At 37.3% G+C, this 57,671-nt stretch carries 59 protein-coding genes, 5 pseudogenes, 1 riboswitch and 1 other annotated feature (1 of these 66 only partly in view); of the genes and pseudogenes, 12 read left to right on the top strand and 52 right to left on the bottom strand.

The window, feature by feature from the left end:
• Nucleotides 1-223: 223 nt before the first annotated feature.
• Nucleotides 224-454, bottom strand: a binding site (T-box leader).
• A 211-nt stretch (nt 455-665) separates the two neighbouring features.
• The 21 genes and pseudogenes from B4W83_RS05435 to B4W83_RS05540 all read right to left on the bottom strand — a co-directional run bounded on the left by B4W83_RS05435 (nt 666) and on the right by B4W83_RS05540 (nt 23,641).
• Nucleotides 666-1,667, bottom strand: a complete 1,002-nt coding sequence (locus tag B4W83_RS05435; RefSeq protein ID WP_000789951.1) for a LacI family DNA-binding transcriptional regulator — start codon at nt 1,665-1,667, stop codon at nt 666-668.
• A gap of 107 nt (nt 1,668-1,774) precedes the next feature.
• On the bottom strand, nt 1,775-2,143 hold the full coding sequence (locus B4W83_RS05440) for a hypothetical protein (protein ID WP_000656297.1): 369 nt from the start codon (nt 2,141-2,143) through the stop codon (nt 1,775-1,777).
• Nucleotides 2,144-2,238: 95 nt separating this feature from the next.
• A complete protein-coding gene (locus tag B4W83_RS05445) occupies nt 2,239-2,949 on the bottom strand; it encodes an MgtC/SapB family protein (RefSeq protein WP_000127549.1) in 711 nt (236 codons plus the stop codon).
• A gap of 2 nt (nt 2,950-2,951) precedes the next feature.
• Entirely contained in the window at nt 2,952-4,643 is a 1,692-nt protein-coding gene (locus tag B4W83_RS05450; protein WP_001216175.1) for an ABC transporter permease, read from the bottom strand.
• 11 nt (nt 4,644-4,654) lie between these two features.
• The gene (locus B4W83_RS05455; protein WP_000589142.1) at nt 4,655-5,665 is read right to left on the bottom strand and encodes an ABC transporter ATP-binding protein; all 1,011 of its coding nucleotides are present in this window, start codon (nt 5,663-5,665) and stop codon (nt 4,655-4,657) included.
• Between the two features lie 102 nt (nt 5,666-5,767).
• A complete protein-coding gene (locus B4W83_RS05460) occupies nt 5,768-6,835 on the bottom strand; it encodes an extracellular solute-binding protein (RefSeq protein ID WP_000738376.1) in 1,068 nt (355 codons plus the stop codon).
• Nucleotides 6,836-6,859: 24 nt separating this feature from the next.
• On the bottom strand, nt 6,860-7,519 hold the full coding sequence (locus tag B4W83_RS05465) for a DUF1868 domain-containing protein (protein ID WP_000793816.1): 660 nt from the start codon (nt 7,517-7,519) through the stop codon (nt 6,860-6,862).
• Nucleotides 7,520-7,700: 181 nt separating this feature from the next.
• Nucleotides 7,701-8,711, bottom strand: a complete 1,011-nt coding sequence (gene galE / locus B4W83_RS05470) for a UDP-glucose 4-epimerase GalE (protein ID WP_000996560.1) — start codon at nt 8,709-8,711, stop codon at nt 7,701-7,703.
• A gap of 12 nt (nt 8,712-8,723) precedes the next feature.
• Complete coding sequence (gene galT / locus B4W83_RS05475) at nt 8,724-10,199, bottom strand: UDP-glucose--hexose-1-phosphate uridylyltransferase (RefSeq protein WP_000848806.1); 1,476 nt, start codon at nt 10,197-10,199, stop codon at nt 8,724-8,726.
• A 12-nt stretch (nt 10,200-10,211) separates the two neighbouring features.
• On the bottom strand, nt 10,212-10,853 hold the full coding sequence (locus B4W83_RS05480; RefSeq protein ID WP_000945329.1) for a phosphate signaling complex PhoU family protein: 642 nt from the start codon (nt 10,851-10,853) through the stop codon (nt 10,212-10,214).
• Between the two features lie 57 nt (nt 10,854-10,910).
• The gene (locus B4W83_RS05485; protein WP_000239031.1) at nt 10,911-11,657 is read right to left on the bottom strand and encodes a protein phosphatase 2C domain-containing protein; all 747 of its coding nucleotides are present in this window, start codon (nt 11,655-11,657) and stop codon (nt 10,911-10,913) included.
• A complete protein-coding gene (pfbA, locus tag B4W83_RS05490) occupies nt 11,641-13,797 on the bottom strand; it encodes a multi-ligand-binding adhesin PfbA (protein ID WP_000873483.1) in 2,157 nt (718 codons plus the stop codon). Before pfbA ends, B4W83_RS05485 begins: the two co-directional genes overlap by 17 nt.
• A 1,164-nt stretch (nt 13,798-14,961) precedes the next feature.
• A complete protein-coding gene (locus B4W83_RS05500) occupies nt 14,962-16,188 on the bottom strand; it encodes a DegT/DnrJ/EryC1/StrS family aminotransferase (protein WP_001134541.1) in 1,227 nt (408 codons plus the stop codon).
• A 42-nt stretch (nt 16,189-16,230) separates the two neighbouring features.
• The gene (locus tag B4W83_RS05505) at nt 16,231-16,923 is read right to left on the bottom strand and encodes a sugar transferase (protein WP_000922216.1); all 693 of its coding nucleotides are present in this window, start codon (nt 16,921-16,923) and stop codon (nt 16,231-16,233) included.
• Between the two features lie 183 nt (nt 16,924-17,106).
• The gene (locus B4W83_RS05510) at nt 17,107-18,849 is read right to left on the bottom strand and encodes an ABC transporter ATP-binding protein (RefSeq protein ID WP_001180122.1); all 1,743 of its coding nucleotides are present in this window, start codon (nt 18,847-18,849) and stop codon (nt 17,107-17,109) included.
• The gene (locus B4W83_RS05515; RefSeq protein ID WP_000022577.1) at nt 18,839-20,584 is read right to left on the bottom strand and encodes an ABC transporter ATP-binding protein; all 1,746 of its coding nucleotides are present in this window, start codon (nt 20,582-20,584) and stop codon (nt 18,839-18,841) included. The genes B4W83_RS05510 and B4W83_RS05515 overlap by 11 nt, the downstream gene beginning before the upstream one ends.
• A 54-nt stretch (nt 20,585-20,638) precedes the next feature.
• Nucleotides 20,639-21,270, bottom strand: a pseudogene (locus tag B4W83_RS05520) (DUF421 domain-containing protein).
• Complete coding sequence (locus tag B4W83_RS05525; RefSeq protein WP_000675346.1) at nt 21,267-21,722, bottom strand: DUF3290 family protein; 456 nt, start codon at nt 21,720-21,722, stop codon at nt 21,267-21,269. The pseudogene B4W83_RS05520 and the gene B4W83_RS05525 overlap by 4 nt, the downstream one beginning before the upstream one ends.
• A gap of 126 nt (nt 21,723-21,848) precedes the next feature.
• Nucleotides 21,849-22,490: pseudogene (locus B4W83_RS05530) on the bottom strand (SdpI family protein).
• Entirely contained in the window at nt 22,471-22,758 is a 288-nt protein-coding gene (locus B4W83_RS05535) for an autorepressor SdpR family transcription factor (protein ID WP_000006513.1), read from the bottom strand. Before B4W83_RS05535 ends, B4W83_RS05530 begins: the two are co-directional and overlap by 20 nt.
• Nucleotides 22,742-23,641 (bottom strand): CPBP family intramembrane glutamic endopeptidase, encoded by a 900-nt coding sequence (locus tag B4W83_RS05540; RefSeq protein WP_000066793.1) that lies wholly within the window; start codon nt 23,639-23,641, stop codon nt 22,742-22,744. The genes B4W83_RS05535 and B4W83_RS05540 overlap by 17 nt, the downstream gene beginning before the upstream one ends.
• A gap of 219 nt (nt 23,642-23,860) precedes the next feature.
• Here B4W83_RS05540 and B4W83_RS05545 point away from each other — a divergent pair, with 219 nt between their 5' ends.
• From B4W83_RS05545 to B4W83_RS05560, 4 genes are all read left to right on the top strand, one after another.
• The gene (locus B4W83_RS05545) at nt 23,861-24,688 is read left to right on the top strand and encodes an exodeoxyribonuclease III (RefSeq protein WP_000767458.1); all 828 of its coding nucleotides are present in this window, start codon (nt 23,861-23,863) and stop codon (nt 24,686-24,688) included.
• An 11-nt stretch (nt 24,689-24,699) separates the two neighbouring features.
• Nucleotides 24,700-25,086: a bleomycin resistance protein gene (locus B4W83_RS05550; RefSeq protein WP_000386216.1), complete on the top strand. Its 387-nt coding sequence runs from the start codon at nt 24,700-24,702 to the stop codon at nt 25,084-25,086.
• Between the two features lie 233 nt (nt 25,087-25,319).
• Nucleotides 25,320-25,415, top strand: a riboswitch (purine riboswitch).
• A gap of 123 nt (nt 25,416-25,538) precedes the next feature.
• Nucleotides 25,539-26,120, top strand: a complete 582-nt coding sequence (locus B4W83_RS05555; protein WP_000770400.1) for a xanthine phosphoribosyltransferase — start codon at nt 25,539-25,541, stop codon at nt 26,118-26,120.
• The gene (locus B4W83_RS05560) at nt 26,120-27,382 is read left to right on the top strand and encodes a nucleobase:cation symporter-2 family protein (RefSeq protein ID WP_001194509.1); all 1,263 of its coding nucleotides are present in this window, start codon (nt 26,120-26,122) and stop codon (nt 27,380-27,382) included. Before B4W83_RS05555 ends, B4W83_RS05560 begins: the two co-directional genes overlap by 1 nt.
• A gap of 55 nt (nt 27,383-27,437) precedes the next feature.
• Here B4W83_RS05560 and B4W83_RS05565 read toward each other — a convergent pair whose 3' ends face one another.
• Complete coding sequence (locus tag B4W83_RS05565; RefSeq protein WP_000372610.1) at nt 27,438-28,928, bottom strand: Sau3AI family type II restriction endonuclease; 1,491 nt, start codon at nt 28,926-28,928, stop codon at nt 27,438-27,440.
• A 117-nt stretch (nt 28,929-29,045) separates the two neighbouring features.
• On the opposite strand from B4W83_RS05565, the gene B4W83_RS05570 reads away from it, so the two are divergent.
• Nucleotides 29,046-30,311: a DNA cytosine methyltransferase gene (locus B4W83_RS05570; RefSeq protein WP_000865858.1), complete on the top strand. Its 1,266-nt coding sequence runs from the start codon at nt 29,046-29,048 to the stop codon at nt 30,309-30,311.
• Nucleotides 30,312-30,374: 63 nt separating this feature from the next.
• On the opposite strand, the pseudogene B4W83_RS13360 reads toward B4W83_RS05570, so the two are convergent.
• The 22 genes and pseudogenes from B4W83_RS13360 to B4W83_RS05690 form a co-directional block, all read right to left on the bottom strand.
• Nucleotides 30,375-30,755: pseudogene (locus B4W83_RS13360) on the bottom strand (DpnD/PcfM family protein); the annotation flags it as partial.
• Nucleotides 30,751-31,513, bottom strand: a pseudogene (locus B4W83_RS12370) (DpnI domain-containing protein). The pseudogenes B4W83_RS13360 and B4W83_RS12370, both read right to left, overlap by 5 nt.
• A 139-nt stretch (nt 31,514-31,652) precedes the next feature.
• Nucleotides 31,653-31,991: pseudogene (locus B4W83_RS13365) on the bottom strand (hypothetical protein); the annotation flags it as partial.
• A 256-nt stretch (nt 31,992-32,247) separates the two neighbouring features.
• Nucleotides 32,248-32,598, bottom strand: coding sequence for a 30S ribosome-binding factor RbfA (rbfA, locus tag B4W83_RS05595; RefSeq protein WP_001273597.1), 351 nt, complete (start codon nt 32,596-32,598; stop codon nt 32,248-32,250).
• A 165-nt stretch (nt 32,599-32,763) separates the two neighbouring features.
• Nucleotides 32,764-35,571, bottom strand: a complete 2,808-nt coding sequence (gene infB, locus B4W83_RS05600; protein WP_000039198.1) for a translation initiation factor IF-2 — start codon at nt 35,569-35,571, stop codon at nt 32,764-32,766.
• 16 nt (nt 35,572-35,587) lie between these two features.
• A complete protein-coding gene (locus tag B4W83_RS05605) occupies nt 35,588-35,887 on the bottom strand; it encodes a YlxQ-related RNA-binding protein (RefSeq protein ID WP_001041390.1) in 300 nt (99 codons plus the stop codon).
• The gene (rnpM, locus tag B4W83_RS05610; RefSeq protein WP_000857562.1) at nt 35,880-36,173 is read right to left on the bottom strand and encodes an RNase P modulator RnpM; all 294 of its coding nucleotides are present in this window, start codon (nt 36,171-36,173) and stop codon (nt 35,880-35,882) included. Before rnpM ends, B4W83_RS05605 begins: the two co-directional genes overlap by 8 nt.
• Nucleotides 36,174-36,194: 21 nt before the next feature.
• Nucleotides 36,195-37,331, bottom strand: a complete 1,137-nt coding sequence (gene nusA / locus B4W83_RS05615; RefSeq protein ID WP_000032273.1) for a transcription termination factor NusA — start codon at nt 37,329-37,331, stop codon at nt 36,195-36,197.
• Between the two features lie 43 nt (nt 37,332-37,374).
• A complete protein-coding gene (gene rimP / locus B4W83_RS05620) occupies nt 37,375-37,854 on the bottom strand; it encodes a ribosome maturation factor RimP (protein ID WP_007284956.1) in 480 nt (159 codons plus the stop codon).
• Nucleotides 37,855-37,979: 125 nt separating this feature from the next.
• Entirely contained in the window at nt 37,980-38,615 is a 636-nt protein-coding gene (gene trmB / locus B4W83_RS05625; protein ID WP_001266097.1) for a tRNA (guanosine(46)-N7)-methyltransferase TrmB, read from the bottom strand.
• Nucleotides 38,612-39,406 carry a cell cycle regulator CcrZ gene (gene ccrZ / locus B4W83_RS05630; protein WP_000363008.1) on the bottom strand — a complete coding sequence of 265 codons (795 nt, stop codon included), beginning with the start codon at nt 39,404-39,406 and terminating at the stop codon, nt 38,612-38,614. Before ccrZ ends, trmB begins: the two co-directional genes overlap by 4 nt.
• A 160-nt stretch (nt 39,407-39,566) precedes the next feature.
• Nucleotides 39,567-40,178 (bottom strand): CPBP family intramembrane glutamic endopeptidase, encoded by a 612-nt coding sequence (locus B4W83_RS05635; protein ID WP_000394033.1) that lies wholly within the window; start codon nt 40,176-40,178, stop codon nt 39,567-39,569.
• A gap of 29 nt (nt 40,179-40,207) precedes the next feature.
• Nucleotides 40,208-40,456 (bottom strand): immunity protein BlpZ, encoded by a 249-nt coding sequence (gene blpZ, locus B4W83_RS05640; RefSeq protein ID WP_000278083.1) that lies wholly within the window; start codon nt 40,454-40,456, stop codon nt 40,208-40,210.
• A gap of 42 nt (nt 40,457-40,498) precedes the next feature.
• On the bottom strand, nt 40,499-41,188 hold the full coding sequence (locus B4W83_RS05645; protein WP_000760519.1) for a CPBP family intramembrane glutamic endopeptidase: 690 nt from the start codon (nt 41,186-41,188) through the stop codon (nt 40,499-40,501).
• Nucleotides 41,189-41,219: 31 nt separating this feature from the next.
• Nucleotides 41,220-41,453: a ComC/BlpC family leader-containing pheromone/bacteriocin gene (locus B4W83_RS05650; protein ID WP_000379956.1), complete on the bottom strand. Its 234-nt coding sequence runs from the start codon at nt 41,451-41,453 to the stop codon at nt 41,220-41,222.
• Nucleotides 41,454-41,760: 307 nt separating this feature from the next.
• Nucleotides 41,761-42,798, bottom strand: coding sequence for a DUF6568 family protein (locus tag B4W83_RS05655; protein WP_000744512.1), 1,038 nt, complete (start codon nt 42,796-42,798; stop codon nt 41,761-41,763).
• Nucleotides 42,799-42,963: 165 nt separating this feature from the next.
• Nucleotides 42,964-43,149, bottom strand: a complete 186-nt coding sequence (locus B4W83_RS05660) for a hypothetical protein (protein ID WP_078156111.1) — start codon at nt 43,147-43,149, stop codon at nt 42,964-42,966.
• 235 nt (nt 43,150-43,384) lie between these two features.
• The gene (locus tag B4W83_RS05670) at nt 43,385-43,615 is read right to left on the bottom strand and encodes a bacteriocin class II family protein (RefSeq protein ID WP_001093252.1); all 231 of its coding nucleotides are present in this window, start codon (nt 43,613-43,615) and stop codon (nt 43,385-43,387) included.
• Between the two features lie 298 nt (nt 43,616-43,913).
• Nucleotides 43,914-44,033, bottom strand: coding sequence for a PncF family bacteriocin immunity protein (locus B4W83_RS05675; protein ID WP_007284953.1), 120 nt, complete (start codon nt 44,031-44,033; stop codon nt 43,914-43,916).
• Between the two features lie 2 nt (nt 44,034-44,035).
• Nucleotides 44,036-44,266 carry a bacteriocin class II family protein gene (locus B4W83_RS05680; RefSeq protein WP_001093251.1) on the bottom strand — a complete coding sequence of 77 codons (231 nt, stop codon included), beginning with the start codon at nt 44,264-44,266 and terminating at the stop codon, nt 44,036-44,038.
• A 191-nt stretch (nt 44,267-44,457) separates the two neighbouring features.
• Nucleotides 44,458-44,862 (bottom strand): hypothetical protein, encoded by a 405-nt coding sequence (locus tag B4W83_RS05685; protein ID WP_001092061.1) that lies wholly within the window; start codon nt 44,860-44,862, stop codon nt 44,458-44,460.
• A gap of 19 nt (nt 44,863-44,881) precedes the next feature.
• Nucleotides 44,882-45,118: a Blp family class II bacteriocin gene (locus tag B4W83_RS05690; protein ID WP_000379959.1), complete on the bottom strand. Its 237-nt coding sequence runs from the start codon at nt 45,116-45,118 to the stop codon at nt 44,882-44,884.
• 282 nt (nt 45,119-45,400) lie between these two features.
• On the opposite strand from B4W83_RS05690, the gene blpA reads away from it, so the two are divergent.
• The 3 genes from blpA to blpC are packed head-to-tail and all read left to right on the top strand — an operon-like array spanning nt 45,401 to nt 49,138.
• Nucleotides 45,401-47,554 (top strand): peptide cleavage/export ABC transporter BlpA, encoded by a 2,154-nt coding sequence (gene blpA, locus B4W83_RS05695; protein WP_000205164.1) that lies wholly within the window; start codon nt 45,401-45,403, stop codon nt 47,552-47,554.
• Nucleotides 47,555-47,564: 10 nt separating this feature from the next.
• Nucleotides 47,565-48,926, top strand: a complete 1,362-nt coding sequence (blpB, locus tag B4W83_RS05700) for a peptide export ABC transport accessory protein BlpB (protein ID WP_001069109.1) — start codon at nt 47,565-47,567, stop codon at nt 48,924-48,926.
• Nucleotides 48,927-48,982: 56 nt separating this feature from the next.
• Nucleotides 48,983-49,138: a quorum-sensing system pheromone BlpC gene (blpC, locus tag B4W83_RS05705; RefSeq protein ID WP_000358818.1), complete on the top strand. Its 156-nt coding sequence runs from the start codon at nt 48,983-48,985 to the stop codon at nt 49,136-49,138.
• Between the two features lie 41 nt (nt 49,139-49,179).
• On the opposite strand, the gene B4W83_RS05710 is transcribed toward blpC, so the two are convergent.
• Genes B4W83_RS05710 through B4W83_RS05720 form a run of 3 tightly spaced genes read right to left on the bottom strand, consistent with a single transcriptional unit; the run spans nt 49,180 to nt 51,614 of the window.
• Nucleotides 49,180-50,520, bottom strand: a complete 1,341-nt coding sequence (locus B4W83_RS05710; RefSeq protein ID WP_000257455.1) for a sensor histidine kinase — start codon at nt 50,518-50,520, stop codon at nt 49,180-49,182.
• 13 nt (nt 50,521-50,533) lie between these two features.
• On the bottom strand, nt 50,534-51,271 hold the full coding sequence (locus B4W83_RS05715; protein ID WP_001219132.1) for a response regulator transcription factor: 738 nt from the start codon (nt 51,269-51,271) through the stop codon (nt 50,534-50,536).
• Nucleotides 51,272-51,275: 4 nt separating this feature from the next.
• A complete protein-coding gene (locus tag B4W83_RS05720) occupies nt 51,276-51,614 on the bottom strand; it encodes a LytTR family DNA-binding domain-containing protein (RefSeq protein ID WP_000682128.1) in 339 nt (112 codons plus the stop codon).
• A 358-nt stretch (nt 51,615-51,972) separates the two neighbouring features.
• Here B4W83_RS05720 and B4W83_RS05725 point away from each other — a divergent pair, with 358 nt between their 5' ends.
• Entirely contained in the window at nt 51,973-52,224 is a 252-nt protein-coding gene (locus B4W83_RS05725; protein WP_001130045.1) for a hypothetical protein, read from the top strand.
• Between the two features lie 28 nt (nt 52,225-52,252).
• Nucleotides 52,253-52,576, top strand: coding sequence for a hypothetical protein (locus tag B4W83_RS05730; RefSeq protein ID WP_000131861.1), 324 nt, complete (start codon nt 52,253-52,255; stop codon nt 52,574-52,576).
• A 61-nt stretch (nt 52,577-52,637) separates the two neighbouring features.
• On the opposite strand, the gene B4W83_RS05735 is transcribed toward B4W83_RS05730, so the two are convergent.
• Nucleotides 52,638-53,687, bottom strand: coding sequence for an ABC transporter permease (locus B4W83_RS05735; RefSeq protein WP_000653795.1), 1,050 nt, complete (start codon nt 53,685-53,687; stop codon nt 52,638-52,640).
• The gene (locus B4W83_RS05740) at nt 53,684-54,415 is read right to left on the bottom strand and encodes an ABC transporter ATP-binding protein (RefSeq protein ID WP_000889951.1); all 732 of its coding nucleotides are present in this window, start codon (nt 54,413-54,415) and stop codon (nt 53,684-53,686) included. Before B4W83_RS05740 ends, B4W83_RS05735 begins: the two co-directional genes overlap by 4 nt.
• 67 nt (nt 54,416-54,482) lie before the next feature.
• Between B4W83_RS05740 and B4W83_RS05745 the strand changes: the two genes are divergently transcribed.
• Both B4W83_RS05745 and B4W83_RS05750 read left to right on the top strand, forming a co-directional pair.
• Nucleotides 54,483-54,893, top strand: coding sequence for an HIT family protein (locus B4W83_RS05745; protein WP_001278321.1), 411 nt, complete (start codon nt 54,483-54,485; stop codon nt 54,891-54,893).
• 9 nt (nt 54,894-54,902) lie between these two features.
• The gene (locus tag B4W83_RS05750) at nt 54,903-55,190 is read left to right on the top strand and encodes a hypothetical protein (protein ID WP_000777758.1); all 288 of its coding nucleotides are present in this window, start codon (nt 54,903-54,905) and stop codon (nt 55,188-55,190) included.
• Between the two features lie 412 nt (nt 55,191-55,602).
• Here B4W83_RS05750 and dnaJ read toward each other — a convergent pair whose 3' ends face one another.
• The 3 genes from dnaJ to dnaK form a co-directional block, all read right to left on the bottom strand.
• Complete coding sequence (gene dnaJ, locus B4W83_RS05755) at nt 55,603-56,742, bottom strand: molecular chaperone DnaJ (protein WP_007284955.1); 1,140 nt, start codon at nt 56,740-56,742, stop codon at nt 55,603-55,605.
• Nucleotides 56,743-56,958: 216 nt separating this feature from the next.
• Nucleotides 56,959-57,360: a hypothetical protein gene (locus B4W83_RS05760; protein WP_000114424.1), complete on the bottom strand. Its 402-nt coding sequence runs from the start codon at nt 57,358-57,360 to the stop codon at nt 56,959-56,961.
• A 1-nt stretch (nt 57,361) separates the two neighbouring features.
• Nucleotides 57,362-57,671, bottom strand: partial view of a molecular chaperone DnaK gene (dnaK, locus tag B4W83_RS05765; RefSeq protein ID WP_000034672.1) — the 3' portion only. The gene runs 1,514 nt beyond the window's last position; only the last 310 of its 1,824 coding nucleotides appear in the window; its start codon lies beyond the right edge, outside the window; its stop codon occupies nt 57,362-57,364.

Below are 57,671 nucleotides of genomic sequence, written 5' to 3' on the forward strand. Positions count from 1 at the left end.
CAAAACAGTGTTTTGAGCAACCTGCGGCTAGTTTCCTAGTTTGCTCTTTGATTTTCATTGAGTATTACTAGCTTTTTCCATATTAATTCAGCTTTTTGTTTATTTTTAGTAACAGGCAAGGAGCTGTAGATAAAACTCAAGTTCATCAAAGCGACTTAAGGCCCTAATAAAAGATAAACAAAATGACGGATAGAAAAAAGCCCACACACGGAATCTACTTCCATGTGAGGGCGTTGGTAACGCGGTGCCACCTCAATTATAAAGGAACTATCTCCTTTACATCTCTGCCTTGTCTAACAACAAGCTGCACTGTAAGGTGTGCGCACCGAATTTTCATTGTTTCAAATTCATTTTTTAAATCAGCCCACTTTCACTACTTCCAACCACCTATTCACAACCACCACAGGCTCCCTGAAGATCAAAAATAGTTACTTTTCTGATTTGTTGAACTTATTTTAATACTTTGTTTTTTCTTTGTCAAGACTTTTTTACGATTTTTTTGAAAATATCATTCGAATGTGACCATGTCTTCCTTAGATCGAACATGAACATGTCCCACTTGTTAGAAATTGGATCCAACTCAATAGAAACTGAATGGAGGCTAAACAGAACTTATTTTAGAACACTCCATCTTTTCCACTAGGATTTTCAAGAATTAAACAATACTAGAAACTCTGTCTCCTAACAAATTTAGGAGAAACTTCAACAGATGTGACACTTTCCCCTTTAATAATTGCTAAAACACCTTCTATCATTTCTTTAGCCAATTTAACATAATTGGGAGCAATTGTAGACAAAGCTGGAGTATAATACTGAGAAATAGGAATATTATCAAATCCAATGATAGAAATATCATCTGGAATAAGAATTCCTTTCTCATAGCACGCACGAATCAAGCCCTGAACCTTTTCATCTCCTGAAACAAAAATAATGTCCGGATCATTTTGGGTAGTCAAGTGCTGCATTGCATAAGAATAAACTGAATCAATTGTAGATAAGCCATAAATGACTTTTAAATCCATAAAGTAATTTTTATCATTCAGAAAAGAACGCACACCTCTTTCACGATCCTTATTAACATGAGATTCTCCTCCCATAAGCAACCACATATTTTTAAATTTTTCTTCAGTTACAGCTTTCATCATATCATAAGTAGCTTGAAAATTATTATTAGATACATAGACTACTCCAGACGTTTGAGATTCACCGAAAACAAGAAAAGGCATATGGTTCTTCTTTAAATACTGAATTCTGATATCATCTACACTTTCATAAAAAACAATAACACCATCTACTAGGCTACCTGTGCTTGATATAATTGAATTACTAATTGTATCCTCCTCTCCAAAGTACTCAACTATAGCATTAACACCATACTCTTTACAAGTTTGTAAAACTTTATCTAATAAAGTTTGAAACCAAATTAAAGGAAAAGAGTCGATTTTTTTTACAGAAATCAATATATTTATAGCTTCTTTTTTAGTTAAATTTTTTGCATACGCATTTGGAATATACGACAATTCCTCTATAACTTTTTGAATCGCTTGATAAGTTTCTTCTTTAACATTTACTCCACCATTAATAACTCGTGAAACTGTTTTTGGAGAAAAACCTGATAAACGTGCAATGTCATAAATAGTTACTTTTTTCCCATTTATATTTTTCATTTCAGTCCTCCATTACGAACATTCTAATATTACTATACAATATTTAATTTTTTTTAACAAGAGAATTTAGTAAATTATTTAAGATCCACAAATTCACAAAATTAATTTTACAAATATTCTTCCCCTTCAAAAAAGTTTAAATTGCATTTCACACCTTTATTTTTAAGAATGTTTCCAACTTCACGACAAATAAATTCATATGAGAAAAAACTACCATAAAATTGTAGATTAACTTTTTCAGTAAAATGTGTAGGATTTATAAAAAAATATAATAGCCTGTCAATGTAACATTTTAACATAGAGTTAATTTTTTCTTTAAAGATAACATTTGTTATCAACTCATCAGGAGATAAATGAAAGGCAAACACCATTTCATAAATATCATAAAAAGAAATAAATTTGTATACTTGTATCAAACAATTATTATCAAAATATTCTATTTTACCTAAATCAAAATTGATTTTATAATCTTTCATAAAAACCTCTGAGCAAAAATCTACTCAAAAATTAGATGATTAAAACATCTAAAAAACAAAAGGACAAAAACATCTGTCCCTTTGTTTACTAAATTTCAGCTAATTTCTTCGACATAAATAACACCTACAATATTAGCAATTTCTTCCATCAAACGAAGATGTTCAAATCTACCTGATAATTCCAGAGTAATAAATGACGCTATTTTTTTGTCTGGAACATCAAAGTATTCAATTCTGTCAGAATTAACATCTCCAAACGCTGTTCTTGAATCGGTCATTCTGATACCATTTTCTGCACAATAAACCAATACACGATTATAGGCTTCTGTAGATTTAACCACTATATACAATTCAATCATTTTAGAACGATTTCGTAGATATTTTTTTAGTGGTTGGAACATGGATATCACACCCCAAACAGAAATGGCTACTAAAAGAGCTCCCTCATAAAAACCTACTCCAATAGCTAATCCAATTCCTGCCGAAGCCCAAATGCCTGCTGCAGTTGTTAAACCAGTTATTTTCTTTTTATCTGTAATAAGTATTGTTCCAGCCCCAAGAAAACCAACACCTGATATAACCTGCGCACCTAAGCGTGTAGGATCTCCTGTACCAAATTTATAAGATACGTATTCATTCGTCATCATAATTAAACATGCAGCCAGACAAACAATACTATGTGTACGAATACCTGCTGGTTGAGATTTACTTCCTCTCTCTAAACCAATTACACCACCAATAACTACTGATAAAACAATCCTGACAACTATTTCAATATGTGATAACCCAAGACTAGTGGCTGTCATGATTATTTCCTTACTTTACGCCCCGGTCTTTGTGTGAAGTATAATACAGTTCCAGAAACAATCATCAGAACAATTGTATAAACAAATACCAGAGCTTGTGCATTAGATGTTGCTGTTTCATCACCTGCAGATCGAATCGTAATACCTAATGGTTGAGCTAGGGGATGGTAAAGGAATACAGATAAGTCGAAGTCAGTTAATAAAGAGTTAAAGTTTAAAGCAATAACAGAGAGAACAACCGGTAAAATAAATGGAATGATAACCTTCATCATAGTATAAAAAGGTGAAGCACCCATACTTCTTGCTGCATCTTCCATCTCATCATCAACACTAAATAAAATAGCACGTACCATTCTATAAGAAAATGGGATTTTTACAACTATATATGCAATAAGTAGAATTACCAAACTACCTACCAAAATCTGATTCAAGACAAGAAATTGTGGCTGATTAAAAGTAAATAATAAACTTACTGCTAAAAGTGTACTTGGTAGTAACCAAGGAAGTAGAGCACCATATTCAAATAAGAAATCAAAACGAGATTTATGTTTTCTGACAACACGAGCAAATACAACTGCGAGAATTGTTGCTGTTGTCGCAGCAATAATAGAATAAATAAAGCTGACCAAGAATGGAGAGAATGCCGCACTATTACTAAAGAATAAGCGATAATTTTCTAAAGTAAAGTTTGATAATGTTAAGTTACCTGTTTGAATTGCAACTGGATCTGTAAATGAGTATAATACTATAAAAATTAGTGGAAGCATGAAAACTGTGAACAATCCATATGCTACAATGTGAGCAATGATATTCCAAGGCTTAGACGCAATTTTTTGTTTTTTAAGAGGCGCTTTAGTCTTAGAGATAGAAATATAATTTCCACCTTTTTCTATCTTATTCATGATAGTAAGCAAAATTGTAGTTGCAATACCTAAAATAATTGCAAGTAAGGCAGCTAAATCACGAGAATTCCCCATCCCTGCAAATGTAATAATCATTGGATTTATAGTTTGAAATTCTTTACCACCAACAATCATGGGTGCTGCTACTGCAGATAAACCACTAAGAAAAACCATAATAGTAAGTGCAAATAGAGTTGGAATTAAGGTTGGTAACACTACTTTTCGGAAAACAGTAAATGGTTTTGCTCCCATATTTCGAGCAGCCTCAATAGTGTGATAGTCAACGCTTCGAATTGTATTTGTTAAAAACAATGTATGATTAGCCGTTCCTGAAAATGTCATAATGAATAAGACTGCACCATACCCAATAAACCAGTTAGGGTCTAAAGAAGGGATAATATTTTGTAAAAATTTTGTAATCAATCCATAAGGACCATAGACAAATTTATATCCAGTCGCTAAAACCACTCCTCCATAAATTAAAGAGGTCATATAACCTAATTTTAAAATTTTAGCACCTTTAATATCAAAGTACTCTGTAAATAGAACACAAAGAATACCTACGACATTAACTGTAATAATGAGTGAAAATGCTAACTTAAAACTGTTCATAATACTCTGAAGTGCCCTCTGAGATTTTAGAACACGATGTACAGCATCAAGGGAAAATTCTCCTCCTTTTACAAATACATTCACTACTAGATCAAAGTTTGGATAAATAATAAATGTTACTAAGAACCAGATTAACCCTAAACGAATAAGCCAATCTTTTAAATTTAATTTATGACGCATACTGCACCTCCTTAAAATTGCAGAACGTCTGATGGAGTGATAAATAATTCCACACTTTCTCCGACAGATCTAATAGCAGCCTGACTATCAATACTTGTTACATTAAGAATCTGACTTTCAGAAACTTTTATTGTATAGTGAATTGTAACTCCAGAAAACTCAACATCAATAATTGTCCCTTTTAGAATAAAATCTTGTTCAGTTTCACGATTGAATCGAACTTTCTCTAATCGAATGTATCCTTTTTTATCCTCTAAGAAAACGCTTGTATTTTTCAATAATACTTCGTGGACTGTTTCATCGGTCAAAACATTAATATCTCCAATAAAATCACATACAAATTCAGTTTGAGAATTATGATAAATCTCTACTGGTGTACCGACCTGTTCGATGTATCCATTGTTAAAGACTGCAATTCTATCAGATAAAGTCAAGGCTTCCTCTTGATCATGAGTAACATATAAAGTAGTAATACCTAACTCTTTTTGAAGTCTTTTCAACTCTTTTCTCAAATCTACACGTAATTTTGCGTCAAGGTTTGACAATGGTTCATCTAGACAAAGAATTTTAGGTTCAAGAACCAGAGCACGAGCCAATGCTACCCTTTGTTGTTGACCCCCAGATAATTCTGATACATTACGCTGTAACTGTTGATCAGAGATCTTAATTTTTGCTGCTACTGCTGATACTTTTGCTTTAATAACATCTGGAGCTACCTTCTTAACTTTTAAACCGAATGCAATATTATCAAAAACAGTCATAGTTGGAAATAGCGCATAAGATTGAAATACAATTCCAATTCCACGCTTTTCAGGTTCCAAATGAGTGACATCTGTTCCATTAACTTCAATACTTCCTGATGATGGATCTAAAAAACCTACCAATGCTCTCAAAGTAGTTGATTTACCACATCCTGAAGGTCCAAGAAAAGTAAAGAATTCCCCTTCATGTATATCTAAATTCAGATTATCAATTGCAACAAAATCACCATATTTAATTTGAATATTATCAAATTTAATCATCTCACTAACTCCCTCTATTACTAAACCAAAAGCCTCTCTTTATTTCTTCCTTAAATTTAGAAATAATAGAGAGACTTGGACATAAAAATTAACTCTTATTTCTTATTGTACGTATTCTAATTCAGCTTTTTCTACCCATTCATCCAAATGTTTTCCAACAGCTTCCCAGTCAATATTTTGTGGTTTCACTTGATCAACAAATTTTTTCGTATCTTCAGGTAACTCTGTTAGGGCATCTTTATTTGCAGGAATAGATCCAAAGTTCTTACTATATTCTACTTGAATTTCTGATTGACCAAACCAATCAATAAATTCTTTAGCTAACGCTTGTTTTTTACTAGTGCTTAAAACCATAGTTTGTTCAGTTACAAATGGTACACCAATCTCAGGAGTCATAACTTTGAAAACAACATTTTGTTCTTTTTGTCCAACTAATGCACCAGAACCCCACATCATTCCATATTGTATTGGATCTTCTTTGTCTAACATCTTAACAATTGAACTTTCTCCCTTTTGAAGAGTGTATGCATTTTTCAAATATTCTTTTGCTGCTTCCCAACCTTTTTCGGAAACACCTAATTCACCTTTATCATCAAGGTATCGAACTAAGATACTTGCTAGAATTGCCCGTCCTGTACCACCTTGAAGACCAGAAATTGAATATTTACCTTTATACTTACTACCTAATTCAGTCCAATCTTTAGGCATTTCTTTTACATCAGGCGCTCCAATTAAAACTAATGGTTGAACAATCACAGGATTATAATAATTATCTTTATCTGATAAAGATTGATCAATTTTATCTAACCATTTAGGCTTGTACTGGACTAGTAATTTTTGATCTCTAATTTTATTTGAATCAACAGCACCAATTCCAAATACCATATCTGCAACTGCATTATTCTTCTCGGCAATAACACGGTCTGCTAATTGAGCGCCAGGAATATCAACCATTTTTATATTAAAACCAGCTTCTTTTGCTTTAGCAGTTAACCAATCACCACGACCATTTGAGACTGAGTTCGAATAGATTACTAATTCTTGACTTTTATCAGCTTTTTCTTCAGATGAAGAAGCAGTCGTAGAATTTGAACCTCCAGAGCAAGCAGCAAGTGTAGTAAGAGCAACTCCCGTTGCAAGTACAGTAGACCAAACTTTCATTTTTTTCATGATAAGTTCTCCTTTTTTATTATTTTATTTAAATTTTTCGTGATATGGAACAAATTGTCTCATATCTTCAAATACAGTATAGTCAATACGGTTTACAGTAATAGTTGGAATCTTCTCTAATAAAATTTCAGTTAATTCCGCTCTAACTTTAGTAAACTCTTCTTCCTCCTCTTCGGTTAGAGGAATCCGAAGATACCCAATTGAAATATGGAATTGATATCTATCATGATTAGGGAAACAAACACCTGCTTTTTCTGAGACATAAGTACGAATTTCTTCTAATCTCTTAGCAGAAGCTTCATCTGCAGGTTCAACTAGTATGTTTTGTTTTCCCATTTCCGTTACACGCATAAGAATTTCTTCATTTAACAATGGAAAAATTTCAAGTTGTTTAGCAAAGTAATCATGTATTTTCTGTAAAGGTGTATCTAAAGGAAGATTACTGCTCCAAAACTCCGTTTCACGATTTTCATGGCACAACAATTCAATTACAGTCATGTGAATAGAATTCCTTGGAGTTAAAGTGAACTTATCGATAAATGGTAATTCTCTATAACGTGATTGAATAATATCAACAACTTCCATCAAATCTTGTTTAGTATAAAGATTTGCTACAACAGTATTTCCTGGAAAATGATTAAATTCCCCATTCTCTTTGAACTTAATTTTTGTTAAGTTTTTCATATAAAGACCTTCTTTTTTTTATATTTGACATCGGTGTCAGCATGTTTACATTATACAATGAAACCGTTTCCTTTGTCAAGCGCTGTCAAACATTTTTTTTAATTTATCTTTCATTAAATATACATTTCATTAAAAGGTTAAGTAATTTTTCCAAAATACAGCACTCATATAGACAGTATCATCAATTATAGCCATTGGGATTTTTTGATTGCCAATTCCATGTATCTCTACACATGTCTTCAATCGATTTTGTTGTTCTCCAATTTAATTCCTTATATGCTTTGTCTGCATTTGCATAACAAGTTGCAACGTCTCCTGAACGTCTTGGAACTATTTTATAAGGAATAGGGATCTTATTAACACTTTCAAATGTATTTACAAGTTGTAATACACTAGTGCCTTCTCCCGAGCCTAGGTTATAGATATAAACATCTGTTTTTTCAGATACTTTTTCTAAAGCTTTTATATGTCCTATTGCTAAATCTACTACATGGATATAATCACGCACACCAGTACCATCAAGCGTATCATAATCATTTCCGAACACACTTAGCTCTGACAGCTTACCTACCGCTACTTGTGCAATATAAGGCATCAAGTTGTTAGGAATTCCTGAGGGATCTTCCCCAATAAGCCCAGACTCATGAGCACCAATTGGATTGAAATAACGAAGCAACGCAATACTCCATTCTGAATCTGCCACATGAACATCTTTTAAAATTTGCTCAAGCATCACTTTCGTATACCCATAAGGATTTGTCGCACTTGTTTGCATCGTCTCAATTAGAGGTGACTGATTGTTAATTCCATATACAGTCGCACTTGAAGAAAAGACAATCTTTTTAACATTAAATTCTGACATCACTTCAACAAGTGCCAATGTACTCATAATATTATTTTTGTAGTACATCACAGGCTTTTGCACGGATTCTCCGACAGCTTTATAACCTGCAAAATGAATTGCAGCATCAATCGATTCTTGTTCAAATACCTTTCTCAATGCTTGTTTATCACAAACATCTAATTCGTAAAACACAGGACGTATTCCTGTAATTGCTTCAATACGGTCTAGCACCAAGATGCTAGAATTCGAAAGGTTGTCGACAATGATAACTTCCTTTCCTAAATTTAGTAATTCTACTACGGTATGGCTACCAATATAACCAGCTCCGCCTGTTACCAATATTGCCATTTGGGTTTCCTCCTAATTAATTCCAACCGACTTAACAAATCTCATAAACGCTTCATGTCCAGATGAAGTATTCTTATAAACACCTGCATCTTCTAGGACTCTCGCAAATGCTTGTCCTACTTCGTGTTGAACTACGCTATTAACCTCTTCTTTTTTAATGTTAGGATATTTTTCTTTCAATTGGTCGGCCCATTCTAAATGATAATCCGCAATTGCGTTTTCCTCTCCTAAAAGATATTTTCCAACTTCTTCTAACTCTGGTTTCAAACGAGGTGGTAATATCGCAAGTCCCATCACTTCGATTAACCCAATATTTTCCTTTTTAATATGTTGTACATCTTGATGAGGATGGAAAACACCATCTGGGTATTGTTCAGTAGTATGATTATCTCTTAGAACAATATCTAATTCATATCTTCCGTCCACTTTACGAGCAATAAGAGTCACCGTATGGTGTGGGACATCTGCAGTCATTGCAATGATGTCTACTTCTAAATCTGAATATTCTCTCCACTTGTTTAGAATTTTAGTAGCTAAATCTAACAAGCGATTTTTATTTTCACTTTGTAACCTAATTACTGACATTGGCCATTTTACAATACCAGCATTAACATCCTCAAAGTCTTTAAAACGAAATTCACTCTCAAATTTTGCTTTTTCCATTGGGAAAATATATTTCCCTCCCTGGTAGTGGTTATGACTAAGAATGGAGCCTCCTGAGATAGGAAGATCAGAATTTGAACCAGCAAAATATCCTGGCAAAATATCAACAATCTCCAATAATTGTTCAAATGTTTTAGAGGTAATAGCCATTGGTACATGTTGACTATTCAAAAATATCGCATGCTCATTAAAATATGAGTAGGGAGAATACTGGAATCCCCATACTTCGTCACCAAGTTTCAACCGAATAATTCTATGATTCGAACGTGCTGGATAATTTATTCGACCTTGATATCCTTCATTTTCCATACATAGTAAACATTTAGGATAATTAGTTGCTTTTACTAATTTTTCAGCAGCAATTGTTTTTGGATCTTTTTCGGGTTTTGACAAATTTATCGTAATCTCTAGCTCTCCGTATTTAGTTGATGCTCGAAACTCAATATTCTTAGCAATAGCAGAAGTTTTAATATAATCACTATCTTTACTTAACTTATAAAACTCTTCAACTGCTTCTTGAGGTGATATATCATATGAACTCCAAAAAATATCATTTAATCGACTAGGTAAAGGAACTATGAAATTCATTAACTCTGCTCCTAAACATTCCTTTTCCTCGATTAAATCTTTAATTTTACCGTTTTTTAAGGCGATTTCCACTAAGTAATCTTTTATTTGTTTCAGGTCATTTTCATCGGAAATGCGATCAGTTCCCTCCTCACCTATTAACGCTAGTACTCTATTTTTCACATATATTTTGTCAATTTCATTATACATTCCGTATTCAATTACTCTATCAACAAAATTATCAATAATTGTTTTCATATATTTTTCTTTCTAATTTATGTTCCCATATTTTCTATACATTATCCATTTATAAATTGCTTGCGTAGTATGAGCAATTTTATCAAGGTGATGAATAATATCTAAAGCACCAATTACTTCAGAAACATTCCCATCATCTTCAAATATGTAATTCATTATTTTCTTTTCAATATTTATACTAAGCTCTTCTATCTCATTCTGTTTTTGTATAACAACCATATCTAAACATCCAGATTGTTCCTCTCTATAACAAGATATAGCCCTATTCATATGCTGTCCGATAACTTCATGAAGTATTTTTATTTCTGAAATAATTTTCTTCAAATTTTCATTATTTTGAATAATCTGTAGATTTTTTAAAATTTCAACAATTCTATCCCCAATACGTTCAATGTCAGTTGATATTTTTATTACACTAATAATTCTTCTTAAGTCATATGAAACAGGATGTTGTAAACAAATTAACTCAAATCCTTTTTTATCAATATTTAGAACTGACTCATTTATGATTAAATCTTCTTTAATCAATTCTACTCGTTCTTCATTTGATAAATATTCAAATAACTTCTCGTATTTATCAAGCACAGATACCCAAATGGTCTCTAAATTATTTGATAATTCTATAATTTCATTTTCTAAATATAACCTTAACATTTAGGTACCTCTTCTTAACAAAGTTCAATAGTAACAATTAATATTTTAAACAATATATCAAACATCAATAACTAGAATACTTGCATCATCCTTCTTTCCATAGATTGGATCAATAGCAGAAGAATTAAATCTCATCTTAATTAACTCTTCAAAAGTCTTATTTTGATTATTTTGATAGAATTCATAAAAGCCATCACTCATTAAAACAATTTGTTCACTAGTAACATCTATTTGATTAATAATAGCATGGTCTAAAAATCTCTCATCCAACGAACCTATCCAGTACCCACTCGGTTGATTAGATAATTTTCTGATTTTTTGTAAAATAATTTTTTTATTTAAAGCACTATTTGTACCAATTGAATCTTTTATCTCATTTTTTCCTTTTTCAAATAAGTTATCTACTCTATGATCAGTTATTTCCATTTCGTTTACTAACATGACGCAGTCACCTAGCATCATATACTCCAACTTTTTTTCTGAAAGTTTAGCAAATATAAAAGCAAATGTTGGTAAGCGATAATACTCTGTTAATTCATATGAGTTTAAACCTATTTCATCTTTACCCTCGAGTAAAGCAGTTTCAAATATTTGTTTAAGAGTTTTTGATTCTTTACAATTAACCGACAAACTTTCTGATAAAATATGTACAACTTCTGAGACTGAATAACCTATCTCCTCTTTAGAATTATATAAATCTGTAGCTCCATCGATAATCCAAAAATACTGATTTTGTGAACCTACAGTATCCTCATTTTCTACAGAACTTCCTTGTATCGAACAAATTTTATTTATCTTTACCATAATACTTCAACCCTTTTAGTGTCAAAAGTAAACCAATTCCTGTCACTGTTAAGAATAGTTCCATAATCTTGTTCGAACCAGTCTTTGGTAATTTTTGTTTTACATCTACTATTTCTTTAGATTTATTAATATGATTTTCAGTTTCTCTGCCATCTCCAACTATTTTATGGTTCACTTCTTCTGTCTTATTATCTTGTTTATTGTCGATCTTGTCATTCATTTGTCTATTATCTTTACTTGAGTTAAACTCTCCGTTCTTCTGGTTACTATCAATTACATTATTTGAATTAGATTGTTTTTCATGCACATATGAACTTGTTTTAAATTTTTCCTCTTTGTTTTTTTCTTTTTCGTTTTTATCACTTAAGTTATTTGTTACAATTTTATAAAGCCCATTCTCCGTTACAATATTGAAATTACCATCGCTATCACGTATAACAGGTTCTTTCTCATTTGCATTAGATTTGATGAATGATATATACTTACCGGATAAATTATAAAATTGGTTATTTAAAACGGTTATTTTACCCTTTGAATCCTCAATAACAATTCCTTCTTTACCACCGAATATACTATTCTCTGAGACTACTAAATTATCACTAACTCGTAATAATTCAATATTTGGTTGTTCTGTTTCCTTAGAATTATTATTAATTACATTTTTTGTTACAGTAATATCTGATACTTTTCCTAAATATTCTGCACTATCTTTTGCAACTCGTATCGCTTTTGTTTTAGGATCGGCAATATTAAATATATTTTCGGCGATAACCACCTGTTTATTTAAATCTAATAGGTCTTTAGTGTTTTTATAGCTATAAGCATTTACTAAAGCTGCTCCGCTTTCTCGATAATGTACACTCTCTCCTTTAACTTTCTTATCAAAGCGATTTCCTTTGATTAATACATCAGTGAATCCTGTAAAACGTACACCTGCATACATCATGTTATCAAAATGATTATTTAAAATTTTAATATTAGAGGGGTTCTGTGTCGACAATGTTTGATAGTGTGTGCCAATTGCTGTTACTAATTCTCCAGATTTATCACTTTTGCCAAAATAGGAATTTTGAATAGTCACATTTTCAGATTTTTTCCCATCATCATTCAAGGCATAAGGAAAACCTTTTCTAGTTAATGGTTCAATCTGAATGCTCTCCTTACTTATGATTTGCCCATCCTTCATCGTTTTGGGTAAGGCTTGCCCAAGAAAACGAGAATTATCAACTAATACATTTTTCGAACCTGCAATTTGAATAGCATGCCCTTGATAACTATCCTTGAATGTTACATTTTTTATAGTTACGTTATTTGAATTCCCAATAGCAAATGCACCTGAAGAATTTATAAGTGGTAGATTTTTTGCTTTAGTTCCTTCTTCATTCAAAGCACCGTTCATATCAATAGTACCACCAGAATAACTAATATCTTCTGTTGGGCTCCATTCTACTTGCGCACCATCATCCGTAAATAAACCTGTCATAAAAACAATGGAAGGGTGATTCTTAATATTTATACCATTTAGAATTGTAGCTTTCTCATTCAATTCTAAGTGTGTATGACTTTTTAAAAAAACAATTTCTTTTACTAAATAAGTTCCTTCAGGAAAATATACATTTCCTCCACCTAGTCCTTTAGCTGCAGCATCTATTGTATCTTGAATTGCTTGACGATCATCATTAACTCCGTCACCTATTGCTCCATAATCTTTAACATTTAAAGCAGTATCTTCAAATTCTTTTTTGATAATTCTGTCACTTATAACATCTTCCTTATAACTCTTATTTTCATTAGTAGATGTTACTGTAGATTCAACTGTTCTGTTGTCTAATTGTGAATTAGAACGAATAGTACCATTAGAGCTGATACTATTAACACTTAACGAATTATCTAAACCATTAGTGGTTGAATTAGAGGCAATCATTTCAGCAGAACGATTCTGATTAACAGTTGGTGAATTATCTAAATCATTAGTAATTGCATTAGAAGACTCTTTTGTAGCCATCGGTGAAGAACTAGTAACAACTTCATCCGATAAAATACCTTGGCTTCCCAAAATTGAAATTGCCAATAGTACCGAGCAGGTCCCCACCTTTAATTTACGAATACTGAATACCTCATTAGGAACAAAATATTTCATCAGAACCTCCAATTTTTTTACTATTTTTTAACAATTGATTATTACTTTTCTTAAAATAGATAGAATGACACCGCTGTCATTATCTTTATCATATATTTTCCAAATTGAATTGTCAAGGAATAACACAAGAAAATATTAAAATTTATACTCTTCGGAAATCTCTTCAAACTAGGTCAGTGCCGCCTTGCCCTAAGTCTAGGTTACTGACTTGGTCAGTTCTATAGTAGATTGAAACTAGAATAGTACACCTCTACTTATAAAACATTGTTAGAAATCGATTTGACTATCCCGATCGATTTGTCCTATTCTTATTTCATTTTACTATATCTACAACCTCAAAGCAGGGTTTTGAGCTATCTATGGCCAACTTCCTAGTTTGCTCTTTAGCCTTCCATTCAAAAGTGATGCTATCTTTCTTAGCTTGAATATAAAATATCCCATTTACTATATTTAAATTTATTGATATGTTGTAAATTATAAATGAAAGAACAAATACCTTGTCATACAAGCATTCGCCAGGGATATTTACCTGAATATCGCTCATATGGCGGATTGAAACTAAAACACTACAATATATTTCTTAAATAGACCTTCTATAAAAGCTAGATTTAACCTCGATAAAAATAGATGCAGTGCTTCTAAAATACTGGAATAGGGCATATAGGTAATCGTAGACAAGTGTTTTATAGATTGTCTCGCAGGAGATCTAATGATGTATAGCAAGCATCACTAAACATATAGAATATCTGTATTATTATAATATCAACATGCTATAAATTCTATCATGCAAAAGAATGACTAGAACATGAAAGACAGGCACAAAACTTTGAACAATATTCTGAAAACAAAAAAAAGACGTGAGTTTCCACAATCTCACTCATGGAAACTCACGTCTTTCAAAAAATAGGGTGAATTGAAAACTAGAACAAGACACTAGATTTTCTAAATGATGTCTAGTAAGGATTCTAAATGCTACACTAAATTGCTCACATCTTATTTCAAACCACGGGACTCCCACAAGAAAGGAAAATCCTATAAAAATTCTCTCTCTGAGGAGAAAGGAGCCTCAACTACAGGTGTAAACTATTATCAATTGAAAACAACAGTTTTTACACTCAATTAGACTTTTTAGGGACAGGATCACTTTCGCTTGACTGTAGTTTGTCATTTTTTTGATAAAGTTAGCACTTTTTCAGAAACTGTTTTGAAAGTCTCAATGATATAGTCCACTTCTTCATCGCTTAATTTAGTGTGAAGAGGGAGCGTAATTTCATTTTCAAAGAAGGCATAGGCTCTTGGATAATTCGCCATATCAAAGCCAAGATTCTTATAGGCTGTCAAGAGCGGAAGCGGTTTGTAGTGTACGTTACTTGCAATTCCTGCTTTAGCTAATTCTTGGATGATAAGATTGCGTTCTTCTAGGCTTGCTCCTTTTACACGGGTGATGTAGAGGTGGCGTGAAGATTCGACAGTTTCAGTCTTGTGTGCCAAAGGATGGATGCGAGAACCTGCAAAACCACTATCATAGCGGTCCACAATGTCCTTACGGCGTTCCAACAAACTTGGATAGCGGTTCAATTGTACCAAACCAAGTGAAGCCATGATATCGGTCATGTTGCACTTATAGGCTGGTGTAACGATATCGTATTCCCATGACCCCAGTTGCATCTTGGCAAGAGCATCCTTAGTTTGCCCGTGAAGGGAAAGGATTTGGAATTCCTTGTACATCTCTTCGTCATCAATCACTGGATTGATTTTCCAAGTCGCACTTCCACCTTCTGCCGTTGTAAAGTTCTTAACGGCATGGAATGAGAAGGAAGTAAAGTCAGCGATAGAACCAGAAGGTTGTCCTTTATAAGTAGATCCCAAAGCGTGGGCACTATCAGAGACAATGACAATACGGTTAAAGGCCTTTTGCCACTTGCTTGAAGCGGTAAAGAAGTCACGTTTTTTCTCCACGACTTGGAACAAACGGTCATAATCGCAAACAATCCCTGCGAGCTCTACTGGGATAATCACCTTAGTTTTCTCAGTGATAGCTTGCTCCAGCAAGTCATAGTCCATCTCAAACGTATCTGCTTGGATATCTACCATGACAGGGGTCGCTCCTACGTGCGTGATGACACTACATGAAGCTGTATAGGTCATGGCTGGAACGATGACTTCATCACCAGGCCCAACTTCAAGCACACGCAAAATTAACTCCAGAGCGGCTGTCGCAGAGTTAAGGCAGACAGTCTTAGGCGTCTGTGTGTATTGGGACAAGCGACGCTCCAGTTCTTTGGTCTTAGGACCTGTTGTAATCCAACCAGAACGAAGGGTATCCGCTACTTCAGCAATTTCTGATTCCGTAATATCGGGTGGTGAAAATGGAATATTGTAATTTGGCATTGATTTGCTCCTTTTATCTGTACTCATTCTCTTATGACTACTTTATTTTAGTACCTCAAATACGGTTTGAAACATGATTTTGATGTCTCCAAGGAAACTAAACTCTCGGAGATAGACGAGGTTATAGCGCATCTTTTCAGGAAGGACGTGTTCGACATAGGCTTGGTCAACCGACAGACCTTTCTCCGTCATTTGACTGATGATAGTGTCCTCATCCTTGTAGTTGATGCTGGTTGGAGAGGTAATCCCTGCTGGTAAGAGCAAGGTCGCCATCATTTCAGGGCTATACCGCTCTGTGTAACGAGGCACTTCAGGTCGTGTACCGACAAAGGACATTTCGCCTTTCAGGACATTGACCAACTGAGGAAGTTCATCCAAACGCACACGGCGGATGAAATTACCAACCTTGGTAATGCGGCTATCGTTAGCAGAAGTCACCAGGCTCCCTTTTTTATCCGCATCCGTCACCATGGTACGGAACTTCCAAATCTTGAAAGGTCGATTGTACTGGGTCACGCGCTCTTGCTTGTAAATCACTGGCCCCTTGCTATCCAACTTGATCCAAATGCTCAAGATGAGAAAGATGGGTGAGGTCAGAACCAGTACTACCAAGGCTAGAACCCAATCCAAGCAACGCTTGAAAATCAGCGAACTCTTCCTTTTAGAGACAAGCTGGTAGTAAGACTCAACCTCGCTTGATTTCATTTCCACGGGCAAGTCTTCCCATTTCAGCATGCTGTTTCTCCTTTGTTTTTATTATACTATTTGTCAACATTTTTCATTATACCACAAAATGGAAAAGGCGGTGAAAGAAATCTGTAATTTGAAAGATTTCCTTCTGGTACTCAATGAAAATCAAAGTACAGCTTTTAGGTTGCAGATAAAGCTGACCTGGTTTTAAGAGATTTTCAAAAAATATTAAGACATAGCTCCTGCCTGCAAGCTATACATCTTGTGATAGGTCCCTCCCAAGGCCAAGAGTTCCTCATGTGTTCCACTCTCAATAATGCGCCCCTTGTCCAAAACATAGATGCAGTTGGCGTCTTGAATAGTAGAAAGGCGGTGAGCGATAGCAATAGTTGTTCGGCCCTGTCTCATCTTCGCCAGAGAAGCTTGAACCAAGCTTTCTGTTTCAGAGTCAATATTGGCGGTCGCTTCATCCAAAATCAGGATTTTAGGCTGGCTGGCAACTGTTCTGGCAAAGGCAAGAAGCTGTCGCTGACCAGTTGAAAAACTCGATCCACGCTCAGACACAGGGGAGTCGTACCCCTTAGGAAGTTCTTGAATAAAGGAATCTGCATCCACAAAGGCTGCCGCAGCCTGAACCTGATCATCACTGATTTCTTGGTACATGGCGATATTGGACTTAATAGTTCCATGATAGAGAAAGGGTTCCTGCAAGACCAAACCGATGTTTTTTCTCAGCTCTTCTTGACTGAAATCCCTGATATCCACATCATCCAAGAGAACTCTCCCTGACTGGAATTCATAAAAGCGCATGAGGACATTGATAATCGAAGATTTCCCCGAACCTGTATGACCTACAAAGGCAATGGTTTCACCCTTGTTGACCGAAAAAGAAATATCATCCAGAATAGGATGTTTGCCATCATATGAGAAACACACATGTTCAAAACGAATATTGCCTTCTTCAACCTCAACCTGACTATTTTCTTGAAGAGGCTCATAGGTTGCCTCGTCAATCAAGGCAAAGACACGGCCTGCAGACACCATAGACGTTTGCAGGGTTGAAAAGTTTTGCGTTACTTCAATCAGAGGATCAAAGAGACGATTGATGTACTGGATAAAAGCATACATAGTCCCGACCGTTATCCCGATAGAAAGACCACGGTAGCCAAAATAGGCCATTAAGACAGTATAACCTAGGAGTTTCAACAAACTCATAGCAGGGCGCAACAAGAGGGCATCAAAGGCTACAGAGCGGTTGGCATAGACCAAGTGTTCTTGGTTAATCTCATCAAATTCTGCCTGCTGGCGCTTTTCTTGATTAAAGACCTGGATAATCCTAATTCCTTCGATATTTTCTACCAGCTTACTATTGATATCTGACAAGAGACTTCTGGTTTTCTCGATAATCTTGACTGATTTTTTACGATAGAGATTGACCAAAAGGAAAATCAAAGGGAGAAAGAGCAGGACTAATGCTGTCAAACGAAAATCCAACACCAACATGGTATAAAGGGTTGTCAAAAAGATAAAAATTGCTGAGATAAAACTGGATAAAATCCCCGAAAACATATCACTGATTGTCTCGGTATCATTAGTCAAACGAGAGACGATAGAGCCTGCTGGCGTCTTGTCAAAATAAGACATGCCTAGCTTCTCCATATTGGCAAAGGCATCGCGACGAATATCCCTCACAATACTGTAAGACACCCGTACAAAGAGAAGATTTCCGACATACTGAACCAGAGTTTGCAGGATATAGAGACCATAGTAGGCCAGCAACACTGTCACAGCGAGTTGATTGAGATTGCTGAGATACTGGTCGATAAAGTGGGAAGCCACAAGGGGAATGACACTTTTAATGACCGTAGTCGCTAGGAGAAAGCTGAGTGCCAAAAAGGTCAGAAGACCATAAGGCTTGAGATAAGATATCAAGCGCTTCAATACAGCCCATTGTTCTTGTTTATTCTGCATCTTCTTCTCCCTTCATTTCCAGCTGCTGAGACTGGTAGGTTTGGGCATACCAGCCATCCAAAGCTAGCAAGTCTTCGTGCCTGCCTCGTTCGATGATTTGACCATTTTGCAGGACTAAAATCAAATCTGCATGGACAACTGCACTGAGGCGATGAGCCGTAATAATGGTTGTCTTGTCCTTTCGCGTCTCCTTAAGGTTGTCGATAATCGCATACTCTGTCTTGGCATCCACGGCCGACAAAGAATCATCCAAAATCAAGATATCAGGGTCTAAAATCATAGCCCGACTCATAGCCAGACGCTGCTTTTGCCCACCAGAAAGACTGACTCCCTTTTCACCAATCAACGTATCAAATCCCTGTGACATGGCTACAATGTCTTGGTAAACTTGAGCTAGCTTAGTCGCTTCCTCGACCGCTGAAATGGGCAAGTTAGGATTGCCAAAGCGAATATTGTCTAAAATCGAAGTCGCAAAGAGGAACTGGTCCTGAGGGACGTAGCCCATAAGACTACGAAGGTCTGTCAAACGATAATCGCGAATATCGTGACCATTTAGATAAATAGCTCCCTTATCCACATCGTACTCACGCAAGAGGAGTTTAATCAAGGATGTTTTCCCAGAGCCTGTCTGCCCAACCAAGCCCAGAGTTTGCCCTTTTTCCAAACTAAAGTGAATATCCATTAGCGTTTCCTCGTTTTCAAAAGCAAAGTTATCAATAGCATACTCCAAGCGCCCGTTTTCAATACCATCCAGAGGAAACTCGGAGTCTTTTACAGATGATTCCTGAGACAAAAGATTCTCAATCCGCTGGTAAGAAACCTTTCCTCGCTGAGTGATATTAAAGAGGAAACCAATAGCCATGAGAGGCCAGACCATCATATCCAAATAACTAATAAAAGTGACCAAATTTCCAACTGTAATCTGCCCCTCCCGAACCATCAAAGAGCCGACTAAGAGTGTTAAAACATAGGATAATCCAACAAACAAGAAAACCATTGGGTCAAAGAGTCTATCGTATTTCATGGTTTGGAGATTCTTTTGGAAGGTTAATTCATTGACTGCCTGAAAGGACTCCAGCTCATCTGCCTGATAACCAAAAGACTTGGTCACTTTGATACCTGATACAGACTCCTGAACCTTGTTATTGAGTTCAGAAAAGGCATCCTGTGACTCTCCAAAGACCTTATGAGTCTTTCTTCCCAAACGACTGGTCGCATATGCCATAAAAGGCAGGGGTAAAATTGCAACTAGAGTCATCTGCCAGGAAATGCTAAAGAGCATGGTCAGCAAAGTCACTAAAGCTGTAATAGAGGCATCCACCGCAGATATAACACCACCACCTGCAAGACTCGTCAAAGAATTGATATCATTGGTTGCGTGTGCCATCAAGTCCCCCGTCCGATAGGTTTGATAAAAGGCTGGAGACATCTTTGTAAAATGCTCAAACAAGCGAGACCTCATAATCTGCCCCAGACGGTAGGATGTCCCAAGAATATACATACGCCAAACATAGCGCAGATAGTACATACCAAAGGCCGCAAGAAGCAAGTAAAATAGGTAAATAAGTAGTTCATTCTGAATTAATTGCCCCGATGTGATAGCATCAATGATCCGCCCCATGACCATTGGGGGAATGAGGTTAAGGACAGAAACCAAGACCAAGGCCACAATTCCGACTAGATAACGGCGTTTTTCTAGCTTAAAAAACCACCAGAGTTTTTGAATAATGGACATAAAATTCCTTTCTAGTTCCAAATGGAAACCTGAGACTCCGACCCCAGGTTTTTCTTATTCATAGGTTACAACTGTAACGTCACCTTTGTCATACTCAGCGATAAAGATATTGGCTACATTGTCATGCCCTTGTTTGCCGAGATTATCAATCAACCACTCTTCGCTACAGCCAAGCGATTCCAAGACTTCTACTTGGATAACACCATCAGTCACAATTAGATACTTAGGATTTTCATCTCCCATTTGGACCACGATGAGTTGGTCATTTTGCTCCTGCACAGCTCGTTCAACTTGCTTCATCTGGAAAATCCCTTGGCTACGAAGTTTGAGGGTTACATCCACCCCAAACAAATCAACCGAACGACAGGCTTCTAGGTCAATCTTCTCATGTTTGATGAGGAGAGTTGGCTTACCATCAATCAAACATTTCACAAAACGAATATTATGAAGCCACTTGAGGGTCAAAACCAAAATAGTCCACATCAGTAAAATCACCTCGTACTGCAAAATGCTGATAGAACTATTGTAAATCACACCACCAATGATAGCACAGAGAACATAATTCTGAATTTAATCTGTCGCAGAGTTAGGTGCTAAGTTCCCCTTTCCTGTCACATTGATAACAAAACAAGTGAGAAGAGCCCCAAGGCCAGTTCGATTACAATTTCCATACAGTTGAGTGTCACTTGTTTACCTTCACCAATTCAATAACGTCTGTTTGATGCAATTCTAATTTCTTTAAAAGATACTTGTCTAATTCGCTCCCGTTCATAGCACGATAGACATTTGAACCTACCTTGACAAGCGCTCCATCAGTGGTAACTGAAGTATTTACGTAAACTTCTGATTTATCCACTCCCAAGTCTTTGGAAACGACCTCTATAAAATGAAGTGAAGTTTGAAATTGGTTGTTAGAGGCTTGATTGGTCTGGTATTTTGAAATTGTCACCAAAAGCATGGCTACTAAAGTCAAGGCTAAAATCATGACCAATTCCCGAAACTTAGTCCCCTTTTTATCTCGATAAGCTTTAAAAGCAAAAAAACCTGTGATAGCTAGGAGAATAATCCCAAAGCCAATCATGATTCCATTTTGCTGACTGATTTGGCTAAGAACATATTCATATGAGTAAAATTTCATTTATTTTCACGCCTTTTCATAAAATCATTCTTCATTATAAATGAAAGAGGGTGATTTTTCAAACCATACGTTGGGGAAATAGACATATCAGACCAACTTCTCAAACTAATGACTCCAGTAGCTATTTCAAGATTCTAATTTTGATAATTGATAAGAATAGACACTAGGAATTATCACTACAAAGAAAAGTGTCAAGAAGAATACCCAGTAAACATATAGTTGCACAAAGGAATTTAGAAACAATAACAATCATCCGAATACCCAAATTTTCCCAGCTAGGCGATGCGTTTTTCTCCAGTTTTTATCATTCTCTAAGGTCCACGGTAGTCGAATACCGATTATATAATTTCGGTGTGTTTTTGGTAGATAATTTCCAATTACGATCATCACGACTCCCATAAAAATCTGAGCTAGTAGCCCACTCATCATGGAATAACCCAAAGATTCTCCGAAGATAGAAATCATTAATAGACAAGATACAAAAGGAATAATCCAGTAAATCAAGAGTTGTATTTTTGAACTGATATTGCTAGATTTAGGATCCTTAATCATTAAAAATAGAAGCAACCAATGCATCAAAAGCATGAGAGTCGGTAATCCAAAGATAGCAGACATTTTATGATTGTAGCCATCTGCTTGACCCAGTAGATTAAAATGAGTGGGTATCTCCTCTGGTAATTGATTCCAGAAAACACAACCTACAAGGGAAGGTAGTAGGATGAGAATGCTCGTAAATAATACCAATTTCTTATTGATTTTTATCTTCATCAAAATGATCTCCTTTCAGATCTGCTAACCAAACCATTATATCCTCTAAAACCGATGTATTTAACTCATAATAAATAAAGTTTTTTTCTTTCATTTCATGAATCAAATCCGCTGCTTTCAAAATCGTAAGATGGTGTGAAATAGTTGCACTAGTCAACTCAAATTGACTGGCAATTTCTCCTGCAGGTAATCTACCTGTTTTGAGTAAATTCAAAATCTCTCTCCTAACTGGATGAGATAAGGCTTTAAAGCTATTTGCAAAACTCATAATGACTCCTTTCCCTCTGTAATATTAGTAGGGCTAGGACTAAGCAAGGTAGAACTGATAGTATTCCTGTCGGTGATGGGCCTAAAATCAAGAGGCTTGAAACTTTTTCTCCTGGTAATTGAAAGAGTAACCCAATACCGGCAGTTGCATTGATTGCCCCATGAAATAGGGCAGAAGCCCAGATAGAACCTGTCTTTTCAAACAACCAGCTCAACAATATTCCTAGGCTAAAACAAAATAGAAACATAGCAACAACTCCCAAAACGGGATAAGAAAAATAAGATAGTCCATAATTATAGCCTTGCAAATTGATTGGTAGATGCCAAAGACTCCAAATGAGACCAAGCAAGACATGAGTCTGGACTCTTGAAAAGCGTCCTCTTAGCACTGGGTAAAGATAGCCACGCCAACCAATTTCCTCCCCTAATGCAAAGAAACTATTAAGAAAAGGAGCGTAAGTCAAACTAGCTAGGATTTGAATCAAAGCCAAGAAAGATAAGGGAATGGCTGATTGAGAGACACCTTTTTCTTGTAAAATAGCTTGAATAGATTCAAAACCAAGGCTGAAATTGCTAGGAAATACAAGAAAATAAAGTCCCGCTCCTAAAAAACTGATAACTGCTGGTAACCAGATAGCTAGTAAGTAAAAGCGCCAGTTCCTCTTGAGATTCACGGCTAATTTAGATTTGATTCCACTAGGTTGATTCGTGATTTTCCCTAAGAGAAAGACTGCAAGCGCAGGCATCCACATGGCTACAATACTAGCAAGTTGACTCCATGGAGAATTTAGACCAACACCACCTATCCATAGTGCCAACCATATTATCCAAGCAAGGGCATAAGCCAAGACCACAAAAAGAAGGATTGTTCTCTTATTTGACATATATGTAACTTCACTTTCTATTTAGATATTTTTCTAAATAACATTATACACCTTTCTATTCTAAACACAAGAGCTATTTAGATTTTTTTCTAAATAGTTTAGGGAATTTTTATTTTCTCAGGATAAAGTCTAAAGAGTGATTTTTCAAACCATACGTTGGGGAAATAGACCTTTTTTTGGTATAATAAAATCTATAATCTGAATGAAAAAGGTAACTTTATGAAACTTATCTCATGGAATATTGATTCCCTAAACGCTGCCCTAACTAGTGATTCAGCTCGTGCCAAATTGTCCCAAGAAGTCCTACAAACCTTGGTCGCTGAAAATGCTGATATTATCGCTATCCAAGAAACCAAGCTTTCTGCCAAAGGGCCTACAAAGAAACACTTGGAAATTTTAGAAGAACTCTTCCCAGGCTACGAAAACACGTGGCGCTCTTCTCAAGAACCTGCCCGCAAAGGCTATGCTGGTACTATGTTCCTCTATAAGAAAGAACTCACACCTACTGTCACTTTCCCAGAAATCGGTGCCCCTTCTACCATGGACTTGGAAGGCCGCATCATCACTTTGGAATTTGATAAATTTTTCGTGACCCAGGTTTACACACCAAATGCTGGTGATGGTCTCAAACGCTTGGAAGAACGCCAAGTCTGGGATGTCAAATATGCTGAGTACTTGGCTGAACTAGACAAAGAAAAACCAGTTCTTGCGACCGGTGATTACAACGTTGCCCACAATGAAATCGACCTTGCAAATCCTGCTAGCAACCGCCGTTCACCAGGATTTACCGACGAGGAACGTGCTGGATTTACCAACCTTTTGGCAACTGGATTTACAGACACCTTCCGCCATGTTCACGGCGATGTTCCTGAACGCTACACTTGGTGGGCACAACGCAGCAAGACTTCTAAAATCAACAATACAGGCTGGAGAATCGACTACTGGCTCACAAGTAACCGCATCTCTGACAAGGTGACCAAGTCTGATATGATCGACTCAGGAGCTCGTCAAGACCATACACCGATTGTCTTGGAGATTGAACTCTAAGGAGAAAACGAATGGACTATCAAGCTGTCATTCCTGAATTTGTAGTATCTGACATCGAAAAATCACGTCACTTCTACTGCGACCTGCTAGGATTCTCTGTCGAATACGAGCGTCCCGAGGAGAAATTTCTCTTCCTCTCGCTTGAAGACTGCCAACTTATGCTAGAAGAAGGCAGCGCAGAAGAATTAGCTCAGCTGACCTATCCTTTCGGGCGCGGTGTCAATATTTCCTTTGGCATTGCAGATGTTCCTCAGCTCCACCAAAAACTGCTGGAAGCTGACTATCCTATCCATCGTCCCCTGACAAAAAGAGAATTTCGAGTAGGAGATAGCTTTATATATCCCCATGAATTTGCGATTTTGGATCCAGATGGCTATTTTTTAAGATTTAGCGAGTAGAATAATAAAGATTGGGAAAAAGTCTTTAAAGTTAGAAAGAGGCATATTGTCAGGTATTTAAAAACCTAATAATATGCCCTTTTATGATGGAAAAACCTTCTAAATGTTAGTCAATAAGTTAATTCTTGCCCATTTTTATTATATTTGTTCGTTTTTTAAACCAAAACACTAACAAAACAGTTGATTTCTAAAGTTATTTAGTGTAAAATAAAAACATTGGCTCAAGCCTATTTGAAATTGAATATCATGTTACTTGTTTATGTCGTGAATTGGCACGACGTTTCTACAAGGTGCCGGAACACCTAACAATAAGTAAGTTAACTTGGAGATATGGCCGTTTTTGCCATGCCTATTTTGGGGACTTACTTAGGGATTAAGTAGATCCTTTTTCTATTTCTTGCTGGAAACTATAAACAAGCAAATGGATTGGCTTTTAGACTTTAGGAGGTCTTATGAAATTATTAGAAGAGCGCATCCTCAAGGATGGGCATATCTTGGGTGACAACATCCTCAAGGTGGATTCCTTTTTAACCCACCAAGTTGACTTTAGCTTGATGCGAGAGATTGGTAAGGTTTTTGCGGAAAAATTTGCTGCTGCTGGCATTACTAAGGTTGTGACCATTGAAGCGTCAGGCATTGCCCCAGCCCTTTTTACAGCTGAATCCTTAAACATTCCCATGATTTTCGCTAAAAAAGCTAAAAACATCACTATGAATGAAGGCATCTTAACTGCCCAAGTCTACTCCTTTACCAAGCAGGTAACCAGCACCGTTTCTATCGCTGGAAAATTCCTCTCACCAGAGGACAAGGTATTGATTATCGACGATTTCCTTGCTAACGGCCAAGCTGCTAAAGGCTTGATTCAGATCATCGAACAGGCTGGAGCCACAGTCGAAGCTATCGGTATCGTAATTGAAAAATCTTTCCAAGATGGCCGTGATTTGCTTGAAAAAGCAGGTTACCCTGTTCTATCACTCGCTCGTTTGGATCGTTTTGAAAATGGTCAAGTCGTATTTAAGGAGGCAGATCTCTAATGCAAACTCAAGAAAAACATTCGCAAGCAGCCGTTCTTGGCTTGCAGCACTTACTAGCCATGTACTCAGGATCTATCCTGGTTCCCATCATGATTGCGACAGCCCTTGGCTATTCAACTGAGCAGTTGACCTACCTGATTTCCACAGATATCTTCATGTGTGGTGTGGCAACCTTCCTCCAACTCCAACTCAACAAATACTTTGGGATTGGGCTACCAGTCGTTCTTGGGGTTGCCTTCCAGTCGGTAGCTCCCTTGATTATGATTGGGCAAAGCCATGGTAGTGGCGCTATGTTTGGTGCCCTTATCGCATCAGGGATTTACGTGGTTCTTGTTTCAGGTATCTTCTCAAAAGTAGCCAATCTCTTCCCATCTATCGTAACAGGATCTGTTATTACCACGATTGGTTTAACCTTGATCCCTGTCGCTATTGGAAATATGGGAAATAACGTTCCAGAACCAACTGGTCAAAGTCTCTTGCTTGCAGCTATTACTGTTCTGATTATCCTCTTGATCAACATCTTTACCAAAGGATTTATCAAGTCTATCTCTATTTTGATTGGTCTGGTTGTTGGAACCGCCATTGCTGCTAGCATGGGTTTGGTGGACTTCTCTCCTGTTGCGTCAGCACCACTTGTCCATGTCCCAACTCCACTCTACTTTGGGATGCCAACCTTTGAAATCTCATCTATTGTCATGATGTGTATCATCGCAACGGTGTCTATGGTTGAGTCGACTGGTGTTTACCTAGCCTTGTCTGATATCACGAAAGATCCAATCGACAGCACGCGCCTGCGCAACGGTTACCGCGCAGAAGGTTTGGCCGTACTTCTCGGAGGAATCTTTAACACCTTCCCTTACACCGGATTTTCACAAAACGTTGGTTTGGTTAAATTATCAGGTATCAAGACTCGCCTGCCAATCTACTACGCAGCTGGTTTCCTGGTTCTCCTTGGACTCCTTCCTAAGTTTGGTGCCCTTGCTCAAATCATTCCGAGCCCTGTCCTCGGTGGTGCCATGCTGGTGATGTTTGGTTTTGTATCCATTCAAGGGATGCAAATCCTCGCTCGTGTTGACTTTGCTAACAATGAACATAACTTCCTTATCGCAGCTGTTTCAATCGCTGCAGGTGTCGGACTCAACAACAGTAATCTCTTTGTCAGCATGCCGACAGCCTTCCAAATGTTCTTCTCAAACGGAATCGTCGTAGCTAGCCTACTCGCCATTGTACTCAATGCTGTATTAAATCATAAAAAGCAATAAGAAAAAGAGGTGCGAGCCTCTTTTTTTGTTTATCACAAATTGATTATAAATACTATCAATCCCAATTCCCATCTAATATTTCTTTTATAAACTTCTTAGGCATCCAAAAGGAGTGTTTTGTAATCCTACGTCCATCTGGAAGTTCATCTGTATCAGATAATGAGCCTTTCCCAACAAATTTTCCTTTTTCAATTTCATAGTAAGCATTGGTAGCATGTAATTTCGTAAATAGAATTCTATTTATCTTACTTTGAGGGAAATTAGTTGAAACTTTATTACCATTTTGAGTTAATTTAACTCCGTCAGAAATAATTTGTCTAGTTTCCTGCCACACTCTTTCGATTTCTTCTAATTGTCTATCCTGAAATCCCCAAAATTTGATAGAATCTAATACAAATAGCTTAGGTTCAATTTCCTTAAAAATAACGAAGAGGAATCGTTTATTATAAATTTCATTATAAACATGTGATGATTCCCAACTATCTGTTTCTGCTAATTCTTTAAAACAATAAGTTTTAAATGGAGAGTCTTCCTTAGGTAAATTATTCTTATCTACTCGAATAACTCTCAAATTCATGTTTGCTTTTTGAAATTCTTTGGTCTTATCCAAATCCCCTGTCAAGCCTAAAATTTTTCTAATCAGAGTACTATTCTTACCTTTTGCCTTGGGATTCACTTCAAATCTATCATATAACTTTTGTTCAGAGAAACCTTTGTAGGAAAGAATCTTCTCTGCAATAACCTCAGTAAATGACTTTTTTTCACCCCTAAAATTAGCCAAAACACTTTCTTGATCTGATTGGTTAAAGATTTTATGATTAATCAGATAGGTCATATAACTTGATTTTAATTCCCAAGCTCTTTGTTTTGCTAATTCATGACTAAATGGTTGCTGTCTTAAATCCTTTCCTTTACCTGCACCTTTTGTACAAGTTGATAAATAGTTTCCATCTGATTCTGATAATTCATGTGCCCTTCCATTTTTGATTTTATCTGTAATCTTCTGATAGTCTTCAAGGATGACTGCCATATCCTCCTCAAACCATTCATATAAAAATATTTTTTCAATGACATAGTCCTTCATTGTTTGATTGGGAATTAAGCCATTGTAAAACAATAACAAAATCTTTGCACATTTTTTCCATAAATGAGTGAAGTAAAAATCCTCTAAATTTTCCTCCATATAGTTTAGTATTGTTAATACAAGTCGTTCTTTTGCACTAAGTGTCCCATTTTTGTTTATCTTAAAAGGAGTAACTTTTAACTCTACACCTATTTTTTCAAAGTCAGCTTCCGAGTCACTATTTGGCTGGTAACCATAGAAATATTTTTCAATATAATTTCCATACTGCCCTTTTGACTTCATACTAATTGCTTTATCTTGTACCTCAGAGACTACTCTATCATTATAATCGTCATATGATTTATAAAGCGAACGATTATACTCTTCCATAACATCGGAAAATTTTCTATTTAATAGTTTGTTAGAATATTCAATAACACTATCGATATCTTCATCGTTATAGTTAAATAAGTTTTGATCCATTTTCTTCTCCTATCTTTTATATTATATCAAATTAAACTAAAGCAAACATTAATACTTGATCAATCATTGAAAATAGTATATAATGGATTAAACTGTAAAAAAAATGAAGGAGAAAAGATGAAAGTTCTCGAACTATTTGCTGGAGTTGGCGGTTTTCGGATAGGATTAGAAAATGCCGATAAGCAACTCTTTAAAACAAAATGGGCAAACCAATGGGAACCATCTCGTAAATCTCAAGACGCATTTGAGGTCTATGATTATCACTTCCCCAATAGCGAAAACATCAATATTAGTATCTCTGATGTAACAGACGAACAATTTTCCAAAATGGATGCCGATATGATTGTCGGTGGTTTTCCTTGCCAAGATTACTCTGTTGCGCGTAGCAAGAAAGATGAAAAAGGTATTGAAGGAAAAAAAGGAGTTTTATTTTGGGAAATCATTAGAGCAACTGAAATCATTAAACCCAAATACTTAATTCTGGAAAACGTGGATAGGCTTTTAAAAGCGCCCTCAAAACAGAGAGGACGTGATTTTGCAATCATGCTAACAGCTTTTAATAACCTTGGATATTCTGTAGAGTGGAGAGTTATTAATGCTGCTGAGTATGGAAGAAGCCAACGAAGACGTCGTGTATTCTTTTTCGTATATCGAAATGATACAGTCTTTGCCCAAAAAAATGACAATCTTTACGAAAAAAATGAAGAAATCTTTGAAGATAATAGGTATGATGACTATATTTTCAATCAAGGTCTATTTGCAAAACAATTTCCTATTAAACCTATAGCAGTTAAAAATCGTCATGTGTTTTATGAGTTACCAAATGATATAGTTGAAGTTTCAGATACTTTTACTGGTACTGTTTGGAATACAGGAATTATGAGACATGGAAAATACTATTCTATTGATACAGAACCTAATTACAATGGCAATCCTATCACTCTAGGAGAAATTCTTCAAGATGAGTCTGAAGTACCTGAAAAATATTTTTTAACTGATCAGTCAAAATTGGAAAAATTTCAATATCTTAGAGGACCTAAGAAAATTGAACGAACATCCTCTGACGGACATCAATACATCTATTCAGAAGGAGGAATGTCCCCTTATGATGATTTAAACCTTCCAGGACGAACAATGCTTACATCCGAAGGAACAGTTAATCGTTCCACACATTTATTATTTGTAAACAATAAATATAGATTAATTACACCCATTGAAGCTGAACGCCTTCAGGATTTCCCAGATGATTGGACAGCTAAAAAGAAATTGTTAGATGGATCTATTGTAGAGGTATCTGATAAAATGAGAATGTTTTTTATGGGAAATGCTTTGGTTACTGAGATTGTAAAAGAAATTGCTAAATTTATTAAAAAAATTGATTAATTTATCTGAAACTAAAAAAGAGGTGCGAGCCTCTTTTTTGTGTGACAAAATAAAAACATCTATCTAATCATATATGCTAGTGTCATAGTTCTGAAAATCATCTGAATCAAGAACAATTTCACAACTCTTATACTTTTCTCTTACAAGTCGTTCGACTTCATCTGGATTTTCAGCCTCTATACTTACTAAACGTGATAAAGTTTCTGTAATTTCTACTGTATACTTTTTCAGTTTTAAATTGCTTTCCAATCATTCACTTATTAGCAATAATCTATATAGTTTTGGGCTTTCCAACCACTCTGGTAATTCATCTCCATATTCCCAGCTATATTTTTTATTCAATAAAAAAAGTTGTTTCTCATCACCAAACTCCATATTTTCAGACAACCACCTCACACAATCAGGGTCTGATAAAGTATAAACCATTACACATAAGTTTTCATAATTTCCGATACTTTCCTCTACCTTTAAATTCTATTATTTCTTTGTCTCTTAATATTTGAAGCTGTTGCCTAATCTTTTCTTTGATATGATTGTTCTTAACAAAGATATTTTTTAGGTCACTTTCAAAACGATACATATCTTCAAGGGTAAATTCTGAACCCTCTATCTTATCTATACAATTTAGAATTTCTATTGTCCAACCTCTTACTGAAAGAGAGTTCTTCCTTAAAAATAAACTTTGCTTAAATTCTTTTGTAACTTTTTCTGGATCTCTAACTTGTCCATTTTTCACAAAAAATATTCTTCCTTTAGAAAGTACTTGTGATAAATCAATGTTACAACCAATCCAACCTGCTCGTCTAGCAGTTGGCGCAAGTGGCTTCCTTTGAATAATTGATTTCGGTGTAACAAATTGCTTCGGAAGGACAAGAAAATTATTTACCTCAAAATTTTTTGTATAAGTTAAAAAAGAAATTAGAATTATTATCTACCTGCACACGCTCCATCATCGTTGCATAAGCACCATCATTGATTGTTGATGAAAAATTTCCTTTTTTGCTCTTTAGTTCAAACTCCTCACTACAATGATTACAGTAAAAATCTGCTACAGGTCTATTATTTTCAAAATGATTTAAAGGATTTTTCCCACAATTAGGGCAATAAGACTGACGATAAACCCAATCCTCCATTAAGATACGTGCCTTCTGACTATTACTTTTATAGGTTTCTACTAGTTCTAAATTAAATTGTAATTCCATTTAAAAATTCCTCACTAATATGAGAATTCACTCGATATAAGCAATTAAAATCTACTATAACTAGTATACCACATATATGTACCTATTACATTTGTATTTCATCATTCTCTTTTATATTTCCTTCTCACATATCTCATAAAATATACCCTAGTTCTTGAGCTAATTTTAAAGAAAAAGCATAAAATTGAGCTATATTCGCTGGTATGGTAATTGCCATGGCAAGTCCACCTGGTAATCCTGCAACAACAGAAGTCCCACTCGCTAATAAAACATTATCCCTAATACAGACATTAGCCACTCGATCTAAGATTTCTTAAGATAAGAGAGACGTTGGGCCTTGTTCTAATAAGGTAGGAATGTCCTGTGAATCTAATTCTTTGGAAAACTTATCCACTAAAAACTTCGAACGATCAACCTTAACAACAGGTAGTTTCACCACTTGTTGCAATACTTGCATAGCTAAGTCTTGTTCAGCCATATAAATACCTCTTTCTCTTGTATCTTTATCTCATAATATCACACTATCTAAATTTTATAAATCTTTTTAATAATTTTTAATACTCTTCGAAAATCAAATTCAAACTACGTCAGCTTCACCTTGCCCTACTCCAGTACAGCCTGCGGCTAGTTTCCTAGTTTGCTCTTTGATTTTCATTGAGTATAAGTCTAGAAAGATTCCCCCATCATGTTTTATTGCCTTTTTCTCCACCAAAAAAGAGGGTTGCCCCTCTTCTTTAGTTCTTATCCAGATTGCGTAGCATCTCGTCAATCTTGTTTCCATACTCGATGGACTCGTCTTTGACGAAGGTCAAATCTGGGATTTTGTACAATTTCAAATTGCGACCAAGTTCACGTTTGATGGTACCAGTTGCTTTTTCAAGCCCGATTTGGACTTTTTGGATATCCGAAGCAAGGTTACTCAAAATGGTGTAATAAACCTTGGCAACAGACAAGTCACCCAGCATCTGAACATCTGTGATGGTCACACCTTGGACACGTGGATCACGGACTTTCTTTTGCAAAATCTCATTGACTTCACGCTTGATTTCCATGCCCACACGATCTGTACGGAAATGATTTGCCATGATATTCCTTTCTCTACTTTGAACCAAAAGCTAGGCCAGCAGACCTAGCTATTTTTATTAGATAGAGGAACTAGAGCCATTTGAATCTAGGAAACAAGCCTTAGATAGAACTGAAGTTCATCAAGGCGCTGTTGACGACGAGTCAAATGAGCTATCGTTTCTCTATTATCTCTTGATTTCTTCCATGACATAGGCCTCAATCACATCATCCATCTTAATATCATTGTAGCCGTCGATCATCATTCCACCTTCACGGCCGTTTGTAACTTCCTTAACGTCGTCTTTATAGTGTTTCAAGCTTGCGAGTTCACCATCATAGATAACGACACCATCACGGATAACACGGACTTTAGAGTCACGGGCAACCTTACCGTTGATAACCATAAATCCACCGATAGTTCCCACTTTAGACACCTTGAAGGTTTCACGAATAACTGCTTCACCGATAACTTTTTCTTCGAATTCTGGATCAAGCATCCCTTTCATGGCTTCTTCCATCTCTTCGATAACCTTATAGATAATGCTGTGGAGACGAATTTCCACATCGTCAGCTTCTGCTTGTTGACGAGCTTGTGGTGTAGGGCGTACGTTGAAACCAACGATAAAGGCATTTGAAGCTTCGGCAAGGGTCACGTCAGATTCATTGATAGCACCGACCGCTGAGTGGACGATGGTCACTTTGACACCTTCCACATCGATTTTCTGAAGTGATGCAGAAAGGGCTTCAACAGAACCTTGTACGTCAGCCTTAATGATAACGTTAACAGACTTGAGTTCACCAGCTTTAAGGGTATCAAAGAGGTTTTCAAGGCTAACACGTTGGGTAGCTTGACGTTGTTTCATGAGGGCACGTTTGGCACGCTCTTCACCTGCTGCACGCGCAGATTTTTCATCTTCGTAGACAGCAAAGTGGTCACCCGCCATTGGCGCTTCGTTCAAACCTGTGATTGAAACTGGCGTTGATGGACCTGCTACCTTAACACGACGACCAAGGTCATTGGTCATAGCACGGACACGACCGAAGGTATTTCCGACAACGATTGGGTCTTGAACATTCAAGGTACCTTGTTGAACAAGAAGGGTTGCGACCGCACCTTTTCCTTTATCCAAGCGCGCTTCGATAACTGTACCGATCGCACGCACTGTTGGGTCTGCCTTGAGTTCTTGAATTTCAGCTACAAGAAGGACTGTTTCCAACAATTCTTCGATGTTTTGGTTGAATTTAGCTGAGATTTCAACAAATTCAGAATCTCCACCCCAAGCAGTTGACATAACTCCATGCTCTGCCAATTCACCGATAACGCGTTCTGGGTTAGCACCTGGTTTATCAATCTTGTTGATAGCTACGATGATTGGAACATTGGCCGCTTTTGAGTGGTTGATGGCTTCGATAGTCTGAGGCATAACCCCGTCATCTGCCGCTACGACCAAAATCGTAATATCGGTAACAGAAGCACCACGCGCACGCATAGATGTAAAGGCCGCGTGTCCCGGTGTATCAAGGAAAGTAATCTTCTTGCCATTTTCCACGATTTGGTAGGCACCGATATGCTGAGTGATACCACCTGCTTCACCTGTCGCAACACGAGAATTACGAAGGGTATCTAGGAGTGTTGTTTTACCGTGGTCAACGTGTCCCATGATAGTTACAACTGGTGGACGCTCAACCAATTCATTTTCATTGAGATAACCATCTTCGACAAAGAAACGTTCGATGTCAGCATTATCCACTTCAACCTTTTGTTTGGCTTCGATACCGTAATCCACCATGAGGAGTTCGATGGTTTCCCCATCCAAGGATTGGTTTTGTGTGGCCATGACACCCATCATAAAGAGTTTCTTAACGATTTCAGCTGGTTCACGTTTGATACGTTTTGCGATTTCCGCAACGGTCATACCATCTGTATATTCAAATTCTGTTGGCAATTCATGGAATTTACGCTCCGTAACAGGTTTTGGAGTCTGATTACGGTTGTTCTTGTTATTGCCTTTTTTGTTCTTTTTGTTCTTTTTGTTATTCCAGTTACTATTTCTTTGATTTCTCACTTGATTTTGACTACTTCGATTCTTTTGTTGTTTTCTAGGACCATCTTCTTCGTGATCGAAATCATCACGTTCTTTGTCTGGTCGAGCTTGTTTTTTACGACGTGTATCCACTGCAGGTTCTTTTTTCTCAGGGACGACTTCAACCACTGCTTGAACTTGCTGTGCTTGTTGCGCTTGTTCAGCTAACTTAGCCGCTTCTTCAAAGATTTCCTCTGGTTCCTTGCGTTTGTTAGCTTGAGCCAAGGCTTCTTTAGCAGCCTGATACTGCTTGAAACGTTCCTCACTTGAACGTGCATATTCAGCATTTTGCTCTGCTTTTAGGGCTGCTGCACGGGCTTTAAAGTCAACACGTGGAGCCGCTTGATTTGGACGTTTATCCTCTTGTTGACGGCGTTCATTTCCTCGATTTTGCTGACCTTGCTGTTTCTTAGCTTGATCATTAAAGCGACGATTATCGCGGTTGCCTTGACCTTGTTTTCCACCATTGCGACCGTCGTTTTTCTGACGGTTTCCGTTTTGTTGTTGGTCACGGTTATTGCCCTTATTTTGCTTGCGTCGTTCTGCCTGTTCTTTGGCACGAGCTTCACGCTCAGCCTTGAAATTACGACTTTGCGGTTTAGCTGCTACTTTTTCTGTTTTCGGAGCGACTGGCTCAGCAGGTTTTGCCTCTTCCTTAGCTACAGCTGGTTTAGCTGGCTCAGATTTTTCGGCTTTCTTTTCTGCACTTACTTTTGGTGCTGCAGGTTTTGCTTCTACTTTCGGAGCAGCTGCAGGCTTAAAGCTGGCAGCAATTTTTGCAGCGACAGCTTCTTCCACACTTGATGAGTGGCTTTTCACATCCAAGCCCAACTCTTTTGCACGCGCTACAACTTCTTTACTTTCTTTTCCAAGTTCTTTTGCGATTTCGTACAATCTTTTCTTAGACAAATCATGTCCTCCTCTTCTATTCCATAAGAGACCTCATTTTCTTTGTAAATCCAGCATCTGTTACAGCCAAAACCTTTCTCGATTTCCCGACTGCTATGCTTAATTCCAGTGTTGAAAACACGGTTACAATTTCCACTTGATAATAATGACTTTTATCTTGAATCTTCTTGGTCAGATTGGGTCCAGCATCATGAGCTAGAAAGACCAACTTGGCCTTGCCGTCTTGAATGGCCTTGACCACCAATTCTTCACCCGATATAATCCGCCCTGCTCGCTGAGCAAGTCCCAAGAGATTACTTATCTTTTGCTTATTCAAGTCCTAACTCTCTTCTTTTCACTTTGTGATCCACATAAGCGATCAACTCGTCATAAAAGCTTTCTTCCACTTCCATGCTAAAGCTGCGGTTAAAGACCTTCTTCTTTTTCGCCTCTAGGGCTTCTGCATTGTCTAGTTTGATATAAGCGCCGCGGCCATTGGCCTTGCCCGTAGGATCAATAAAGACTTGTCCTTCCTTGTTCTTGACAATGCGGAGCAAATCACGCTTATCAATCACTTCGTTAGACACAACAGACTTGCGCAAAGGGATTTTTCTTGTTTTCATCTTTCCCTCCTCTAGCAGCTTTTATTCTTCTACAGTATCGTTTTCTACTTCCAACTCTACTGAAGCAGCGTCTTCCATGGCTTCAAATTCGCTAGCAGACTTGATATCGATACGGTAACCAGTCAAGTGAGCCGCCAAGCGCACGTTTTGTCCACGACGACCAATGGCAAGAGAAAGCTTGTTATCTGGAACAACCACCAAGGCACGTTTGCTGTCGTTTTCATCAAAGATAACTTGGTCAACCTCAGCAGGAGCGATGGCATTGTAGATAAATTCAGCTGGATCTGCTACCCACTCGATAACATCGATATTTTCTTCGATTGGTACCATGCGGTCATTTTTAGCATCGTAACGAGCTGGGTGGAATTTGCTAGTAATCTTCTTGATATTAGCACCACCACGTCCAACGATTGTACCGATAGCATCCACGTTTGGATTGTGGCTACGAACAGCAACCTTCGTACGGTCACCTGCTTCACGAGCCACGCTCATGATTTCAACAGTTCCATCATAAACTTCTGGAATTTCTTGCTCCATCAAACGTTTGATCATTTCTGGATGGCTACGGCTAACAAAGACGTTCACACCACGAGGGTTGTCTTCAACCTTGTAAACATAAACTTCGATACGATCATGAGAAGCAAAAACTTCTCCAGGAATTTGGTCTTGTTTTGACAATTGGGCTTCGATGCTACCAAGGTTGACATAGATAAAGCGGTTGTCAAAGCGTTCTACTGTACCAGACATGATTTCTTGCTCATGTTCTTTGTAAGTATTGTAAGTGATGGCACGTGTTTGCTTGCGCATTTTTTCCATGATGGTTTGTTTGGCAGATTGGGCTGCTACACGACCAAACTCAGCTGGTGCTTCTTCAAACTTGATTTTGTCTCCAAGTTCATAAGCTGAATTAATGGCAAGAGCATCTTTCAAGCTGATTTCCAAACGGCTATCAAATACTTCATCAACAACTTCACGGACAGTATAAACTGTAAAGTCACCTGTTTTTTCGTTGAAGTCAATAGCTACGCTGTCTGACTGACCATAGCGTCTGCGATAAGCGGAACGAAGCGACTCTACTACTGCGTCGATGATGTCTTCTTTTTTGATTCCCTTGTCTTCTTCCAAAATGCGGAAGGCCTCTAGCATTTCTTTACTCATGTTTTCTTCACTTTTGAATCCTCAAAAGCTATCCTTTCTTTTTCTATAATTTAACTGCTAAACGTGCTTTTGATACTAAACTGTATGGAATTTGGACGGTTTTCTTACGCGTCTTGTCCATATATTCCATAGTCAACTCGTCCTCTTCGAAGGCCAACAAGGTTCCTTCAAAGACCTTTTGCTTATCGATGGCTTGGTAGAGCCCGACATGGATGTATTCCCCAACTGCTCCAGCAACGGCATCCTTGGTTTTTAAAGGACGTTCCAAACCTGGACTGGTGATTTCTAGGAAATATTGTTCTGGGAAGGGATCTGGCTTGATGGTATCTAGGACAGGACTGATCATTTCTGTCAAGTCTGCCGTGTCGTTCAAGGTAATTCCTTCAGGTTTATCTACAAAAATACTGAGAATCATGTCACTGCCAATCTTTCCATACTCGATATCCACGAGCTCGAAAGGAGCTTCTATGACAGGTTCTACAACTTCTCTGACTAATTCTACGATTGTTGCGATTGCGTCCACCTCCTCATAAGCAAGAGGCGAAGATATTTCCCCGCCTCACTTTTCATATTCTTACTCTTAGTATATCACATTTGCTAACTTATGTAAAGCAAAAGCACTTATACAGCCTGATTTCAGGCTATTTCTTAAAATTCTACCTCAACTCGGTAGATAACTTGCCCCTTATTGGAGAATTTTTGCTCGTATTCTGTCATGACATTGCCTTCAAAATCACTGACATGTAAGTCTAGCCAGACACCATTGAGCTTCATGCCATACTGAGAAAAGCTCACTAAACTGTACTCAAACAAGCCACGGTTATCCGTCTTGAAATGAATTTCTCCATTTTCAGGCAAGATACGTTTGAAGGTATCCAAGAAGGTCTTGTAGGTCAAACGACGCTTTTCATGGCGTTTTTTCGGCCATGGATCTGAAAAGTTCAGATACAAGCGATCAATCTCACCGTCTTCAAAGTAGTCGGTCAAGTCAGAACCATCTACCCACAAGAGCTTGATGTTAGGCACTCCAACTTCAAGAACCTTGTCTAAAGCATAGCTTAAAACAGACTTTTGAATATCAATCCCGATATAGTTGATGTCAGGGTTCTGCTTTGCCATACCTGAAACAAAGGCACCCTTCCCACTTCCAACTTCCACATGAATGGGATTGTCATTGCCAAACAAGTCCCGCCATTTCCCCTTGGCTTCCAAGGGATTGAGGACCACATACTGGGGATTTGCCTCTAGTAATTCTGTCGCCCCTTTACGATTTCTAACTCTCATCTTCTCTTTCCATACTTGTCTCGGAAGTGACGCAAGCCATGAATCTCCCGATTAACATTTTCTAAATCTTGGTTCATATAATACTTGGAAATCTGGCTCAAGTAAGACAATTGACCGTACCAATACAATTTAGTTAATACCGTTTGATTGTACTTATAGCCGTAGTAGGTCAACCATTCCTTCCACTGATGTTCTGGAATATAATGGCAGAGCATATGGGCCACATCCAACATGCGATCGGTCAAGCGAACCGAATCCCAATCTACCAAATAAATCAAGCCACTATCTGTCTCAATCCAATTACTATGTCGTACATCTCCATGGACAATGGTCGCATAGTCCTCTCTAAATCCTGGAATAGTCTGACGTAAATCAGCCATCACTTCACTGATAAAATGATTTTTACGCAAAGCATCTGGAGCCGTTTCTTGCCAAGACTGTAGTAAATCTACAGGTGTTTCCATGGCATAGCCCAAACGACTCAACTGTGTCATCAACGGACGTGAGCGATGAAGACGGGTTAAAATATTGACAATTTGCTTACGATTCATATCATAGGGGGTCAATATCTTGCCTGTCAACCATTCTTGAGCACACATATCACGCCCATCTGCCAAACGGCGACTCCATAATAACTGTGGAGCAATTTGTTCTCTAGCTAGACCAGGTAGGATTGGAGAGGTGTTCATTTTTACAAAGATGCGCTTCCCATCAGGATAGCTACCCATATAAGCCTTGCCACTTTTCCCAGGTATGGGAGTCAGTGTTAGCTCATTATCACCCAAATCCATTTCTTTCCTCCGTATAAAGTTTCCTTACTATTCTACTAGTTTTTGGCCTATTCGTCAACCGCTCCACACCCGATTCTCAAAGAAAAGCCTCTGGATTGGCTTGGGTATCATTATAGAAAGAAAAAGGCAAGCACCGTCTTCTGCTTACCTTTCATGATTTTTATAAATAATATAAGAGTGGCCAAGCATTGTAAAACATGTGAACTAGAGTAGAAACCCATAGGTTTTGGCTCTTTTTATAAGCAAATCCCAGTAACAAGCCCCCAAGTAGATAAAAAATAAACGAAGGGACATTAGAAGGACCATGCATAAAAGAAAAGAGAGAGGAAGTTAGCACAAGCCCTAACCAAGAATTGTCAAAAACCGCACCTTGAAGAAGTCCTCTGAAAATGAGTTCCTCCTGGATGGGGCCAAAAACTGAGGAAGTCAAAATCAAAGACAGAGAAATTCCTCTGCTGACTTCCGCCAAGTGTTGAACTCCTGCGCCAGAAGAAATAGCGAAGAAATGAATATAAACCAGCGTCTCAAGTACACTTAGAAGAAAGATTGCAATGAAAAGCAAAAGGTCTTTCTTGCTTAACATCCCAAAAGAAATCATATCAAACTTTCTAGCATAAGCAACGCTCAGCGAGGTTACTAGAAGACTTACAAGAATCAATGCAAATTCATTTTGAAAAAAGTCCCCATGGTTAATCGTATAAGGAACTGTAATGACGATTATTAGTACTAAAAATCCAAAGCACAAGGCATGAAATTTATCAAAAAACTCCATAAAATTATCCTCCTCACCAAACAGACTTCCTACGCGTTATTCTTTAGTTCTAGCCTTTCCAAAACAAACCATTTGAGTAACCAAAATCCGACCACATAACCACCCCCTAAAAAGATAGCCATTAAAGATAGCATGGGGTTTAGGAAATTAAAGACCACCGCAGATACAAAGGTTAGCACAAAAACATTAAAGGCAATGGTGTCAGAAGCCAAGACTAGAATATAGGGTGTCAACCAGTCTAAGGTTTTGGAATCTAGGAAAAATAAGCGTTTATACATGATAACCTCCTCTATGGCTGAAAAGCAAGCCTTTTGCTTTTTTTACCCCAAGACCCTATGTAGAAAAGTCAGCAAAAACGGGAAGGTCGCTACAATATTATTGATCACATGCACCGCATAGGATGGATAAATACTCTTGGTATAGCGGGTCAAACCGGCAAAGATGATGCCAAATGTCGCAAAGACGAAAATATCTAACAGACTAGGTAAGTTTGAAAAATGAGGAAGAGCAAACAAAATGGAAGGAAGAAGCAAATCAAGGCCAAATCGCGAATGCTTAAAGAAGGCGTGTTGAAGTAATCCCCTATAAATCAACTCTTCCATTAGTGGAGTCAGGAAAAACAGGGTTACATAGATACCTAGCTCAGCAAAGTTGGTCCCACTATAACCGATCAATACGGCCCAACCTTCAGCAGTTGACTGAACATGTTTAGCTATCTGAACGTTAAAAGAGATCTGGAGCACTAGCACTAATACTGTCAAAATCGAATACCAAAGCCATTTTTTTCTTGGAATGTGAAAGAGATAACCATGACCTGTCTTAACCAGAATCCAAATCATGACTCCGCTAAATAGTAAACTCAAGATATTTTGAATCCAGACGAAATTGCCAATCTGGGAAGAAAATTGCCAATAATTTTGGACGATAAGCGTCAGCTGAGAAAGACCAAATACGAAAAATAAGTAAGAGAAGACTGCACTTATTTTGAATAGAAGTTGATACTTTTTCATAGAAATTCTTCCTCATTTCTTGTATTTCAGCCTATATTCCACATAAATGAAAACCCGCTCCTATATAACCACGGTCATGATAACCGCGCGGGCAGTAACCACTTACTGGAAAAGGACCTGAATTTTTTAATATAGGAGGGTAAGAACCGAATGGACTTACCTGATTAGCGTACCCTCTATAAATATCAGATACATCCCCACCCTCTATACGAGCAAGCATTTCATTATCCATAACTGCAAATTGTGACATCATTTTTGTATCCATGACGAATATCTCCTTTTTTATGTTTAATTTTTGTCCTGTTGCAACCTTAACAATGTTAGTATACTACTATTTTTTGAAATTTTCCATCCAAATCATAAATAGTCATCAAAACATCTTGAGGCGTTAAAATAGTCGAAAAAGAAAGCATTTCAGAAATACTTTACCTTTTACCATTCATTTCATATACAATTATAATCTTTTATATATAAAATAAATACACCTATCTTCTCATTCTTATCTACAGGCAAATTCTAGCCATATATTATTACAAACAAATAGTATCATTGCACCTGTTTACCATCTATTTTTATTTATGAATTTTTTGTTTCACTTTAATCATTACAGAAGTCATAAAAAACGCGACAGCCAGCCGAAGCAGTTGGTAACTTTCTTCCTCTCCTGTTTTCGGTAATAATTTTTCATTCGAAGTAATAGATTTGCTTACATAATCAGTCCCCTTAACATCAGTTGAAGGAGTTTTATTTTCTTGAGCAACATCAAAAATAGGTTTAGGAGTTTCCAATTGATTCTTATTCTCTAACATTGCTAAATTGTCAGATTGAGTAGTTTTAGCTTCAGAAGTTGAGTTTGTACTCTTCACTTTCCCACTATTTTCACTATTAGAATTGGGATTAACATTGGATATTTTCATTTCAGTTCTTTTTTCATCACTCATACCTTTGCTGTCACTTACAACTTTATCACTAATATTCATGCTGTCACTTCTAGTATTCTCATCACGGACACTTTCAGTTACTGTTTCCTCAGAAGATTTCACTGTCTCCGTTTGCTTAGGTGAGTTTCTCGAGTACATATAATCATACACCTGTTGTGCAGTTGCTCCGCCACCAACCCATCCAGATGTCGGATGTCCATTTCTTAAATACAAAATTGTTGGTGTTCCTGGAATACCGACTTTTTTAAATAGAAACTCTCTCGCTTCCTCATCAAAATCCTTACCATCCAAATCATAATACTCTAACTTCTTTTCAATCAAGTTATTAAATTCTTTCAATTCAGGAGAAAATTGACGACAATGAGAGCAAGTTTTTCTACCAAAATAAATAGTATGTTCCAATTGATCCTCTGTAAAAGATTGACGAACAGCTTCAATATCTATCTTTTTAAAGTCCGTAACATTGTTCTCATATTCTTCTGGAGTTACAACAGAAGGTTTATGCTCCACCTTTTCCTTAGCCGATGGCAAATCTGGTGCCACAACAGAACTATCATTCGCCTGGATAGATGAAGTAGTAGGATGTTCTTCTGCATATACAACACCCGTAGTAATAGATGCAAATACAAGTGGTACAAGTAATAGCGATTTTATATTTTGTTTCTTCATAAGAATACTCCTTTACATTTGTTATCTTTATCTTACCTTATTTAAGATTACAAATTCATCTAAATCTTAAATGGTCATCGAAACATCTTGAATTGCAAAAACTTCATTATAAAAGAGTAAGTATTGCGAAAACACTTACCCTTTTCTTTTATACTTCATTAAGCTCTACTTTTTATAATACTTCAAGCCCCAAATGAGTAAAAACATGACAATCAAGCAGAGAATATCACCAATATAGGCGATTATTTGTTGGTAGAATTTTCCTGCTGTGATACTTCTATACAAACAAATAATAGACATAAAACCTGTCAAGCCGACGAACATGAGTTGATTGGTTCTAGGACTAACCAAATCATCATTTACGTATATTTAAGAGCATTTCTTTTATGTTAATGTATGTTAGCACTGAAAAGCAAGACAGGCCAATAATATTTAAAATGAACAGTAATGGGTTTAAGTCTCTAAAAAAATTAGCCACTGACACTATAAGAAATACTAACAATACTATAGTCGAAACTATTTTTTTCTTATCCATAATTATTCACTCCATTCCAAGTCAGTCCATCTTATCAACGAAGAGCGATTTTTAACAGAAGGTAGCAGCACCCGTTGCACCTCCACCCCAAAAACCAGCAGCCGCTCCAGATACAGTACCAATGATAGGTAGCGTTACAGTGCCCACAGCACCACCAGCAACTCCTCTAGTCAATGCACCTCCAACTACACCGAGTCCACATTTTATCCAACCGCCACCTTCAATACAAGCAAGCACATCAGTATCCATAATCTCAAATTGTTCCATCATTTTTGTATTCATGACAAATACTCCTTTTTTATTTTTAATTTTTGTCCTGTTGCAACTTTGACAATTTCAGTATAGCACTATTTGTTAAAGTTTTTCATCCAAATCTTGAATTGTCATCGAAACATCTTGAATTGTAAAAAAATTAAAAAAAGCAAGCATGAAAAACATACTTTCCTCTTTATATTGTCTTGATACCGACTTGTTGGTAAACTTTTCACCCTGCTATCCCATATCACTTTGACAGACGAAATAATATTAAAGAAACTCCCCTGTAAATTAATCTAGCAAATACAGGGGAGAAATTGATTCTTTAGAAAGTACTATCCTTATTCTTTTTGGGAGATTTTGAAAATATTTTTCTAATTAAATCATCCATATAGGGGCCTAACATACCAACTACTAAACCAATAATAAAACTTTTAAAATCCATAATTACCACCAACATGTGGCTGCATAAGCTACACCTCCAAGTATAGCTCCTCCTGCAGCACCAGCTGCTGCACCTTGCCATGTTCTTGTTTTAATTCCTAGCCGAAGACCTCGTGCTACTCCTCCTCCAACACCTGCTTTGGCAAAATCTCCCCAATTGCATCCGCCACCTTCAACGCAAGTAAGCATATCAGTATCCATAATCTCAAATTGTTCCATCATTTTTGTATTCATGACAAATACTCCTTTTTATTTTTAATTTTTGTCCTGTTACAACTTTGACAAGTTTAGTATATCATTGTTTTTTAAAATTTTTCATCCAAATCTTGAATTGTCATCGAAACATCTTGAATTGCAAAAACTTCATTATAAAAGGGTAAGTATTGCGAAAACACTTACCCTTTTCTTTTATACTTCATTAAGCTCTACTTTTTATAATACTTCAAGCCCCAAATGAGCAGAAGCATGATGATTAAGCAGAGAACAGCGCCAATATAAGCGATTAGTTGTTGGTAGGATTCTCCTGCTGTGATACCTCTATACAAACAAATAATAGACATAAAGCCTGTCAAGCCGATGAACATAAGTTGATTGGTTCTAGGACTAACCAAATCATCATCTTCAAACTTTCTTATCCTCATTTCCCTAGTGAGATAAACAGTAACCAAAATAGAAGCCAAGTTAATAACCACTAAAAGAAATTGGAAAACTACGGAAAAATTTAAAAACTGACGAGATAGAAATAGATAAGTAGAAACAACCAAAGGTATCTGACCAAACAACAATCTTACTAAGAATGCATTGCGTTTTGTTGCAAATATTGTGTTCATTACTATCTCCTTTCCTATGCTAACAGGTAAGTGCACCACCAATCCCACCTAGTACAGCACCAATTGCTCCTGTTCCTATAGCATATGGTCCCAATAGAAATGTCGAACCATAAGTTGTTGCATACCCATCAATTGCGCCATACGCAATCCCTGCTCCACAAGCAATTGTTCTTCCCCAATCAATATCTCCACCTTCAACGCAAGCAAGCATTTCATTATCCATAACAGAAAATTGTGACATCATTTTTGTATCCATGACAAATACTCCTTTTTTATTTTTAATTTTTGTCTTGTTGCAACTTTGACAAGTTTAGTATATCATTGTTTTTTAAAATTTTTCATCCAAATCTTGAATTGTCATCGAAACGTCTTAAATTAGCTTTTTTATTTAAAACTACCTCTAAATTTTTTTAAAAAGATAATTTCTAATCACTTTTTTTACCATTCAGGAACTTTCAATGACTATTCAAGATTTCATAAAATATGAACTTATTTTTATGGCATAATATACCTATCTACTATATGAAAGGAATTGCCAATGACTTCTTATAAACGTACATTTGTTCCTCAAATAGATGCTAGAGACTGCGGTGTTGCTGCCTTAGCCTCGATTGCTAAATTCTATGGTTCAGATTTTTCTCTAGCTCACTTGAGAGAACTTGCAAAGACCAATAAAGAAGGAACGACTGCTCTTGGCATTGTAAAAGCCGCTGATGAAATGGGCTTTGAAACAAGACCTGTTCAAGCAGATAAAACTCTCTTTGACATGAGTGATGTCCCCTATCCATTTATCGTTCACGTTAACAAAGAAGGAAAACTCCAACATTACTATGTTGTCTATCAAACAAAGAAAGACTATCTGATTATTGGTGATCCTGACCCTTCTGTAAAAATCACTAAAATGTCAAAAGAACGCTTTTTCTCTGAATGGACTCGAGTAGCTATTTTTCTAGCTCCCAAACCCAGCTATCAACCCCATAAAGATAAAAAAAATGGTCTACTAAGCTTCCTTCCTCTGATTTTCAAACAAAAATCTCTCATTGCTTACATCGTTCTCTCAAGTTTATTGGTCACGATTATCAATATAGGTGGTTCTTATTATCTCCAAGGAATCTTAGATGAATACATCCCAAATCAGATGAAATCAACTTTAGGAATCATCTCAGTCGGTCTGGTTGTAACCTATATCCTCCAACAAGTCATGAGCTTCTCCAGAGATTATCTCCTAACCGTTCTGAGCCAGAGATTAAGCATTGATGTGATTTTATCCTATATTCGCCATATTTTTGAACTTCCTATGTCTTTCTTTGCGACACGTCGTACAGGAGAAATCATTTCACGGTTCACAGATGCCAACTCTATTATAGATGCCTTGGCTTCTACCATTCTCTCTCTTTTTCTGGATGTTTCTATTCTGATTCTTGTAGGGGGAGTCTTACTGGCACAAAACCCTAATCTCTTCCTTCTTTCTCTTATTTCCATTCCTATATACATGTTCATCATCTTTTCTTTTATGAAGCCTTTCGAAAAAATGAACCATGATGTCATGCAAAGTAATTCTATGGTTAGCTCTGCCATTATCGAAGATATCAACGGGATTGAAACTATAAAGTCGCTCACGAGTGAAGAAAATCGCTATCAAAATATAGACAGCGAATTTGTAGATTATTTGGAAAAATCCTTTAAGCTCAGTAAGTATTCTATTTTACAAACGAGTTTAAAGCAGGGAACAAAATTAGTTCTGAATATCCTTATCCTATGGTTTGGCGCTCAATTAGTCATGTCGAGTAAAATTTCTATCGGTCAGTTGATTACCTTTAACACACTTCTTTCTTACTTTACAACTCCTATGGAAAATATTATCAACCTCCAAACCAAACTCCAATCTGCGAAGGTCGCTAATAACCGTTTGAACGAAGTCTATCTAGTCGAATCTGAATTTCAAGTTCAAGAAAACCCTGTTCATTCACATTTTTTGATGGGCGATATTGAATTTGATGACCTTTCTTATAAGTATGGTTTTGGACGAGATACCTTAACAGATATTAATCTCACGATTAAACAAGGAGATAAGGTTAGCCTAGTTGGAGTTAGTGGTTCTGGTAAAACAACTTTAGCCAAAATGATTGTCAATTTCTTTGAACCCTACAAAGGACATATTTCCATCAATCATCAGGATATTAAAAACATTGATAAAAAAGTCTTGCGCCGTCATATCAATTACCTACCCCAACAAGCCTATATCTTTAATGGCTCTATCTTGGAAAATTTAACCTTGGGCGGTAATCATATGATTAGCCAAGAAGATATTCTAAGAGCTTGTGAATTAGCTGAAATCCGTCAAGACATTGAAAGAATGCCTATGGGCTATCAAACTCAGCTCTCTGATGGAGCTGGTCTATCAGGAGGACAAAAGCAACGAATAGCCCTCGCTCGTGCTCTTTTAACTAAAGCTCCTGTTTTAATACTAGACGAAGCCACTAGCGGTCTTGATGTCTTGACTGAGAAAAAAGTTATAGATAATCTTATGTCCCTAACTGATAAAACCATTCTCTTTGTAGCCCATCGTCTCAGTATAGCCGAACGAACTAACCGTGTCATTGTTCTTGACCAGGGGAAAATCATTGAAGTTGGTAGTCACCAAGAGTTAATGCAGGCGCAAGGCTTCTACCATCATCTGTTCAATAAATAAGGAGAATGTCATGAATCCTAATCTTTTTAGAAGCGTCGAGTTTTATCAGAGACGTTACCATAACTATGCGACAGTGTTAATTATACCTCTTTCATTACTACTTACTTTCATCTTGATTTTCTCCCTTGTTGCCACAAAAGAAATTACTGTTACTTCCCAAGGAGAAATCGCTCCTACAAGTGTCATTGCATCTATTCAGTCAACCAGTGATAATCCTATCCTTGCTAATCATTTAGTGGCAAATCAAGTAGTTGAAAAAGGTGACTTACTCATCAAATACTCTGAAACAATGGAAGAAAGTCAGAAAACTGCCTTAGAAACTCAATTACAAAGACTTGAGAAGCAAAAAGAAGGACTTGGAATTTTGAAACAAAGCTTAGAAAAAGCGACTGATCTTTTTTCTGGCGAGGATGAATTTGGCTACCATAATACCTTTAGGAATTTTACTAAACAAGCTCATGATATTGAACTGGGTATCACAAAGACTAACACTGAGGTTTCAAATCAAGCTAATCTTGCCAATAGCAGTTCATCAGCCATCGAACAAGAAATTACAAAAGTTCAACAACAAATTGGAGAATATCGAGAATTGAGAGATACTATCATAAATAAAAGGGCTCGCTTACCAACTGGCAATCCGCACCAGTCAATTTTGAATCGTTATCTTGTAGCCTCACAAGGACAAACACAAGGAACTGCAGAGGAGCCATTTTTATCTCAAATTAATCAAAGTATTGCAGGTCTTGAATCATCTATCGCAAGCCTCAAAATTCAGCAAGCTGGTATCGGAAGTGTAGCAACTTATGATAATAGTTTAGCAACCAAAATTGAAGTACTCCGCACTCAGTTTTTACAGACAGCTTCTCAGCAACAACTAACCGTGGAGAACCAATTAACAGAATTAAAAGTACAGCTAGATCAAGCGACACAGCGCTTAGAAAACAATACCTTAACCGCCCCAAATAAAGGTATCGTTCATCTGAACAGCGAATTTGAAGGTAAAAATAGAATTCCAACTGGTACAGAAATTGCTCAAATATTCCCTGTCATCACAGATACAAGAGAAGTACTAATCACTTACTACGTATCTTCTGACTATCTACCTCTACTAGATAAAGGACAAACTGTAAGATTAAAACTGGAGAAGATTGGAAATCACGGCATTACCATCATCGGCCAACTTCAGACAATTGACCAAACTCCTACCAGAACAGAGCAAGGTAATCTCTTTAAATTAACCGCTCTTGCAAAACTATCTAATGAGGATAGTAAACTTATCCAATATGGCTTACAAGGTCGCGTCACTAGTGTAACTGCAAAGAAAACATATTTTGATTATTTCAAAGATAAAATTTTAACCCATTCTGATTAATTTTCAGATAACACTCTATAACTATTTATTATCTTATCAAAAAGGAGAATCATAACATGGATAAGAAACAAAACCTAACTTCATTTCAAAAACTAACAACTACTGAACTCAACCAGATTACAGGTGGAGGATGGTGGGAAGAACTCTTACATGAAACAATTTTAGGTAAATTTAAAATCACAAAAGCACTTGAACTACCTATTCAGCTATAAAAATAAGACCGAGAAACAAGCACTCTCGGTCTTATTTTTTATCATTCTGTATGTATTATAGTAAACACCTGACGAAATACTTGATTTTGGCAGGTGGTATTTAGACTGGTATTGGGATGGCTTTCCACAAGCTTCATGACGGTATAGAGACCAACTCCTCTATCCTCCCCTTTAGAACTGGCTCCAAAGGAGAAGATTTCAGAAATATCTATGCTCTCTTTTTTGATGGAGTTTTCAATGATAAAGGTCTCCTGTGCTCCATTTTTAAAAAAGGCAATTGAAACATGAGGTTGACTAGTCTCTGCACTGGCTTCAATAGCATTATCACAAAGGATAGACACAATGGTTAGAAAATCAAGTAGGCTCATCCCCTCAACCTGAATCTCCTCAGGAACTTCAACATTAAAGACAATGTTCTTTTCTCTAGCTTTTAGAAATTTCCCTGCTAGGAGACTTTTGAGGGCGCGGTCCCGAACATTCAACAATCGCCCAAGGTCATATTTATTGTCCTGCAATTTCTGACTGGAATCTTTTAAGACGGAGCCGTAGACCTCTTTTATCTGCTCCATATCCTCCTCTTCAATACCCAGACGTAAACTAGTCAAGAGGTTGGTGTAGTCATGGCGAAAACTCCGTACTTCCTTGTAAAGCTCCTCTATATGCCGACTATAGCGTTCCATATCTCTATAGCGCAAGGCCTGCTCTTGGTCCAATCTCTCATGGAGTTTGTCCTTCAAATAGGTATCTAATTTCTTGATAACCCCCATAAAAAAGAGGAGGTAAAACACTAGAATCAGATGGCGAACAGTCTTTGATTGAATACCTTGTTCATATTCAAGGTAAGATAGACTTTGCATCACTAGATAATAAGACCCCATTACCCAGTTAATCTTAGTAAGAGACTTTTGAAAACCTTTATCGAGAAACTCCTTTCTCAATCTAGTGAAATCATAGTCTAACCATTTCAAAAAGACTAAAACTATGAAGCAAACGAATATCATAATCAATACAAAGATAGGATTGCCATCCCCATCTACAATTCCTTGCCCCAAAAATGGAAGCACAAAATAGGAAACACCTCTGTAAAAGAGCTCTACTAATATCATTGGGAAGAGACCATAAAAAATAAGGATTTTTTTAGGAAGCCCTCTTAACAATAAGAAAGATAGACCTATACCGAACAAAGGTTCTATAAAATAGGACAAATATTCACTTACATCCAAAAATTGAAAAGTCGCAAAAATGGCTCCTAGAAGAAATTTCAGAAGAAAAGCTTTGAAAATCCTCTCAAAAGTGAGACCAATTCCATCTACCTTAAAGAAAATGACAATTTCTAGTCCATTAATAACAAGCGTATACAACAATATCCAAGCAACAGCCATAATTTCTCCTTAATCAGTGTAAGTTATTGATAGCTTCAGACACTTTCCTGACCTTATAACGCGCGATTAGACAGCTTCCACCATTGGGAAAGAAAAGCAGTTTTTCTTTCTTATCTAAATGCACCACATTTGCTGGATTGATAAGAAAAGAGCGATGGCACTGCAGGAGACGAGGCTCCTGCTTGAGAATCTCCTCTAAACTCGCTGTAAATTCCAGTCTGTCCGTCTCGGTATAGAGAATAACATGATGAGATTTTGGGGACGTTTCGAGATAGTAAACCTCTTTAAAAGGATACTGGAATTGAGCAAATTTTGATTTAAAATAAAAGCAATCTTCCGCCAGACTTTTACTGTCTTGACCATTGGCATAGAGGAGGGCTGTCTCGATACGAGATTCAAACTTCTCTGCCGAAAGGGCCTTATCAATATAGTCCAAAGCAGACACTTGGTAGCGAAAGGACAGGGGCATAAACTCCGAGTGAGTCGTCACAAAGACGATCAGGGCATATGGATCCCGATCTCGAATCTTTCTAGCCACTTCTAGCCCCTTCATCTCCTCGTTTCGAATCTCAATATCCAAAAAGAATAGCTGATGTGCGCCCTTCTCATGCACCTCTGCCAGTAGCTGGTCTGGCTTACCAAAGACCTCAAAAGAGCTGGGAATGATATGATGTTCTTTCAAAAGTTTCTCAATCGTCGTTTCAATCCTAGTCTGTTGGGAAAAATCATCTTCCAAAACAAATATTCTCATCTTCCTACTCTCCTTCTTTCAACCATTTTTGACGAATTTCTCTATAGCGACGTCTGGCATACTTGACAGCGTATTGACCTTCTTCTCCGAGAAAAAGGATTCTTTCTTGAAAATCAATCGATTTCACTTTATCAAGATTGACCAAACAATTTCGATGACATCTCATCAAGGTTTTCCCATATTGGTTCTCAAGATCACTTAAATTTTGAACCATATTAAAACTAGCTTCTTCTGTAACAATCTGTACAGTATGGGCTTTAGTTGGATGTGTTTGGATATAGTAGACATCGTCGATGTTTACTTTATAAACTGTTTTCTGTGTCTGAATAATCATATGTTTCATTGGATTCTCCTCCTAAGAAAAGAATAACAGAAAAGTTCTCACACAAGCGCACCCAATCCTAAACAGTCTTTGAAAACTCCTAAAAGGACTATTTTTCTACAACATCATGATGAGCTTACAACTATTTTATCATAAAATCTTAACAGTACCATTCAGGAAATTTCAAGGACAATTAAAGATTTGATGGTGAAAAAGGAGATAAAAGTGATAGACTATGATTATAGAAAGACTATGTTTGCAACAACTTTAAAAATCATCAAAAAAGGAGGGGTGCATATGATTTATTCACATCCACCATGATTAACACCCTATAAATATACTCTATTGCAATTGACGTAAATATAACAAGGAGAAAATTATGGCCAAGTCAAATAAAACAAAACAATTAACATCAATCGAACTTTCTCATATAAATGGCGGTAGTATTCCATATGGATGGTATTCTCCGTTTCATATGATTAGCGATAATGTACTATGTAGAAATGGATATTCATATAATAAAGCTAATCTTGATAATGGTAAATGTATCATTGATTGGGGCAACATAGTTGGCAATGTTGCTAATAATATAGGTGCCTCACTAGGAGATTTACACAATCCCTTACCTTAAAACATAAATTATATAGGAGGTCACGTAAATGACAGACCCAATTAAAACTGCTCAGGCACTGATAACTGACTTAAACAAAGCCTACCAAGCATGCAGACAGGCAACCGCTGACGACGTCCGCTTTCAGGAGCAATTAAACTCTATTCTTGGCTTTCTAGCAAAGGCTGAGACAGTGGATAATCGAGTCTTGATTGAACTGGAAAAATTTTACCAGACTTCCAGTCTTCTCATGGGACTCAGCGCTCTCGATCCAGATGCTCCTACTCGTGCCGCTTGGCGGGCCTATGACCGCTTCCACTTTGACCAAGTCAAGACCAAGTTGAGCCTCTACGGGCCAACCATTATCTTGTAGAAAATAAAAGAAGTTGAGGCAAACTGAACTCAACTTCTTTTTTAGTGTCATATAGGCAATGTTAGTCCTGCATCTGACGTTTTACCTGATAAGGCAAATACAAGACTTGTAAAACCAAACCTGCACCCAGCAAGGCTAGAAGGGCTAGTTTTTCTTGGAAGGTAATCAACCCGACAACTAATTCCACAAGTAAAACAAAACTGGTCAATCCTCGGACTACCGCCTGCAAGCCTTTTTCCTTTTGCCCCTTGTCCAGTGGAAAGAGTTGAGTCAAATACTGGTAGTCAAAGGCATGATAGAGGGCCAGCAACTGGAAGAGCAAGAGGTAGTTAAAGAGAACTACCACTGCTGTCGCAATCCAAGCTTGCTCGATAAAGACCTGCGCCAGCAAGGAAAGTAGGAGCAGACGGAGACTGAGCGCAAAGAGATCTCCATTTCGCAAATAAGAACGAAGATAGAGATTTTGCCAAATCTTCCCAGGCACCTTCTGAACAACCTTTAGGATAAAGTCCAGATAGGCACGACGCTTGACGCTGTTTGAAATTCCCTTTACCTGCGTAAAGAGGGCAAAGAAACGAAGCAAGACTTGTTTGCGCTTGCTTTCTTGGGAAATGACATAGTCCCAGTTCAGTCCAGTTTCAGTGAAAAATTTGCTGGCCTTTTGACGAAAGAGGAAATATTTACCTAACCCAAACAAAAGCACATAGATTAGGAAGACAGGCAAGCCATAACCCATGGCTAAAAATAAGGGCGCAAATAAAAGCAAGAAAAGGGTCTGTACAAAGAGCCAAAAGACTAGGGAAATGCCAGTTTGACGCTTGAGATGGAGCTTGATTTCCTCTTCTCCAACTAAGAGAAAGAGCTTGTCTGGAGCCTCCATATAGGTGGCAATTCCACCCCAAAGCAACAGTAAAACAGAGGTAATTCCTACAAACAAAAGGATGGGCCAATGATTTTCAGGAAAATCTTGCAAGAGTTGACTGTACTGGTAGGCTAGAAAGCCCAGCAGGACAAGCAGGAACAAGACAAAGTGGTCATTGAGAACATAGCGCAGATAACCGACACACTCCTTACGAAAAGCCTGCTTTCTCTTTAAAAACAAGTCTTTCATAGCTCCTCCTCTTTGGTCAGAGCCAAGTAAATATCATTCAAACTAGCCTCAGGCATGTTAAAGGCTTCGCGCAGTTGCAGGAGATTTCCCTTAGCACGCACTTCCCCTTTGTGAAGAATGACAAAAGCATCACACATCTTTTCCGCTGAATCCAGCACGTGGGTACTCATGAGAATAGACTTGCCTTTTTGCTTTTCCACTTCCAAAAGCTGAATCAAGTCCGCAATAGCCAACGGGTCAAGACCAAGGAAAGGCTCATCCACGATGAAAAGACTTGGATCCACCACAAAAGCACAGATAATCATGACCTTCTGCTTCATCCCTTTTGAAAAATGAACAGGGAACCAGTCTAATTTCTGGTCCAGACGGAACATTTTTAACAAAGGTTCTACTCGATCAAAAGCAAGATCTTGCTCAATACCATAAGCCATGGCAACCGTTTCGATATGCTCTCTGAGGGTCAATTCCTCATACAAGCTAGGTGTCTCAGGAATGTAGCCAATTTGCTTGCGGTAACTTGTCGCATCTTCTTGCAGGGTCAGGCCATTGATATTGATGGAGCCACTATAAGGTGTCAACAGACCGATAATTTCATTGATGGTCGTCGATTTTCCAGCACCATTGAGACCAATCAAACCGACCAACTGCCCACTTTCAACAGTAAAAGACACATCTTTCAAAACAGGGACATGAACATAGCCACCTGTCAGGTTTTTAATTTCTAACATATTTTCTCCAAATCTGGTATAATGTAGCTATATTATATCAAAATTCAGTACAGTAGAGGTAGATTTTATGTCAGATTGCATTTTTTGTAAAATCATCGCAGGGGAAATTCCTGCTTCAAAAGTATATGAAGATGAGCAGGTTCTTGCCTTTCTTGATATCTCTCAAGTGACACCAGGACACACCTTGGTCGTGCCAAAAGAACACTATCGTAATCTTTTAGAAATGGATGCTACTAGCGCCAGCCAACTCTTTGCCCAAGTACCAAAAGTAGCTCAAAAAGTCATGAAAGCTACCAAGGCTACTGGTATGAATATCATTGCTAACTGTGAAGAAGTCGCAGGTCAAACCGTCTTTCATACCCATGTTCACCTCGTACCTCGCTACAGTGCGGACGATGACCTTAAGATTGATTTTATCGCCCACGAACCAGACTTTGACAAACTCGCTCAAGTCGCTGAAACCATCAAAAATGCCTAAGGAGTTGCCATGAAATTATCCAATCTACTGCTATTTGCAGGAGCTGCAGCCGGAAGTTATCTGGTCACAAAAAATCGTCAAACCATCACAGATGAAGTCTTGAATACTACTGACCGCGTTCAAGCTATCAAGGACGATGTGGATATTATCCAAAACAGCCTGCAAATCATCGACCAGCAAAAAGAACTTATCAAAAAATACCAAGAAGACCTAACTTACAAGTTTAAGGTCTTAGAAAAAGATATCCAGACTAGACTAGCTGTCATCAAAGAAACACAGGAAATTGAAGATAAGTAAAAAGAGCTGAGTGGCTCTTTTTAAAAGGTAAACAAGTCATATCCCATCAACTATACATCACAATTTAGACAACTCATTCATCGTTGCACCACTAAATCGAAGACTTTCCGCCGTACTGAAAACGATTCTGGGATAAAGGTCTAACCTTAAATATAAAAAGCGAACAAAACGAGTTATCTGACACTCAGAATTCTGTCTTGTTCGCTTTTTTATCTAATCTATCGGTTTTTAAAATTTATAATAAAGAATTCCTAAAATCAAAATCTTTTTGTCTCAGACTCGTCCGGAAACTTTGAGACCTAGGCTCAAAGTTTAGGTATGGAACTTCGAAGAAGGTCGCTACCATCCGTCATTACTTAAGGAAAGTCTTAAAAAATCTATAAACAAAAAGAGCCCGACGGCTCTTCTTACTTTATTCTCCATCAAAGGCATCTTTAATATGGTCAAAGAAGCCCTTTTTCTTTGGATTGACTTTTAAATCACCAGCAGCTGCGAATTCTTTCAAGGCTGCTTTTTGGCGGTCATTCAAGCCTGTCGGTGTTACGACATTAACAGTAACGTATTGGTCACCAACTGCACCGCCACGAAGGCTCGGAGCTCCTTTGCCATGTAGGCGGAATTTCTTACCAGTCTGAGTTCCCTCTGGGATAACTAATTCAACATCACCATGAACAGTTGGGATATCAACGGTATCACCAAGAGCCGCTTGAACGAAGTTGAGGTTGAGATTGTAGAAGATAGTGGTTCCTTCACGTTCAAACTTGTCGCTGGCTTCCACAGAAACCACTACATACAAGTCACCATAAGGTCCACCGTTAAATCCAGCTTCACCCTGACCAGCTAGGCGAATTTGTTGACCTGTTTCCACACCAGCAGGGATTTTTACATGTACGCTATGAGCTTGTTTTTCATGACCAGTACCGTGACAGGTTGTACATGGATCTTTGATTTCTTTTCCGCGACCGTGACAGACATCACAGGTTACTTGGCGTCGCATCATACCAAGCGGAGTCTGCGTATCGACATTAATGACACCAGCGCCATGACAGCGTCCACAAGTGACTGGACTTGTTCCTGGCTTAGCACCAGAACCATTACATGTACGACAGCTAGCTTCACGGTTGTACTTAACTTCTTTTTCAGCTCCAAAAATAGCTTCTTCAAAGGTCAAGTTCACACGATACTGGAGGTCATCCCCCTGACGAGGAGCGTTTGGATTGCGCGAAGCTCCGCCTCCGCCAAAGAAACTTGAAAAAATATCCTCAAAACCACCGAAGCCACCTGCCCCGTTGAAACCGCCAGCTCCACCACCGAAGCCTCCAAATCCACCGTTGGCTCCAGCCGCACCATATTGGTCATAGGCAGCACGTTTTTGGTCGTCACTCAAAGTCTCATAGGCTTCCTGAACTTCCTTGTACTTTTCCTCAGCACCAGGCTCCTTGTTGATATCTGGGTGATATTTTTTGGAAAGCTTACGATAAGCCTTTTTGATTTCGTCTGCCGAAGCGTTTTTGGACACCCCCAGACGATCATAAAATTCAGTATTGTTCATACAAGATACCAAGACCGTAAAATTCGACTGAAAAATAGGAAATCTGACGCTGGAGCGATGCTCCTAGACAGATTTATCTTTTTTCCGAGAATTTAGGTCGGGTTCAATTCCTTTCTTTATATATTGACAAGACAAACCCCAAACAAATGAGATTCCGTCCCTTTTTATCGAAAAACAGAGGCTGGGTTGCAACCTCTGCAAATAAGTAAATTAACTTTATTTTGATTTTAAATATCCTATAAGTACAGAAATATTTATATATTTTTGTCTCTTCTTAGTATTTGCTATAAAATTCCAATAGATTAGAAGGAATACACCGACAACCCAAATCATGCCCATTATAAACGATATTATAAATTCTGGTTTTTGTATGGTTGCTGATACTAGTGCTGATACTAGCGCTGACAACAATACTGAAGTAACAAAATTCCTTACCGCCTCATCATTTTTAACACAACTTTCATGCTCAGCTAAAATAATTGCTTTATACCTAGCCAAATATACTGCTGGAATATTATCTATAAAATCTTTTGCAGATTCATAACTATCAGCTTTATTACAAAAATCATTATAAACTTTTCGTGTATTTTTTAGATACTCTTCATCCAATACACTCATCTTATTTCTCAGTAAACTCTCCGTCTACGACGTCATCGCCTGCGTTTCCTGTTGCTTGTGTGCCTTCTGCTCCTGCTTGAGCTTGTTGCGCTGCTGCTGCTTGTTCGTAGAGTTTAACAGCAAGTCCTTGAGCTTTTTCGTTCAATGCTTCAAGTTTTGCTTTCATATCGTCCAAGTTGTTGTCTTCTTGAGCTTTTTTAAGGTCATCAAGGGCAGATTGGGCAGCGTCACGTTCTGCGTCGAATCCTTTGCCTTCAGTTTCCTTGATTGTCTTTTCAGTCGCAAAGATCGCTTGGTCTACTTCGTTACGA

Origin of the sequence: Streptococcus pseudopneumoniae ATCC BAA-960 = CCUG 49455 (assembly GCF_002087075.1) — a bacterium.
GTDB lineage: Bacteria > Bacillota > Bacilli > Lactobacillales > Streptococcaceae > Streptococcus > Streptococcus pseudopneumoniae.

Bases quoted from the DNA above. Each gene is read 5' to 3' on its own strand.
- B4W83_RS05435 (WP_000789951.1), bottom strand. From the start codon at position 1,667: ATGAAAAATATAAATGGGAAAAAAGTAACTATTTATGACATTGCACGT.
- B4W83_RS05440 (WP_000656297.1), bottom strand. From the start codon at position 2,143: ATGAAAGATTATAAAATCAATTTTGATTTAGGTAAAATAGAATATTTT.
- B4W83_RS05445 (WP_000127549.1), bottom strand. From the start codon at position 2,949: ATGACAGCCACTAGTCTTGGGTTATCACATATTGAAATAGTTGTCAGG.
- B4W83_RS05450 (WP_001216175.1), bottom strand. From the start codon at position 4,643: ATGCGTCATAAATTAAATTTAAAAGATTGGCTTATTCGTTTAGGGTTA.
- B4W83_RS05455 (WP_000589142.1), bottom strand. From the start codon at position 5,665: ATGATTAAATTTGATAATATTCAAATTAAATATGGTGATTTTGTTGCA.
- B4W83_RS05460 (WP_000738376.1), bottom strand. From the start codon at position 6,835: ATGAAAAAAATGAAAGTTTGGTCTACTGTACTTGCAACGGGAGTTGCT.
- B4W83_RS05465 (WP_000793816.1), bottom strand. From the start codon at position 7,519: ATGAAAAACTTAACAAAAATTAAGTTCAAAGAGAATGGGGAATTTAAT.
- galE (WP_000996560.1), bottom strand. From the start codon at position 8,711: ATGGCAATATTGGTAACAGGCGGAGCTGGTTATATTGGTAGCCATACC.
- galT (WP_000848806.1), bottom strand. From the start codon at position 10,199: ATGAAAACAATTATTGATAATTTTGTTGATAGAGTAATTGAATACGGA.
- B4W83_RS05480 (WP_000945329.1), bottom strand. From the start codon at position 10,853: ATGTTAAGGTTATATTTAGAAAATGAAATTATAGAATTATCAAATAAT.
- B4W83_RS05485 (WP_000239031.1), bottom strand. From the start codon at position 11,657: ATGGTAAAGATAAATAAAATTTGTTCGATACAAGGAAGTTCTGTAGAA.
- pfbA (WP_000873483.1), bottom strand. From the start codon at position 13,797: ATGAAATATTTTGTTCCTAATGAGGTATTCAGTATTCGTAAATTAAAG.
- B4W83_RS05500 (WP_001134541.1), bottom strand. From the start codon at position 16,188: ATGCCAAATTACAATATTCCATTTTCACCACCCGATATTACGGAATCA.
- B4W83_RS05505 (WP_000922216.1), bottom strand. From the start codon at position 16,923: ATGCTGAAATGGGAAGACTTGCCCGTGGAAATGAAATCAAGCGAGGTT.
- B4W83_RS05510 (WP_001180122.1), bottom strand. From the start codon at position 18,849: ATGCAGAATAAACAAGAACAATGGGCTGTATTGAAGCGCTTGATATCT.
- B4W83_RS05515 (WP_000022577.1), bottom strand. From the start codon at position 20,584: ATGTCCATTATTCAAAAACTCTGGTGGTTTTTTAAGCTAGAAAAACGC.
- B4W83_RS05525 (WP_000675346.1), bottom strand. From the start codon at position 21,722: ATGAAATTTTACTCATATGAATATGTTCTTAGCCAAATCAGTCAGCAA.
- B4W83_RS05535 (WP_000006513.1), bottom strand. From the start codon at position 22,758: ATGAGTTTTGCAAATAGCTTTAAAGCCTTATCTCATCCAGTTAGGAGA.
- B4W83_RS05540 (WP_000066793.1), bottom strand. From the start codon at position 23,641: ATGTCAAATAAGAGAACAATCCTTCTTTTTGTGGTCTTGGCTTATGCC.
- B4W83_RS05545 (WP_000767458.1), top strand. From the start codon at position 23,861: ATGAAACTTATCTCATGGAATATTGATTCCCTAAACGCTGCCCTAACT.
- B4W83_RS05550 (WP_000386216.1), top strand. From the start codon at position 24,700: ATGGACTATCAAGCTGTCATTCCTGAATTTGTAGTATCTGACATCGAA.
- B4W83_RS05555 (WP_000770400.1), top strand. From the start codon at position 25,539: ATGAAATTATTAGAAGAGCGCATCCTCAAGGATGGGCATATCTTGGGT.
- B4W83_RS05560 (WP_001194509.1), top strand. From the start codon at position 26,120: ATGCAAACTCAAGAAAAACATTCGCAAGCAGCCGTTCTTGGCTTGCAG.
- B4W83_RS05565 (WP_000372610.1), bottom strand. From the start codon at position 28,928: ATGGATCAAAACTTATTTAACTATAACGATGAAGATATCGATAGTGTT.
- B4W83_RS05570 (WP_000865858.1), top strand. From the start codon at position 29,046: ATGAAAGTTCTCGAACTATTTGCTGGAGTTGGCGGTTTTCGGATAGGA.
- rbfA (WP_001273597.1), bottom strand. From the start codon at position 32,598: ATGGCAAATCATTTCCGTACAGATCGTGTGGGCATGGAAATCAAGCGT.
- rnpM (WP_000857562.1), bottom strand. From the start codon at position 36,173: ATGAAAACAAGAAAAATCCCTTTGCGCAAGTCTGTTGTGTCTAACGAA.
- nusA (WP_000032273.1), bottom strand. From the start codon at position 37,331: ATGAGTAAAGAAATGCTAGAGGCCTTCCGCATTTTGGAAGAAGACAAG.
- trmB (WP_001266097.1), bottom strand. From the start codon at position 38,615: ATGAGAGTTAGAAATCGTAAAGGGGCGACAGAATTACTAGAGGCAAAT.
- ccrZ (WP_000363008.1), bottom strand. From the start codon at position 39,406: ATGGATTTGGGTGATAATGAGCTAACACTGACTCCCATACCTGGGAAA.
- B4W83_RS05635 (WP_000394033.1), bottom strand. From the start codon at position 40,178: ATGGAGTTTTTTGATAAATTTCATGCCTTGTGCTTTGGATTTTTAGTA.
- blpZ (WP_000278083.1), bottom strand. From the start codon at position 40,456: ATGTATAAACGCTTATTTTTCCTAGATTCCAAAACCTTAGACTGGTTG.
- B4W83_RS05645 (WP_000760519.1), bottom strand. From the start codon at position 41,188: ATGAAAAAGTATCAACTTCTATTCAAAATAAGTGCAGTCTTCTCTTAC.
- B4W83_RS05650 (WP_000379956.1), bottom strand. From the start codon at position 41,453: ATGGATACAAAAATGATGTCACAATTTGCAGTTATGGATAATGAAATG.
- B4W83_RS05655 (WP_000744512.1), bottom strand. From the start codon at position 42,798: ATGAAGAAACAAAATATAAAATCGCTATTACTTGTACCACTTGTATTT.
- B4W83_RS05670 (WP_001093252.1), bottom strand. From the start codon at position 43,615: ATGAATACAAAAATGATGGAACAATTTGAGATTATGGATACTGATGTG.
- B4W83_RS05675 (WP_007284953.1), bottom strand. From the start codon at position 44,033: ATGGATTTTAAAAGTTTTATTATTGGTTTAGTAGTTGGTATGTTAGGC.
- B4W83_RS05680 (WP_001093251.1), bottom strand. From the start codon at position 44,266: ATGAATACAAAAATGATGGAACAATTTGAGATTATGGATACTGATATG.
- B4W83_RS05685 (WP_001092061.1), bottom strand. From the start codon at position 44,862: ATGAACACAATATTTGCAACAAAACGCAATGCATTCTTAGTAAGATTG.
- B4W83_RS05690 (WP_000379959.1), bottom strand. From the start codon at position 45,118: ATGGATACAAAAATGATGTCACAATTTTCTGTTATGGATAATGAAATG.
- blpA (WP_000205164.1), top strand. From the start codon at position 45,401: ATGACTTCTTATAAACGTACATTTGTTCCTCAAATAGATGCTAGAGAC.
- blpB (WP_001069109.1), top strand. From the start codon at position 47,565: ATGAATCCTAATCTTTTTAGAAGCGTCGAGTTTTATCAGAGACGTTAC.
- blpC (WP_000358818.1), top strand. From the start codon at position 48,983: ATGGATAAGAAACAAAACCTAACTTCATTTCAAAAACTAACAACTACT.
- B4W83_RS05710 (WP_000257455.1), bottom strand. From the start codon at position 50,520: ATGGCTGTTGCTTGGATATTGTTGTATACGCTTGTTATTAATGGACTA.
- B4W83_RS05715 (WP_001219132.1), bottom strand. From the start codon at position 51,271: ATGAGAATATTTGTTTTGGAAGATGATTTTTCCCAACAGACTAGGATT.
- B4W83_RS05720 (WP_000682128.1), bottom strand. From the start codon at position 51,614: ATGAAACATATGATTATTCAGACACAGAAAACAGTTTATAAAGTAAAC.
- B4W83_RS05725 (WP_001130045.1), top strand. From the start codon at position 51,973: ATGGCCAAGTCAAATAAAACAAAACAATTAACATCAATCGAACTTTCT.
- B4W83_RS05730 (WP_000131861.1), top strand. From the start codon at position 52,253: ATGACAGACCCAATTAAAACTGCTCAGGCACTGATAACTGACTTAAAC.
- B4W83_RS05735 (WP_000653795.1), bottom strand. From the start codon at position 53,687: ATGAAAGACTTGTTTTTAAAGAGAAAGCAGGCTTTTCGTAAGGAGTGT.
- B4W83_RS05740 (WP_000889951.1), bottom strand. From the start codon at position 54,415: ATGTTAGAAATTAAAAACCTGACAGGTGGCTATGTTCATGTCCCTGTT.
- B4W83_RS05745 (WP_001278321.1), top strand. From the start codon at position 54,483: ATGTCAGATTGCATTTTTTGTAAAATCATCGCAGGGGAAATTCCTGCT.
- B4W83_RS05750 (WP_000777758.1), top strand. From the start codon at position 54,903: ATGAAATTATCCAATCTACTGCTATTTGCAGGAGCTGCAGCCGGAAGT.
- dnaJ (WP_007284955.1), bottom strand. From the start codon at position 56,742: ATGAACAATACTGAATTTTATGATCGTCTGGGGGTGTCCAAAAACGCT.
- B4W83_RS05760 (WP_000114424.1), bottom strand. From the start codon at position 57,360: ATGAGTGTATTGGATGAAGAGTATCTAAAAAATACACGAAAAGTTTAT.